We start from the raw sequence: 56,881 nt of genomic DNA, 5'->3' as shown, positions 1-56,881 counted from the left end.
CAACGGCGTGTAGATGTCGGAGAACACGTCCTCGTCCTGACCAAGCGCCACCGAGATGGCCTTCAGCACCTCAAGGCCGACACGCGTCACCTCAGCCTGATAGCGGAGAATGAGCGGCTTGAAGTCGGCAAGCGTTTCCGGCCACTGGTTGGGGCCGGTCAGCCGGTTCCACGGCTTCTCGGGATCTTCCGGCAGCGGCTCCGCTTCGGTGGCGATGTCGATCTGTTCGCGCCAATCCTTCTCGCCGCGCGTCAGCTCCCAACCCGGCCGGTTGTAGCCGCGAAAATGCGGCGAGTTGGCCATCTCGACCTTGAGCTTTTCCTCGATCGGCAGGCTGAAGAAGCGTCGGGAGGCGGCGAGGACATCGTCGACCAACGACTGCGGTACGCCATGTCCGGTGAGGTAGAAAAAGCCGTGGTCGTAAAGGACGCGGCGCAACTCGTCGATGAAGCGGCCCCGCTCCTCGGCCGAGCCACGAAAGCGGGAAATGTCGACGAAGGGCAGGGTGACGGAGGTTGGCTGGTACGTCATGGACAGGTTCCTCGAAGATGGGCCGGCACTGCGGCGTCCTAAGGTCATTCCAGCATGTCGCCCGCATAGGCGACAGATTTAGTATTCTTTAGATCGCCTCCATCTCGCATTTTCAGTTCGCGGCGGCGGCCTGCGGGAAAATGCTCTTGCGCGTCGCGCTGCCGCAAAAGCCGCCGCCGAGCGCCAGGGATCGACTCCTGACGCCGGCCGTCAGTCGAGCGAGCAGGCTTTGCCCCTCGGGCCAGGCACCGAGATCGGCGGCGGCATTGATGTGGCCGGCGCGACCGGCATCGACATATTCCGCCTCCCACATGCGGGCGAGGATGCGGGCACGGGCAGGCGGCATCCACGGATCGTTACGGCTGCCGACCACGATGGACGGAAAGCCAAATGGTCCGGTTGGAATGGGGGCGAACGAGGCGAGGGCCGGCACATTGGCCATCTGGTTGTCGACGTCGGCCGGCGCCACCAGCAGCGCGCCAGCGATGGCAAGGTCGGGATGGCGGCTGGCGAGGTGGGCGATCAATATGGCGCCCAGGCTATGGCCGACCAGGATCGGGTTTGGATGCTGCTCGATCGCCTCGATCGCCGCCGCGAGCCAGTCCTCGAGATCGGGATGATCCCAATCGCGCTGGTGTACCAGCACCGTCCGGTCCATGAGATCGAGCCAGTGTGCCTGCCAGTGTTCCGGCCCCGAGCCCTGCCAACCAGGAAGAATGAGCGTCGCCATCGGCGTATTCCCTTCGAAAACGGCGGCGGAATGCACCATGGCGCGTTTCCGCTGCAGTCCGGAAAAGGTAAGCGCACCGCCAGCGCTTGTAGTGGTCTGATTTTGCGTTTTCAGCCTCGAAGGCGAATGGCTGTTGCCGCATCGAACCGACAAAAGGACGAAGTGATCCTGCCTCGCGTAAAGCTCGGGAAACGATTCCGTCGGTCGACCGGCGCTACGGGAGCACAACGTTTCCGGCGCCGACCGACATTTCGAATAATATACTTAGGCTATTGCGCCGGTATTCTTATCATCGTCCCCAGGGAACGGCGACCTTCGCCGCGCGACAGGGGACGACGGCATGGTCAGCTCGGTTTTCGGCGCCATCGGCACTTCCATCTTCGAGGCCATGTCACGCCTCGCGGCGGAAACCGACGCCATCAATCTCGGTCAAGGCTTTCCCGAGGGGCTGGAGCCCGAGGCGGTCATTGAGGCGGCGATCGAGGCGCTACGCGCCGGACCGCACCAGTATCCGCCGATGCTCGGCTTGCCGGCGCTGCGCCAGGCTGTGGCCGCCAATACCCGTCGCTTCCTCGATATCGAAGTCGACTGGGAGCAGGAAGTGCTCGTCACCTCCGGAGCGACCGAAGCGCTGAGCGACGCCTTCTTCGGCCTTCTTGAACCGGGCGATGAGGTGATCCTGTTCGAGCCGGTCTACGACAGCTACGCCACCATCATCCGCCGCGCCGGTGGCGTGCCGGTGCCGGTGCGCCTCGAACCGCCCCACTGGGAGCTGCCGACCGACCGCATTCAAAGGGCAATCACGCCGCGCACGCGGGCGATCGTCATCAACACGCCCTGGAATCCGACCGGCCGCATCATCAGCGACGAAGAGCTGCGCTTTCTCGCCGACCTCCTCCTCAAGCACGATCTCATCGCCATCTCCGACGAGGTCTACGAGCATCTGCTTTTCGACGGTCGCCGTCACCGTACGCTGTTTGCTCTGCCGGAGGTGCGTGACCGGGTGGTGCGCATCGGCTCGGCTGGCAAGACGTTTTCGGTCACCGGCTGGAAGGTCGGCTACGTCACCGCCGACAAGCGGCTGCTGGCACCGATCGCCAGGGCGCATCAGTTCATCACCTTCACGACGCCGCCGGCGCTGCAGGCGGCGGTCGCTTTCGGGCTCAACCAGCCGGACCATTATTTCGATGGCCTGCGTGCTACGCTGGCCGAGCGGCGCGATATCCTGGTTGGAGGCCTCAGGGCGGCGGGCTTCAAGGTGGCCGACGTCGAGGCCACCTATTTTGCGCTGGCCGAACTGGGCGACCTCGATCCGGATGGAGACGACTTCGCCTTCTGCCAACGCATTACTCGCGAGGCCGGTGTCGCCGCCGTGCCGATCTCCTCTTTCTACGGCAACCGCGACGTCCGCACTCACATCCGCTTCTGCTTTGCCAAGCGTCGCGAGACGCTCGATGAAGCCGTACATCGGCTCGGTGCATGGCGCGCCAATGGCGGTCTTCGGGCGGCGGCCGAATGAACAGCCCCTTTCGCCTCAGGTCCGATATCGCAAGCGCCATCGCCGAGCTCAAGGCGCGGTTCGGTGCACGGGCGCGTGATTCCGAGGCGGTACGCGGCCATCACGGCAGCGATGAAAGCCATCATCCCGCCAGCTTGCCCGACGTGGTGGTCGAGCCCGAGACCACGGAGGAAGTTGCCGAGGTCGTCCGAATCGCCGGTCGATACAAGATACCGCTCGTTCCCTTTGGCGCCGGCTCGGGCCTCGAAGGCGCGGCAATCCCGGTGCACGGCGGCATCAGCCTCGACACCCTCCGCCTGAACCGCATCCTGGAGATCCGCGAGGCCGACATGATTGCCCGCGTCGAAGCGGGCGTTCGCCGGCAGACGCTCAATACCTTCCTGCGTGATACGGGCCTGTTCTTTCCGGTCGATCCCGGCGCTGATGCGTCGATCGGTGGCATGGTCGGTACCGGTGCTTCCGGCACCAATGCCGTCCGCTTCGGCGTCATGCGCGAGAACGTGCTCGGCCTGACGGTAGTATTGGCCGACGGTCGCATCATCCGCACCGGATCGCTGGCCCGCAAGTCGTCGGCCGGTTACGACCTGACGCGCCTGTTCGTCGGCTCCGAGGGCACGCTCGGCATTGTCACCGAGATCACGCTGCGCCTTCATCCCGTGCCGGACTCGGTGTCGGCCGTTGCCGGCTTTACGACGCTGGAAGGGGCTGTTCAGGCGGTCGTCGACATCAAGCGGATGGGCCTTCAGATCGGCCGCGTCGAGCTGCTCGATAACAGGCTGATCGGTGTGATCGCTCGTCACTCGGCGATCCATCTGCCGGAAAAGCCGACGCTTTATTTTGAATTCCACGGCAGCCAGTCGGAGATCGAAGCCGTTGCCGACGCCGTTGCCGAAATCGTGGCCGAGCATGGCGGCGATCCGATCGCCTGGATGAAGTCGGTCGATGAGGCGCGGGCGCTGTGGGAGACTCGACGGCTCGGTTTGGGTTGGGCGGGCAATGAACGACCGGGCTCGACATCCTGGCCGTCCGACGTCTGCGTGCCGGTGTCGCGCCTCGCCGAGGTGATTGTCGAGACCGAGGCCGACATCGCCGCTTCCACCGTGCCCGCCTATATCGTCGGCCACGTCGGCGATGGCAATTTCCACTGCGTTTTCAAGCTCAAATCCGACGATCCCGCCGAACTGGCCGAGGTTGCCCGCCTCAATGCCCGCATCATCGAGCGAGCGATCGCCGCCGGCGGAACGTCGACCGGCGAACATGGTATTGGCCTCGGCAAGCGCGCGTATCTCGAAGCCGAGCATGGCCATGACGCTGTTGCCGTGATGGCGCTGCTGAAAAAGGCCCTCGATCCCGACAACATCCTCAACCCCGGCAAGGTGCTGCCGGATGACGTCGCGGCGGCCGCTGGCCTGCCGCTGCCCTTCCTTTGACCTCCCCAGAACACCCTCCGGAGAAAACAATGCCCGTCAGGAAATCACTCGCCGCCTCTGCCTTCGGCCTGCTTTTGGCGCTCGTCGGCAGCGCTTCGGCCGAAACCATCAAGCTCGGCGTTACCGCCGGTCCGCACGCCCAGATCGCCGAAGCGCTGAAGCCGGTGGCCGCCGCCAAGGGCCTCGACGTTCAGATCGTCGAGTTCTCCGATGGCGCGCTGATCGACCCTGCCACCGAGGACGGTGACCTCGACGCCAATGCTTTCCAGCACACGCCCTATCTCGACCAGCAGAACGCCGATCGCGGCCTTCATCTCGTCTCGGTCGCCAAGACGGTGCTGCTGCCCATGGCTGCCTATTCGCACAAGGTGAAGTCGATCGCCGACCTGCCGGATGGCGCCCAGATCACCATTCCCAACGATCCTTCCAATGGCGGCCGCGCTCTGAAGCTGCTCGAACAGGGCGGCATCATCAAGCTGACGCCGGGCGTTACCTTCAAGGCGACCGAGCTCGATATCGTCGACAACCCCAAGCATGTGAAGATCCTGCCGCTGGAGACGGCCCAGCTGCCGCGCTCGCTGGAGGACGTCGATTTCTCGGTGATCACCTCGCACTTCGCCATCAGTGCCGGTCTGCTGCCCAGCCGCGACGCGCTGCTGATCGAAAGCCAGCAGTCGGACTATTTCTGCCTGATCGCCGTCAAGCCTGAAAACGCCGACAAGCCCTGGGTGAAAACGCTGGCTGAAGCCTATCGCTCGCCGGAAGTGAAAGCCTTCCTCGACAAAGAGTTCAAGGGCAACATCGTCACCAGCTGGTGAGACCAAGATGCATTGAAATGCCTCTTGGTATTCTGCTTGCCGATTTCTCATGTCCCTGATGAAAATGAGAAATCGGCAATCGCTCAATGAGCGGATGCGTCGGCATCTTCGCGAATTGGTATAAGGAATGCGCCGATGAACGCCTTGCCCCAGTCCGCCGACTTTGTGCCATCCAAGGCGCCGGCGAAAGCACCGGCAATCCGCCTCGAGCGGCTCGGCAAGACCTTCGATCCAGCGGTCGGGCCTGTCCTTGACGACGTCTCGCTGACCATTGGGCAGGGCGATATCCACGGCATCATCGGTCGCTCCGGCGCCGGCAAATCGACGCTGGTGCGCTGCATCAATTGCCTCGAGCGCCCGACCACCGGTCGGGTGCTGGTGTCGGGGCGCGACATAACCGCGCTGACCGGCGCCGAACTCCGGTTGGCGCGGCGCGACATTGGCATGATCTTTCAGCACTTCAACATTCTGTCTTCGCGCACCGTGGCGGGCAACGTCGCGCTGCCGCTCGAGGTGGCCGGCCTGTCGCGTGCCGAGATCGCCAAGCGCATCCCGCCGCTTCTCGATCTGGTCGGTCTCGCCGACAAGGCGGCGAGCTATCCGTCGGAACTGTCCGGCGGCCAGAAGCAGCGTGTCGGCATTGCCCGGGCGCTCGCCACCAATCCATCGGTGCTGCTCTGCGACGAGGCGACATCGGCGCTCGATCCGGAGACCACCGAGCAGATTCTGGCGCTTCTGAGAGATATCAACCATCGGCTCGGCCTGACCATCGTATTGATCACCCATGAAATGCAGGTGGTGCGCGATATCGCCAGCCACGTGGCAGTTCTCGAACATGGCCGGCTGGTCGAAGAGGGCGATACCTTCGACGTTCTCGCCTTTCCAAAATCGCCGGTGGCCCGGTCGTTCCTCTCTGGCCTGGTTGCCCACGAGTTGCCGCCGCCTGTCGAGCGCCGACTTCGCGCCGAGCCAGGGCCGGATACCGACCCGGTGGTGCGGATCGTCTTTTCCGGCGACAACGCGCACCAACCGATCATCGCCGATCTCATCCATCGTTTCCCGGTAGAGCCCAACATCCTGTTCGGCCGCATCGACTATGTCGGCGACCGGCCGCTTGGTGTGCTGACCCTGGCGCTCGCCAACGGTGAGGCGCACCTCAAAGCCATTGTCGCTCATCTCGTCTCGCTCGGCCTTAAAGCGGAGGTCATCGGCCATGTTGTTCGGTTTGCTTAGTCCGGCTCTCGCCAATCTCCTCCTCGAATCCCTGACGCAGACGGCTGTGATGGTGTCGGTGTCGGCTATCCTGGCGCTGGTGCTGGGGCTGCCGCTCGGCGTGCTGCTGGTGGTGACGACCCCAGGTCACATCTTCACCCGGCCGCTGCTCAACAAAGTGGTCGGCACTTTCGTCAACCTGATCCGCTCGACGCCCTTCATCATCATGATGGTGGCGATCATCCCGTTGACCCGGCTCTTGGTCGGAACTTCGGTGGGCACGTCGGCGGCCATCGTGCCGCTCACGGTGGCGATCACGCCGCTGTTTGCCCGCCTCGCCGAAACGGCGATGCGCGAGGTCGATCGCGGACTGATCGAGGCGGCCGAGGCGATCGGCGCCACGCCATTTCAGATCATCGTCAAGGTGATCATCCCGGAGGCGCTGCCGGGGATCGCCGCCGGTGTCACGGTGACCCTGGTCAGCCTCGTCGGTTACTCGACCATGGCCGGCACGGTGGGCGGCGGTGGCCTCGGCGATCTCGGCATTCGCTACGGCTATCAGCGCTTTATGCCGGAGGTGATGCTGATCGTCGTCGTCATCCTGGTGGTGCTGGTGCAGGTGATCCAGTTCGCTGGCGATCGCGCCGCATTTGCGGTGAACCATCGCCTGGCGCGGCGGCGACGCGTGCCCTGAATAGCGATGGTCAAACCCCTCAAAAGCCCGCCCACCACGCTGGAGATGCGAGCGTGATGGGCTAGTTTGCGTGTGACGAAGAGGCCTTAAATTCCCGAGAGCGCCTGATCGATGTCGGCGATGATGTCGGCGGGGTTCTCGATGCCGATGGAGAGCCGGACGAAGGACGGCGTCACGCCGGCCGCCAGCTTTTCCTCGGGCGACAACTGGCCGTGCGTGGTCGAGTACGGATGGATGGCCAGCGTGCGGGCGTCGCCGATGTTGGCAAGGTGATAGATCAGTTTCAGCCGGTCGATGAAGGCCAGAGCCGCATCCTCGCCGCCCTTCGGCTCGAAGCCGATCAGCGCGCCATAGCCGCCCTTCAGATAGGTGTCGGCGCGTCGGCGATCCTCGCCGGTCTGAAGACCGGGATAGACGGTACGTTCGATCTTGGGGTGCTTGGACAGGAACTCGGCCACCTTGACGGCATTGCTGAAATGCCGTTCGAGGCGCAGTGGCAGCGTTTCCAACCCCTGGATCAGTTGGAAGGCATTCTGCGGCGACAGCGACGGCCCGAGATCGCGAACGATAGCGGCGCGGGCGCGGACGATGAAGGCGATGGGACCACCGAGTGCGTTGGCGAGATCGACATAGGAGCGGTTGTCATAGGCCGGATCGGGGCTGTTGATCAGCGGCTGCCGGTCCGGGAAGTCGGCCCAGGGGAAGCCGCCATCGACGATGGCGCCGCCGATGGTCGTGCCATGGCCGCCAATGTATTTGGTCGCCGAGTAGACGACGATGGCTGCGCCGTGATCGAGCGGCCGGGCGGCCAGTGGCGAGGCCGTGTTGTCGATGATGAGCGGAATGCCGAGTGGCCGGCCGATGTCGGCCACCTCGCGGATCGGGAAGACGGTCAGCCGGGGATTGGGCAGCGTCTCGCCGAAATACAGGCGCGTGCGGTCATCGGTCGCCCGGCGGAAATTCTCCGGGTCGTCGCTGTCGACGAAGCGCGCCTCGACGCCGAACTGCTTCAGGCGTTCGCGGAAGAAGTTGACCGTTCCACCGTAAAGCCCTCGCGAGGCGACGATATTGTCGCCGGCCTTGACCAGCGACAGCACGGCGACGGCTGTGGCCGCCTGTCCGGAGGCGACACCCAGCGCCGCCACGCCGCCGTCGAGCTCGGCGAGGCGCTGTTCGAACGCATCGACGGTCGGGTTGGCGACGCGAGAGTAAGTGTAGGCGACTTCCTCGAAGGCGGAGATCCGTTTTGCTTTTGCGGTGCTTTCAAAGGCAAAGGACGTCGTCTGGTAGATCGGTACCGCCACGGCCGACGTCGCCGGATCGATGCGGAAGCTGCCGCCATGCAGTACCAGCGTATCGATGGCCAGCGGCGGTTTGATCGGGGTGGGAGCGTTCATGAACGAGTCTCCTGGGACAGGGAGTGGCGGCCGAGCAGAAGCAGGCCAACCGCGAGCAGGGCGGCGGACAGCCAGAAGGCGGCCGGCGCATAGCGAGTGATGCCGAGCAAGTGCGTCTGGGCGCACAGGGCCTCGGCCAGCGAGCAGATGTCGGTCTTGCGGGCGAGGCAGGGCAGGGCGTTGGCGATCGGCAGGCTGCCGGCATCGATCTGGCGGCTATAGACGATCCACCACCAGCCGGTGGTCGAAAGGCCGGCAAACAAGCCGCTGCCGGTGAGCGCGATGGGGAGACGGCTAGACATTTTGCACCCCCAGTTCATGCAGGATTTCACGGCGCAGCCGTACGAAATCTGGGTCGTCGCGATGGCGCGGGTAGTCCGCCGTGATGTTGAATTCCGCGAGGATGCGGGCCGGTCGGTCGGACAGCACGACCACGCGGTTGGCCAGCAGCAGCGCTTCCTCGACGTCGTGGGTGACCAAGAGGGCGGTAAAGCCGGCCGTCTGCCAGAGCTTCAGCAATTCATTCTGCAGGGAAAGGCGCGTCAGGGAGTCGAGCTTGCCGAAGGGTTCGTCGAGCAGCAGAAGACCTGGGTCGTTGACCAGCGCCCGGGCGAGAGCCACGCGCTGCGCCATGCCGCCTGAGAGTTGGCGCGGATAGGCATCGGCGAAATCCTCAAGGCGGACAAGTGACAGCGCTTCATCGATGCGATGGGCCTTCTGTGGCAGAAGGCCACGCGCCTCAAGGCCGGTGGCCACGTTTTTGCGAACGGTGCGCCAGGGAAACAGCGTCGGATCCTGGAACACCAGCAGGCGTGACGGATCGGGCGCGCCGATCTGATTACCGTCTTCAAGAAGTGTTCCGCGTCGCGGACTTTCAAGTCCGGCGGCAAGGCGCAGCAGCGTGGACTTGCCGCAACCGGACGGGCCGAGCAGGGCGACGAACTCGCCCGGCGCTACTGAGAGGCTGATGTCGTCGAGCACGTCGAACCGCGTGCCTGCGATATCGTAATGATGGGTGACGGAGCGGATATCGAGCGACAGGGCGCGCGCCGCGCCGTCGTCTTGTACGAGTGCAGACATCAGATCAGCCCCCTTTCCTGCCAGACGAGCAGCCTGTCACGCGCCACGAACAGCAGCTTGACGATGCCCGAGCACAGGACTGCCATGATGACGATGGTGGCGTAGACGTTGGCGTAGGCCGAATAGGCGCTCTGGAAGGCGATGTACCAGCCGAGGCCATATTTGGCACCCAGCATCTCGGCCACCACCAGCACGGCGAAGGAGTAGTAGAGCCCCATGAACAGGCCGACGAACACGTGGTTGAGGGAGGCGGGCACGGCGACCTTCAGCACGAGGAAGCGTTCGCCGGCACCGAGCGTTCGCGCCACGTCGTAATAGGCGCGGTTGACCTGAGAGACGCCGGCCGCCGTCTGGATGGCGACGGGGATGCCGCAGGACAGGGCCACCAGAAAGATCGACGCATGAAAGGTGGTGGGAAAGAAGAAGAAGGTGGCCGGAATCCAGGCCGTGGCCGGCACCGGGCCGATCAGCTTCAGCACCGGCATGCCCCAATAATTGAAGCGGGCCGACCAGCCGAGCGCCACGCCGATCACGAAGCCGAGGCTGATCCCGGAAAAGAAACCGAGGCCCCAGAGACGTAGGGAATAGCCGATGCAGATCAGAAGGCGCGACCAGTCGGCGACGTAGACTTGCAACAGGCCATGCGGCGGCGAAAAGAACGGCTTCGGCAGCCAGCCGGTTTTGGCTGTGGTGAATTCCCACAGGAGGAACCAGACGCCGAGGGCAATCAGCCACGGTCCCCAGAAGGCGATGCGCTCGCCGATGCTGCCAAGGCGATGAAGGGTCAACGCCAGCGCCAACAGCAGGATGCCGCCCGTGGCCGTGATGGCCGCGAAAAGTCCGACGCTGCCCCAGGGGACGACATCGGGCAAACCCCAGGTGACGACGGCGGTCAGGAACCAGAACACTGAAGCCACCAGGCCCTGGTACCAGATGGGAAAGGACGTCACCGAGGCCGCTGTCACGCTGCCATCGGCGGTTTGAGCCAGATCGCTCACGGCATGTCTCCTGGACAGGAAATGAAGGGAGGCGGCCGAGCCGCCTCCGTCGTCAGGCGAGAATGTTGATCGTCACCCGCTCGGCCAGGTCTTTCGGGTCGGTGGCCGGATCGAGCACGTTGACGAACTTCAGATCCTCCGCGCCGCGCCGAACCTGATCGACCAGTTCGGGGCCGACCGGATGGTTATGCGTCACCAGATGGCCGATGATCTCGGTGAGGCTCTGAAGGTCGAGCCCGGCCGGCTTGAGATTCTCGAGGTACCAGGCCGCCACTTCGTCCGGATGGGACGCGGTATATTCGTGCAACTCGATGTTGCCCTCGGCGAGCCGGCGGATGGCATCCTTGTTCTCATTGAGGAAAGGACCGTTGGCGCCCAGAACGCAGCAGACCCGACCATCGAAGTAGCCCGTCTGGCTGTCGGCGATCAGGTTGAATCCGTGCTGCTTCTGGATGGAATAGGCCCAAGGATCGAGATGGGCGACGGCGTCGGCCTCGCCCTTGACGACGGCCTCGCCGACCAGTTCGAAGGGAACGACCTTCCATGTGATGTCGTTCTGCACGTCGACTCCGGCCTTGGCGAGCGCCACCTGAAACTGCAGATGCGGCGAGGTGCCTAGACCGGCGACCGAAATGGTCTTGCCCTTCACGTCGGAGAGCGTCTTGATGCCCGACTTTTCCGGCGCCAGCAGACGCAGGCAACCGCCATGCGAGCCGACGAACAGCTTGACGTCGAAACCTTGCTCCAGCGGCTTCAGCCAGTCGCCGACCAGGCCAGCGCCGGCATCGGCCTTGCCTGTGGCGAGCGCCTGAATGAGCGTCTGGCCGCTGGAGCCTTGATAGAACAGCTCCACGTCGACGTTATGTTTGGCATAGAGGCCCTTGGCGACGCCAAAACCGAGCGGAGAATGGCAGGCCGCCACTTCCGTCCAGGCAAGACGTACCTTGGTTGGCGGCGCGGCGATGGCCGGGGTGAACAGCCGGCTGCCCGCCGTCGCGCCGAGGGCCACGACACCGACACCGAGCGCCGTCCGCTTCAGGATGTCGCGCCGCGACGGTTGGGCTTCGGGTGAACTCGCTTTATGTAAAAAATCCGCCATGCCCCGTGCTCCCGTTTGCGGCCGCTTCCCGCTTCGGCCCATCAACCAGAAGGATAATCCCGGGACGGCGATTGTCTATATAAACTACTAAAATACTATTCTAATTACTTGGGCTTGGCCGTGAGCTTGTGCTGCAAAAGCCGCCGATTGAAAAACAGGCTGGATGCTGCGGAAAACATGCCTTTGCGAGACGACTTATTCCGCCGCTGAGGCGGCGGAGGGCTCGGTCAGGCAGCCTCCGCCCTTGGCGATGCGGAGAGATCGATGATCCGCGTCGCATTGCTCGCCGTGAAAGCCGGATCATGGCAGATGAACAGCACGCTCGCCCCGCGTGCGCGCTCCTCGGCAATGATCCTCTCGATCCGCGCGACATTCGTCCGGTCGAGGCCGCGCTGGGCCTCATCGAGAAGGAGCAGGGCAGGTCGCCGGGCGAGGGCGCAGGCGATGGTGACGAAGCGCCGGCTGGCCGTGTCGAGATCGAGAGGATGGCGATTGGCTACGTCTGACAGGCCCACACGCTCAAGCACCTCGGCGATACGGCTCGCGATGTCCACGGGCTTGAGGCCGAGCCCGTCGAGCCCGAAGGCGACCTCCTCGCGCACCGTCGGCGAGAACAGCTGGTTCTCCGGCTCCTGAAACACTGTCGCCACCAGGCTGGCAATCTCGTCGATCCTGAGCTTGGCGGTGGAACGGTCGCCGATGCGGATGCTGCCCGATGCCGACCGCGACAGGCCGTTGATCAGCCGGAACAGCGTGCTCTTGCCGACGCCGTTCGGGCCGACCAGCGCCACGGCTTCGCCGGCCGCGACCGACAGCGACAGGCGCTCGTAGAGCCGGGGGAGCTCCGGATAGCCGAAGGCGACATCGCGGACGTCGAGGATGGGCGCGGCCGTCGGCGCCGCATGAATCGCCCGTTCCTCACGGTCGGCCAGTCGGCGTGCCTGAGGCGACCAGTCCGAGAGGCGGCCGTTCTCCAGCGCCAGCATCCGGCAGCCGAGCGCCAATCCGAGATCAGGCTCCACGTCGAGGATCAGAAGCGCGCTGTCGGCTGGTTGGGCGGCAAGCTCGGAAACCAATCGCTGACGCGCGCCGACATCGAGATTGGCCTCGGCCTCGTCGAGGATCAGCAGGGCCGGTGACAAGGCGATCGCCGAGGCGATGGACAGGCGCTGCTGCTCGCCGCCGGACAGGGTGAAGGGGTCGCGCTCGTCGAGGTGTGCGAGGTCGAGCCGCTTCAACACATCGGCGACACGTGTCTCGATGTCGGCGATCGGCCAGTTCAGGTTTTCCGGGCCGAAGGCCACTTCCTCGGCGACGGTGAAGGCGCGACCCGACAGTTGATGCATTGGCACCTGGCCGACGTATTGAACGAGCGTCGCCCGCTCGGCGACCGGAATCTCCGCGATGGGCTGGCCGTCGGTGAGAATGTCGCCCAGCAGATGCGGGCCATGGCTGAGCCAACCGGCAACAGCCTGTCCCAGGCTCGATTTTCCGGAGCCGTTGGCGCCGACGATGCAGACGCGGTCGCCGCGCTCAAGGCAAAGGTCGATACCATCGAGGATCTTCCGCTCGGCAAAGCTGACGGACAGACCGGAAATGTTGACTAGAGCCACGGCCACACTCCCGCTTGCAGCACGGCGAGCCCGACGAGAGTGACGCGGGCCGGCTTCTCCCAGGAAGCTTCGCCGACTGGCCTCAGGGTTGACCGCCGTGGAAAGGCGCGGAAGGCGCGTTGGTTGAGGACGTGGCTGCGCTGGTCGGCCTCGATCAGCGCCGATGTGATGAGCGGTGAGATGAGAAGCACCAATCCCTTAAGGCGATGAAGGGGCGATCCGCCACGCCGCCAGCCGCGCGCCTCCTGTGCCTCGCGAATGGCGCGGATACGGGCGGCGAAGGCGTCGAGCATCAAAAGGGGGCTGGCGATCAGATAGGCCAGCGCTGGCGGCCATCCCGCGGTGTCAAGCGATCTCAGGAGGGTCGCCGGCTGGGTGGAGGTAAACACCAGGAGCGATGTGGTCACGATGGCCGTCACGCGCCCGGCAAGCGCGCTCGACCGTTCAAGGCCCAGTTCGCTGAACAGGGCGGGTCCCCAAAGGGGGCGGAATCGGGATGATGGATCAGCAGCGTCTGCACCGTTACGACTGCAACCGTGAAGGGCAGGGCAATCGCCAGGCCGCGTCGCAAGACGGTGAGAGCGAGCGTTCGGTCGATCAGGGCGGTGGCTGCCAACAGTAGCGCGGCGAAGACAAAGGCCGGCAAGGCCGACAGGAAAAGCACCAAACTCGCCGTCCACAGAAGGGCGGCGAGCTTGGTGCGCGGATTGACAGGCTGCGCCTTGTGGCCAGAGCGGCCAACCTGCATCTCAGCCACGCGAATACCTGATGTAGGGGAAGCCGGTAGCCAGCCGCTCGGGCAGGCGCTTGACGATCAGGAAGATGACGACGGCGGTGATCACCTTGTCGGCGACGTTGGAGCCGAAGACGGTGAGGGCCACCGAGCTCAAAAGCGTACCGCCGAGTTGCGAGAAATAGGCGACGGCGAAGTCCGAACCGGCCCCCGTGACGCCACCGAACAGGTAGACCTGGATGGGGACGGCGACGAGCGTCAGCACCGCTGCCAGGATCACGCCGGAAATGGCGGTCTGCCAGATGGTGCGGAACCAGCCGGCGCGGGCGAGCAGGCCGGTGGCAACACCGATCACCAGAGCAACGGGCGCGAAGGCGGCGGCGACCGGGTTGGTCAGCAGTCCCCAGATCAGGTTGGTGAGGAGACCGGCGATGCCACCGGCGATCGGGCCGGCCAGCACGCCGACCAGCACCGTGCCGAAGCTGTCGAGGAAGATCGGCAGGCGCAAGGCATCGTTGATCTGTCCGCCGACGATGTTGATGACGATGGCGGCGGCGATCAGCGTCAGGATGCGAGTGTTGAAGGCACTTTTCGAAGAGGCAATCACGGACATGATGAACTCCTTGTCGGCTATTCGATCACCGGCTTTCGCGCGATGAGATGATCAGCTCGTCGTATCCGGAGAGGGCGCAGGGCTCGCGGGTGAAGCTGTAGTCTTCGAGATCGACCAGCACGACTTCGGCCGTGGTGTAGACGGCCGAGCCCGGACCGAAATGCGCGCCAACGGTGACGCCATGCCGGTCGGACAGGGAGATGTGCAGGTGCTCGCCCAGCGCATCGATCGTCCCGACCAGCGAGACGATTTCGAAATGCCCCTCGCGTGTCTCCCAGACGCCCGTGTTGGCCAGACGGAGCGGAGCCTTCTTCAGGCTGCCGACGGCGGTGACGATCGACACTGCTTGCAAGCCACGCTCGGCAACGAAGGCTCTGAGGCCGGCGAGAAGATCTTCGCCCGGCTTGAAACGGACGGCATAAAAGCGACCACGACTGGGCGGTAGAACTGAATTTTCTGACACGACGGCTCCTTGTGAAAGCCAGTCGAAGTTAGCCAGAAGAATATCGATTCTATAGGTAATATTTACTAATTTGACACGGCAAAGCGGCTGTTCTTGCCACGCGGCTACCCCAGCAAATGACGCCAGAGCAGCCGCCATGGTCGTTCTGTCAGGCCGCCTCTTTTGATCGGCTCTGGGCAATGGCCTCGATATGCTCCGGCCCGATGCCGCAGCAGCCGCCGACGATGGTGGCGCCATCGTCGATCCAGCGATCGATCCACTTGAGATAGTTCGGCGGGTCGAGATCGGGCCTGAGCTCGGAAATGCCGGCATAGGGCTCGTCCGAGGGCGGCTCCGGCACGAAGGCGTTGGCGTAGACGCCTAGGCCGATGCCCGGTTTGCCAAAAGATTCGATGGCGAGGCGGGCCGCCTTCAGCGCGGCGCTCATCACCTCGGGCTGGCTGCAGTTGAACAGGATGGCCGAGGCTCCGGCGGCGAGCGTTCGCAAAACCGCTTCCCCGACGGGCTCCCACGACCGCAATTCGGCGGGGCCGGTGCGGCCGCGCTCGTCGCGCAGCGTATAGGAGATATAGATCGGCTTGCCGGTCGCCTTCGCCGCCGCGAAGGCGGTCAGCGCCTCGGCCGTGGAGCTCTGTGTCTCGACCAGCCAGACGTCGACATGCGGCGCCAGCCCAGCCACCAGTTCAGCGAGAATCGGCGGCGCCTGCTCCTCGATGAACTTGTTCGGCCGGTAGCTTTCGAAGATCGGTGGCAGCGAACCGGCGACGATCACCTTGCGCGGCGCGGCATCGGCGACAGTGCGGGCGATCGAACCGGCGCGGTCGGCCAGCGCGCGCCCTTCTTTCCAGAAGCGCTCCTCGCCGATCATGTGCGGCACCAGACCATAGGAATTGGTGGTAATGATTTCAGCGCCGGCATCGACATAGGCCTGATGGGCGCGGCGCACGTAATCGGGGGCCTCGATCAGCGACAGGGCCGACCATTCGGGCAGGCGGAACGGGGCGCCCAGCCGCTCAAGCAGGCGGCCCATGCCGCCGTCAAGGATGGTGACAGGAGCTTTGGCAGTCATAGGATTCTCTTTTCTTGTGCCATGGGCTTCATCCACGGGTGGCGCCGTAGGCGCGGCCGAAGCGCACTTCCAGACGATGTTGGACGATCTCGAACAGGATGGACAGTCCCCAGTAGATGAAGGCGGCCGTCAGCAGCATTTCCATGTAGTGATAGGTCGAACGACCGTAGGACTGGGCGAGAAAGTTGAGTTCCCACAGTCCCATCAGCGATACCAGCGACGAATCCTTCAGCATCGAGACGAACTGGGCTCCGGCCGGCGGAATGATGACGCGCGCCGCCTGCGGAGCGACGATCTTGACGGCGATCAGCAACGGCGACAAGCCAAGGGCCATCGCCGCCTCGCGCTGTCCGCGCGGGACCGCCGTAATCCCGGCACGGATCGTCTCGGCCAGATAGGCGGCGTAATTGAGTGACAGGGCCATGATGCCCGAGGTCAGCGCCGACAGGATGATGCCGAACTGCGGCAGGGCGAGGTAGATCAGCAGCACTTGCACCAGCAGCGGCGTGCCGCGAAAGAAGGATGCGTAGAAGGTGGCGATGGCAAAGGCGACCGGGTTGCGCGAAAGCCGGCCGAGCGCCGTCAACACGGCAAGACCGACAGCGAACACCATCGACATCGCTGTCACCAGAATAGTCAGAACTACACCCTGGACGAAGCCATTGGGCGACAGATGAAGGCCGAGCATGAAGGGCAGCTTGGCACGGATCAGCGCGAAGTCGAGGCCGAGATGCTGCAGCCCGCCGATGAGGGCGATGAGCAGCAGCGCCCAGGTCAGCCAGACCCGCAGCGTGAAATCGAAACGCAGCCGGTGGGTGTTCACCGGCCGCGCAACGATGGGAACTCCGGATTGAGTGATGTCACTCGGCATCTTTGGTGATGTCCGTATGGAACCACTTCTGGGAAATGCGGGCGATCGTGCCGTCGGCCTTCAGCTCCTTGATGACACGGGCGACCTCGGCGTCCCACTCGGGATCGCCCTTGTCGGTGACCACGGCATTCGGCTCGGCGAACAAGGGCTTGCCGACCACTTTCAGCTTGCCGGTCGCGTCGATCTGTCCCTGGGCTGTGCCGGCGGAGGCGACGATGGCATCGAGCCGCACACCGGCTCCCAAGGCCAAATTCTGGAAGTTGACCGTTTCATCTCCAGGCACGACTTCGACATTGCCAAAGGGGAATTCGATGGCCGGCTGGCCGGGGATGACGAAATTGCGGTTCAAGTAAGCTTCGTAGGATGAACCTGTACCGGCACCGACCTTCTTGCCGGTGATGTCCTTGGCCGATTGGATGGTCGTCTCGTCCTTGTTGACGACCAACACGGCCGGCAGGCTGTAGTAGATCACCGGGAAGTTCACGACCTTGGCGCGCTCCTCAGTCGGTGTTGCCGAGGAAATGGCCAAGTCCCAGCGACCGGCCCACTTGCCACCGATGATGGTTTCCCATCCCGGCGTTTCCAGCTTCAGTTTGACACCAAGCTTTTCGGCAAAGGCTCGGGCCACGTCGACATCGAAGCCGTCGAGTTCATTCTTGTCATTGATGAAGCCGAAGGGCGGATAGTCATTAACGAGGACGTCGACGACTTCACCCTTGGCGTGGACACGGTCGAGCGTTTCTCCGGCGAAGGCGACGGTGGGCAGGGTAAGGGCGGCAAACAGGACGAGCAGGCGGGGCGTCATCAAGGCGGTCACTCCGTGGCCGTTGGAATGGGATCCATGATGCAGCCTTGCCCTGCCGCCGCCGACGTTGACCCGTTCAAATCCTGATCGCAACAGGAAATATCTTACCCTCCATTGTCGCTAAAACGACAACAGTTTCCGAACCTTGCCGAGGCGACTTCGGTTTGACGCCCGATTGTTGCTGCCTTTGATCACGGGGCCAGCGGTGTCTCCGCGATGGCAAAGGGCGTTTCGAGGCGACCAAGGCTGCCGCGCATTCACGTTGGTGATGACGCGGCAATTTTCGACGAACAGGAACAGTTTTCTCCGCCGACGCCGGCAAGCGAACCAAACATCACCGCTCCAGGAGAATACGGCGGCGGACGTTCTTTGACTAGTTTGTCGATAGATAAATATCCTTAGGCACGGCTCGCAGAACGCCATTTGGCGGACAAGGCAGCGCCGTCGGTATCGACACCCGGCCACATGGCCGCATCGGGGAAATCTCATGAGTTTCATCACGAGGACGGCCGCATCGACGGCCACTGTTCTGGCATCTGTCCTGCTCGCCGGCGCCTCCCTGGCCGCCGGCCTGACCGGCGCCCCCGCACCGTTTGATAAGGGCGGCGTCAAGTTCGCTCTGGTCGGCTTCATCTCGGCCGGCGATTTCTTCGCGGCTGTGCAGGCTGGTGCCAAGGCCCAGTCGGCGGCCATCGGCGTCGACCTGCAGGTGTTCCCCGGCCGTCAGGACAGCGCCGAGCAGCGCCTGCAGATCGAGCAGGCGATCAATCTGGGCGTCAAGGCCATCGTCATCGACCACGGCGAGCCGGAAGCGCTGCGCGACGTGGTGCAGAAGGCGCTCGACGCCGGCATCAAGGTGGTCGCCTTCGACGTCAACATCGACAACCCGGCCGTGCCGCAGGTCGAGCAGAGCGATCATGAACTCGCCCGCCTCGCCCTCGAGCAGGCTGTGAAGGACAACGGCACCAGCTTCAACGCCGGCTATGCCTATGTCGCCGGCTTTGCGCCGCTCGACCGCCGCAATGAGGTCTGGCAGGACTTCAAGAAGGCCAATGCCGGCGTCGTCGAGAAAGCGCAGTTCGGCGTGGTCAATGCGACGACGGCGCTCTCCACCTCCGATCAGGCCAAGGCCGTGTTGCGCGCCAACCCGGATATCTCCGTGGTCTTCGCCCCCTATGACGAGTTCGCCCGTGGCGTGAAACTCGCCGCGACGGAAAACGGGACGGCCAGCAAGCTGAAGATCTACTCGGCCGACGTCTCCACGGCCGACATCCAGGAAATCGTCGCCGATGGCAGCCCGTGGGTTGCAACGGTCGCCACCAATCCGGCTCTGGTCGGCGCCGCTGCCATCCGCGCCGCTGCCAAGCTCGTGGCCGGCGAACCCGTCGACCACAGCCTCGTCATCAAGCCGACCCTGCTGACCCAGGCCGACCTGCGTGCCGCCGGCGTGACCACCATCGAGGAACTGGCCGCCAAGGTGCCGTCGTTCAACGAGAGCGATGTCGCTCTTTCGCCGTGGATTCCGGTCGCCAGCAAGTAAGCGGGCTCTCCTCGCGCCTCCTTAAGCGAGCCGGCTTCGGCACTCAGCCGAGGCCGGCTTCGTGACGTTCTTTCATGCCACTTATCCGGAGAAACCGATGGCACGGCAGCCTCGCTCGTCCAAACCCAGCACGCCCAACTCAAGAACCACCGAGGAGATCGCGCTCGGCATCAGGCGGCGCGTGTTCGAACACACCATCCGCAACAACGGCGGCTACCTGAGCCAGGCCTGTTCGGCGGCCGAGCAACTGGCCTGGCTCTACAACGAGGAACTCCATATCGGCGAGCCGACGCTGCCGCCGGTGCCCGAGCCGTTCGGCGGCGTGCCTTCCGCCACCAACACCGACTATCACACCGGCGCCGGCTACAACGGCCCTGCTCTGCCGGGGTTCGACCGGCTGATCTTCGCGCCGGCGCATTACGCGCTCGTCGCCTATGCCACCCTGATCGAAGTGGGGCGCCTCGCACCGGAAGCCCTCGGACAGTTCAACCGCGACGGTTCGTCGGTCGAGATGATCGGCGCCGAGCATTCCCCTGGCATGGAGGTGCACAACGGCACCCTCGGCGTCGGTCTGTCGACGGCGGCCGGCCTTGCCTGGGGCCGTCGCCGCAAGGGCGAGACCGGCCGCGTCTGGGTGTTCATGTCGGACGGTGAGGTTGAGGAAGGGCAGACCTGGGAGGCGGTACAGGCGGCGGCCTATCACGGCATCGACACGCTCAACGCCATCGTCGATGTCAACCAGCAGCAATGCGACGGCGCCATGTCCAGCGTAATGGACGTGCGCGACATCAGGGCCAAGTTCGAGGCCTTCGGCGCCGTTGTGGCGGAGGTCGACGGCCATGATCTCGGCGCGCTGCGCTGGGCGGCCAAGACGCCGCATCCCGGCCAGCCGCTGATCATTCTGGCAAAGACCAGTCCCTTCAAGGACATGAACTATCTCGAACGCCGGTTCCCGCGTCTGCACTACGTCCGCTTCAAGGACGAGGCCGACCGCGCCGCCACCAATACCGCCATCGCCGCCGAGCTCGGCGTCGCCCCCGTAGACTACGTGCGCTGAGGTCTCGTCATGGTCGAACTCGTCAACCGTCCCTATGCCGGCGCCTTCGAGGCTTATGCCGTCGCCCACCCGAAAGTGCTCTGCCTCTCCGCTGATCTCACGTCGTCCTGCGAGATCGACGGCTTCCGCGATCGCCACCCCGAGCAGTTCCTGTCGCTGGGCATGGCCGAGCAGAACATGATGAGCTTTGCCGGCGGCCTGGGTCTCGCCGGCTTCCGGCCCTTCCTGCACACCTTCGGCGTCTTTCTCTACCGCCGCCCCTATGACCAGCTGATCGCCTCGGTGGCCTATCCGCGCCGCAAGGTGCGCCTGATGGGCTTCCTGCCGGGCGTCACCACGCCGGGCGGCATGACGCATCAGGCGATCGAGGACATCTCGGTGATGCGCTCGATCCCCAACATGACCATCCTGGAGACCGGCGACGCAACGGAAGTGGAGTCGATCGTCGAGGCGGCCGACAGCGTCGATGGCCCCGTCTATGCCCGTGTGCTCAGGGGATCGGTGCCGCGTCTGTTCGATACGCCGATCGTCGTCGGCAAGCCGCGCGAACTGTCGCTCGGCACCGATGTGCTGGTGATCACCGCCGGCATCACCACCGAAGAGGCGTTGCGGGCGCGCGGCGCACTGTCCAAGGCCGGCGTTTCCATCCGCCACATTCATCTCAACACCATCAAGCCGTTCGACGCGCAGTATCTGCTCGACCATCTGCAGTCGGTGCGCCACGGCGTGGTTACCCTAGAAAACCACGTCACCGAGGGCGGCATAGGATCGCTGGTCGCCGAGACCATCGCCGATGCCGGCATCGCCAAGCGCCTGGTGCGGCTCGGCCTCAAGGACACCTACGCCCACGGCGGCTCGCGTCCCTACCTGATGCGGACCTATGGCCTCGATGCGCCGGCGCTGGTCGCCGCCATCGAACGGCTGACCGGCCAGAGCTTCGGCATCACCGATGCCGACCTCGATGCCGTCCGCATCGACGCCGTCCACTCGTCAGCCAAGGCGGAGGCTCTCTGATGTCGCGCTTTTCCGTCTTCTATCGCATCTTCGCCGGCAGCCTCGACGAAGCCAGCGAGCGGGCCGCCGGCATCGCTCTCGAACAGACCGTCGAGATCCCGCGCGACGTGGTGCCGAAGGGCTATATCGAGGATGTCATCCTCGGCAAGGTCGAGAGCGTCCGTGCCGAGGACGCCGGTTCCTATCTCGCTCATCTCACCTACAGCCCAGACAGCACCGGCAACGAGCTGCCGCAGCTCCTCAACGTCATCTTCGGCAACTCCTCGATCCAGAAGGGCATTCGGGTCGTCGGTTTCGAGCCGGGCGAGCGCCTTTCGCAGGACTTCAAGGGTGCCCGCTTCGGCATTTCAGGCGTCCGCGCGCGGGCCAAGCGCCCGACCGGCGGTCTGATAGCCCCGGTGATCAAGCCGCAGGGCAGCGACGCCGACACGCTGGCCGCCATCGCCTATGCGGCGGCGCTCGGCGGCGCCGATATCATCAAGGACGATCACGGCCTGACTGACCAGGCGTCGGCGCCGTTCAAGACGCGCGTCGAGAAAGTCGCCGCCGCGGTTGCCAGGGCAAACCGGGAAACCGACGGCAACAGCCTGTATTTCCCCAACATCGCCGGCCGCAGCGAAGACCTGATGGACTTCGCCCGCTTCGCCAAGGAGGCGGGGGCAGGGGGCGCGCTGGTCATGCCGGGGCTGTTCGGCTTCGATCTCACCCGCCGCCTTGCCACCGCCGACTGGTTCGACCTGCCGCTTATGGCGCACCCGACGTTCCTTGGCAGCTATGTATTGTCCGACACGCTCGGCTTCACCCATGCCATGATGTTCGGCGTGCTGCAGCGCCTTGCCGGCGCCGATATTTCGATCTTCCCCAATGTCGGTGGCCGCTTCGGCTTCTCGGCCGAAGAGTGTCTTTCCATTGCCGAGGCCTGCCGCGCGCTCGATGGCGTGGGCCGGCCGATCTTCCCAAGCCCCGGTGGTGGAATGAGCGCCGACCGCGCGCCGGAGATGCGTGCCATGTACGGCGATGATGTCGTATATCTCCTCGGCGGTAGCCTGCTTCGGCATGTCGACCGCATCGGCGAAACGCTGAAGGACATGCGTGCCCGCCTGACATGAGGATGAGGACCGAAGGACATGCGCTATACAGCCGCCCACTGGGGAACCTATGTCGTCGAGGGCAAGGCGGACGGCGTCAGTCTGAACCCGCTCGCCGATGATCCGCAGCCCTCGACGATCGGGCGCGGCTGGCTGAGCGCGGTGCGAGATCAAGGCACCCGTATCCGCCGTCCCTCGGTGCGCCGTGCCTGGCTGGAGAAACGCGACCGCGATCGCACCGGCGACGATCCCTTCGTGGAGCTTCCCTGGGACGAAGCGCTGGATCTCGCGGCGGATGAACTTCGCCGCGTTGTCGACACCCACGGCAACAAGGCGATCTTCGGCGGTTCCTACGGTTGGGCGAGTGCTGGCCGCTTCCATCATGCCCAGTCGCAGCTCAGGCGTTTCCTGAACCTCATCGGTGGCTACACGCGCTCGGTCGACACCTATTCCCATGCGGCGGGCGAGGTTCTGCTGCCGCATGTTACCGGCATGAGCAACGGCCTTTTCCAGGATTGCATGACGTCGTGGTCGCTGCTTGATGGCAATACCGAGCTCTTGGTTTGCTTCGGTGGTATTTCAGGCCGAACGGCACAGGTGATGTCGAGCGGCACCACCGGCCACGAGGTGGAGAGCTGGCTCGCTCGTATTCATCGGGCCGGGGCGAGGGTGGTCAATATCTCGCCGCGCCGGGCCGACGTGCCGGGTGTTCTCGATGCCGAGTGGATCGCGCCGCGTCCCAACACCGATACCGCCCTGATGATGGGGCTCGCCCACGTTCTGATCGAAGAGGGTCTGGCCGACCGGAGCTTTCTTCAGCGCTACACCCACGGCTGGCCGGTGTTGGAAGCCTACATCAAGGGGGAGACTGACGGCATTGCCAAGACGGCGGCCTGGGCGTCCGCCATCACCGGGGTCGCCGAAGCCCGCATTCGCGATCTCGCCCGGGAGATGGCGGCGAAGCGGACCATGATCTCGCTCGCCTGGGGTATCCAGCGGGCCGATCACGGCGAACAGCCGCTCTGGATGGGGCTGGCGCTGGCTGCCATGCTGGGACAGATCGGAACCAAGGGTGGCGGTTTCGGCTTCGGCTACGGCTCTACCACGCCAGTCGGGCGTCCGATCCGGTCGCTGCCCTGGCCGTCGGTCGCCCAGGGGCGCAACGCCGTGCCCGATTATATTCCAGTGGCCAAAATCGCCGATCTGCTGCTCGATCCAGGTGGCAGTTGCACCTATAATGGCAAAACCCTCGTCTATCCCGACATCCGCCTCGTCTATTGGACCGGCGGCAATCCCTTCCACGCCCATCAGGATCTCAACCGTCTTGCCGAGGCGTGGAAGCGGCCGGAGACAGTCATCGTCAACGACATCTGGTGGACGCCGACCGCCCGCCGCGCCGACATCGTCTTACCAGCCACCTCGCCGCTCGAGCGCGAGGATATCATGCTGAACCGTCGCGACGGCTCGCTGGTGTTCATGGACAAGGTACTGGAGCCCCTCGGTGAGGCGCGTGACGATCACGCCATCTTTCGTGGGCTTGCCGAACGTTTTGGCGTTGTCGACACCTTCACCGAAGGCAGGGACCAGGACGGCTGGCTGCGACACCTCTGGGAGCAATCGAGCAAGGTGGCCGTCCAGCACGGCGTTGACCTCCCGGACTTCGATACCTTCCGTTCCATGGGGCGCTTCGATCGCCCCGATCCCACGGGCGAGGTCATTCAGTTCGGCGACTTTATCGCCGATCCCGATGGCAACCCGCTCGCAACGCCCAGCGGTCGCATTCAGCTCCACAGCGAGGTCATCGCCGGCTTCGGCCTCGCCGACTGTCCCGGCCATCCGGTCTGGATCGAGCCGACGGAATGGCTGGGTGCGAAAGACAGCGTTGGTCGCCTGCACCTCGTTTCCGGCCAGTCGATCAGCCGTTTGCACGGCCAGCTCGACAACGGTTCGGTTGCCAGGGCGACCAAGATCGACGGTCGCGAACCGGTCTATCTTCATCCGACTACCGCTCAACGGCTGGGCATCGGCAGCGGCGATATCGTGCTGCTGTCCAGTCATCGCGGCAAGGCGCTAGCCGGTGTTGTTGTCGATGACGGAATCCGCGAGGACGTCGCCTGGATGGGGACTGGAGCTTGGTACGATGCGCAGCAAATAGATGGCGAGCTGATCGATGTGCACGGCAACCCGAATACGCTGACCATCGACAAGGGGACGTCGGGCCTTGCGCAGGGCAACATCGCCCACACCGCGCTGATTGAAATTCGCAAGTGGGTTGGGCCGCTTCCGGACCTGACAATCGATCGCCAACCGCCCATTGAGGACCGGATCGTCTACTGACCTGTTGAGGCTGGAAATGACCGCGGCGGTGGTTTGGGATATCCTCGACCACCGCGCTAACGGGATTTTACCTATAGAAAAACTGAAGGCGACCTTCAGAAGTTGCGATTAGGTCGCGAGGGCCTCAGGGCCTATATTGAGGGTGCAAAAAGAAATGAAACAAAGAGGCCGGAAACCTCCGGCCTGGAAAAGGAAAACCGAAATGTTCGCCACCCTCAAGCGTACGGCCAAGCTCCTCCGCGCCCCCACCCAGGCTGAGCGCGATCTGGCCTACCTCAACGAAGCCGGCGACCGCTACGACCTCGAAGCCCGCGAGCGCAACCTCAACAACCGCGCCTTCAACCGGGGCCTCGGTCTCTGAGGATCTGACCGCACCAAGCCGAAAATCTGACTACGACGTTGAGCGCTCGAAACCTGACCGGTTCGGGCGCTTTGTCGTATCCGCTGCGTGGTCTGGTCCAAAAAAAGCCGCGCCATCCCAGGGGACAGCGCGGCATGTCGTTGTCAGCTAATCCAGATCAGATCGAGCGGGCCACCTCATAGGCATCCCAGATCGCATACATGATGTTGGAGACCTGCCGGGCATCGCCAAAGCTGTAGACCTCCGGTACCAGATTACGGACCTTTTCGTAGAGGCCGCGCTCCGAACGATAACCGATGGCGACGATGGCGCTGTCGGCCGGCACGAAGGTTTCCTTGTCGCCGCTCTTCACCTTGAAGCCACCCGCGACGGGCTCCGCCACGTAGCTCGACGTCAGGATGTCGATCTTCTTGAAGATCAGGAGGTCGTGCAGCATGTCGTGGTTGGCGTGACAGAGTGGTCCTGCCAGCGCCAGGATCTTCGGCGCCAGTTCGACGATCGTCACCTTCTTGCCCTGATCATGCAGCCATAGCGCCGTCTCGCAGCCGACGAGGCCGGCGCCGATGATGATGGTGCTATCGCCGGCCGGCTTGATGCCGTTGAGCACGTCCTCGGCCGTGTAGACGTTCTGGGCGTCGCCGATCTTCAGCATCTTCGGCTGGGAGCCGGTAGCGACGATCAGCACGTCGGGCTTGGCGAGCCGAATGCTCTCCTCGGTCACTTCCGTGTTGAAGATCACCGGCACCTTCAGTTCGCGCAGCTCGCGCTCGTACCAGTGGATCAGGGCGTGATCATCGTCCTTGAAGTCGGGCACGCCGCCGGGGATGACGACGCCACCGAGACGGTCGGACTTTTCATAGAGGGTGACGACATGGCCGCGCAGCGTGGCGACGCGGGCCGCTTCCATGCCGGCAACGCCGCCACCGACGATCATGACCGACTTCTTTTCAAGGGCGGCGGTCAGGCCATACTCCGCTTCGCGACCGCAGGCCGGGTTCACGGCGCAGGAGATCTGCGAGTACTTGGCGAGGCGGCCCATGCATCCTTCCTGACAGGAGAGGCAGGGACGAATGCGATCGATCTTCTCGGCCCGCACCTTGTTCGGCAGTTGCGGATCGGCAAGCAGCGGACGGGCGAGACCGACGAAATCGGTCTGGCCGGAGATGATGGACTCCGCCGCGAGGTCGGGATTGTCCATGCGGCCGGCGGTGATCACCGGCACCTTCAGCACCTCTTTCAGGATCCTGTTGTAGGGCAGGTAGAGGCCCTTGGCCTGATACATGGGCGGGTGGCTCCAGTACCAGCTGTCATACGAGCCGACGTCGCCATTGAACGCATCGTAACCGGCGGCTTCCAGCAGTTTGGCCGCCTCTATGCCCTCGGGAATGTCGCGACCCATCTCGACGAACTCTTCGCCCGGCAGGCCGCCGCTCTTCCAATCCTTGATGAAGCTCTTGATGGAGTAGCGCAGGGAAACCGGATAGGCGTCGCCGCAACGCTCCTTGATCGCTTGCACGATCTCGACGGCGAAGCGCAAGCGGTTCTCCAGACTGCCGCCGTATTCGTCGGTGCGCTGGTTGAACATGGAGATGGCGAACTGGTCGAGCAGGTAGCCTTCGTGGACGGCGTGGATCTCGATGCCGTCAAAGCCGGCACGCTGGGCGATCTCGGCGCTGTCGGCGAACTTGCTGACGTAGGTTTTGATTTCCTCGATGGTCAGGGCGCGGCAGGTCACGCCGTCGATCCAGCGGTGCGGGATCGGCGACGGCGCGACGGCCGTCCTGCCGACGATGGACGGCATCGACACACGGCCGAAACCGGCGGAGAGCTGCAGGAACATGCGCGCGTCATAGGCGTGCACCCGTTCGGTCAAGATCTTGCCTGTCTTGACGAAGTTGAGCGGGTTCAGCGTCGGGCAGGGCATCGATGGCAGAGCGCAACGCTCGATGTCGTTTTCGACCATGGTCACGCCGGTCATCAGCAGACCTGCGCCGCCCTTGGCGCGCTCGACGTAATATTCGACGCCGCGATAGTTGTACGTGCCGTCGGCATCGCACAGCCCGCCCGGACCCATCGGCTCCATGACGTACCGGTTCTTGATTTCGAGACTGCCGATCTTCATCGGCTCGAACAGGATTTCGTGGTTCTGCTTCATGGGCTTGTCGCGGCTTTAAACCGCGCCTCCGGCTGAATGCGACTTCGACATGCTCCCTTGCGAGAGCGGTTGAGCGCACCCTAGAGCCAGCCTTGCTATCCCTACAAAGACTTGATAGGCCTGTTTGCCATGCTTGAAAGGTATATCCGCAATGGAACTGAGGCACCTTCGCTATTTCGTGGCGGTGGCCGACGAGGGCAGCGTCAGCGGTGCTGCCAGGACGCGTCTTCACACCGCTCAGCCCTCGCTCAGCCGTCAACTCAAGGATCTGGAAAGGGAATTGGGCGTCGAGCTGTTCGATCGGCGGGTGAGGGGCGTGGTGCTTACTCGGCCCGGCCGGCTGTTTCTCGGTCATGTTCGGCAGGTGCTGAAGCAGCTCGATGACGCAATCGACGTTGTGCGCAACGCTCCGATGACGATCCGCGTCGGTATTATTCCTGGGCTGGAGACCTTCGTGCTGCCCGAGTTTCGGCGGCTCGCACGCGAGATCGCCGGGGAGGTCGACATCGAGGTAACCAGCGCCCCGTCCACGGCTCTCATCCAGTATCTGAAGGACGGCAATCTGGATCTCGCTTTTGCCCGTCCTTCCGTGACTGACCTCGACTTGCATTTCGAGCCGATAGATCGCCACCGCATCAGCGTGTTTCTTCAGGCCGGCCATCCACTGGCGCTCCGACCCGAGCTGACCTTTTCGGATCTGGTGGGGCACACCTATGTTGCCGTCAACCAACGCGTTGCGCCATTTCTACGCGGCGAGATCGATACTTGGGGTCAGCAACGTGGTCTTGCCCTATCCCCGACCCATGTCGCCGGAGACATCGCTTCCACCTTTTCGCTGATCATGGCCACCGACGGTTTCTCGCTGATGCCCGATTATGCCGAACGTCTGATGCCGGCGACCCTGACAATGCGGCCGCTCGTCGACGGTCCGGCGCCGCTGATGTTGGCGATCGCCTATCGACCCTTGCTCTTGTCACCGGTGCAATCGCTCGTCTCCACGGTTGCGAGCTCTTGGCAGCGCGCTTGAAGTGCCTCGGCTAAGGATGCTTTCCATAGAGAATCTAAAAATGGTCTTCAGAAGTTGCGATTAGGTCGCGGGAGCTCTCGAAGCTATATTGAGGGCATAGAAAGAAACGAGAGAAAGAGGCCGGAAACCTCCGGTCAGGAAAGGAAGAAAACAAATGTTCGCCACCCTCAAGCGTGCTGCCAAGGCCCTCCGCGTTCCCACCGCCGAAGAAGTTGAGCTGGCCTACATCTACGAAGCCGGCGATCGTTACGACCTCGAAGCGCGCGAGCGCAATCTCAGCCGCCGCAACTTCAACCGGACCCTCGGTTTATGAGGATTGTGGCTGCTGGGCCGCTATCGAATTGAAACGACGTCGAGCGCTCGATAACCAGCCGGTTCGGGCGCTTTGTCGTTTCTGAGTTTACCCGTAATAAGCAGTGACGCGGCCGAGGTGACACGTAGTCGTGACAAGGACCTCAAGTTGTCCAGGCGGGATCGTTGTCTTGACCTTATGGAATTTTTAGAAATTCTCACCTAAATTAGTCATAGTTAGATTTAGTAGACTGTGTATTGAACAGCCTGCCGATCGGCGATGGCGAGGTCTGGTTATGGACGAGCGTAGTGGAGCTTCGGCGGAAGAGGGCGATTTGAGTTCCGCGTGTTCCACACCAGAGTGCAGCGGCATGTTGCTTCACTGCCCAACCAAAAACGAAACCCGCTGCATTGTCTTCGACACATTATTCGGAACGAACGCCGCCCCCATCCTGCTGATCGATCCTGAGGCCGATGGGGCGGTCGTCGATGCCAATAAAAAAGCTTTGGAGTTCTATGGCTACAGCCGCGAGGCGTTTCGCAAACTCCATGTTTGGGACATCAATACGCTGGGCCGTTCGGTTCTGCCTGTTCTGCGTGAGATCTCGTCCTGGGCGGGTGGGCACTATCCGCAACGCTTTCGCCATCGGCTGGCCGATGGAACAATTCGCGACGTGCAGGTCTACGCCGGCCCGGTTCAATTGATCGACCGCAAATTGCTGCTGTGCGTGGTTCAGGACATTACCGCCGTGATCGAGGCGGAGCAGTTCAACCGCTTGCTGCTTGAAAGCGTCAATGTCGGCGTCTGTGGCATAGACAATGCCGGCGCTTTCACCTTCGTAAACCCTGAGGCGGTCAGAGCTTTCGGTCTTCTCCATGAGAGTGAGGTCATCAAGCTCGGCATTCATCGGTTCCTTGGCGGGACGGATGAGGGGATCGACAGCGATGCACAGCGGATAGTTCAAGCGGCGACAACCGAGCCGAGCGCTCAAGGGGCCGAGTGCTTGATGCGTCGAGCGGATGGCACCCCGTTTCCTGTGCGGCTTCTCGCCAGCCCGATCCGTGTCGGCGATAAAGTGCAGGGCGCCGTTCTGAGCTTCACTGATTTGACCAAGCAACGCGAGCGGGAAGATCAGGTCGCAGACTTGATCAATTCAATTCCCGGCATCGTCTTCCAGGCAGTGATGACCCCGAACGGACATTTCAGCCCCACTTATTTCAACGCCGAGGCCAGTGGTTTTCTTGGGATTTCCCAGGACGCTGATCTGACCTCCCCAGAGGTCTTGTCATCTTTCTTGCCCCGTTCCGGCTGGTTCGGCCTGCTACGCAGCCTCAAGAGATCGGCGCGGGGGCTTCACCCGTGGGAACGCGAGTTTCAAATAAGGGGTAGGGACGGCGGGAAATGGCTGCTTGGCCGCGCCAAGACGCGCCTTCAACCCAACGGCGAGGTTGGGTTCATGGGCGTGCTTCTCGACATCACCGATCGTAAGCATCTGGAGGCTCGTCTGGAGGAAGCCGCGCTTACGGATTCCCTGACTGGACTCAAGAATCGCCGTTACTTCGAGCAGACCTTGCAAAGTTCGGCCGTGCAACATTCTGATTATGGCCGGCCATATTCGCTGATGGTGATCGATATCGATCACTTCAAACAGCTGAATGACCGTTATGGCCATGGCGTCGGCGATGACATGCTCTGCCACGTTGCCGACATCTTAAGGCTCCGGTCGCGAGGGACCGATTGTGTTGCGCGATGGGGGGGCGAGGAATTCGCGGTGTTGCTGCCGGAAACGGAGTTGGGCTTGGCCTCAACTGTGGCGAACGATATTCGCTCTCTGGTGGCTGAGGCCGCCTTTTCAGCGGATGGTCTGTCCATAAGCGTTGGTGTTGGCGAAGTGGTTACCGGTGAGGACGCTGACGCATTCTTCCGTCGCGTCGATGCCGCGCTTTATCGCGCCAAGGCGAACGGCCGTAATCGGGTCGAGCTAGCCTGAAGCAGTCCTCGCGATCCAGCATTGCGAGCGCCCGACAGCTCCAGGCCGTCGGGCGCTGCGTGATCAGCCCTTTGGATCGACCCATCCACCGACCGGCTCGAACCCGGCCATGGCCTCTCGCGGTCCCCAAGTCCCCGGCTTATAGAAAGCCGGCGCGCTCGGGGCTTCAAGGACGGGCTCGACGATCTGCCAGGCAAGTTCCGCCATATCTTCGCGGGTGAAGAGCTGGCGCCGGCCGTTCATGGCATCGCCGATCAAGCGCTCATAGGGCAGCATGTTGTCCATGCCGTCGCTGAAGGCGGTCAGTTCCACCGGTTCACCGACCATATTGCCGCCATTGGCCTTGCGCCGGGCGCCGATGCCGATCGATACCTCGGGGCCAAGGCGAAAGCGTATGTAGTTGGCTTCGCCCGGCCGGATCGGATCAAACACTTCGAGCGGCGGCCGCTTGAAGCGGACCACTACCTCGGTGGCGCGTACCGGCAGGTTTTTGCCGGCGCGGATATAGAACGGCACGCCTTGCCAACGCCAGGTATCGACAAACAGGCGCACCGCTACGAAGGTCTCGACGCGCGAGTTGGCGGCGACGCCGGATTCGCTTCGGTAGCCCTCGAACTGGCCCCGGACGACATCGCGCTCCTCGAGCGGGCGGATGGCCTTCAGCACCTGCACCTTTTCGTCGATCAGATCGTCCGACAGGGCATTGACCGGAGGCTCCGTGGCGAGCAGCAGCAGGATGTTGACGAGGTGGTTCTGCACCACGTCGCGCAACGCTCCGACTTCCTCGTAAAAGCGACCGCGACCCTCGACACCGAAATTCTCGGCCATGGTGATCTGGACGCTGTCGATGTAGTTGCGGTTCCACAGCGGCTCAAGGAAGGAGTTGGCGAAGCGGAAGTACAGAAGGTTCTGGATCGCTTCCTTACCGAGATAGTGATCGATGCGGAACAGGTCGTCTTCCTTGAAGACGGTGTGCAGAACGCGGTTGAGGTCTTGTGCCGATTGCAAATCGCGGCCGAATGGCTTTTCCACCATCAACCTGGCACCGGCCGACAGATTGGCTTGCTTGAGGCCGGCGGTCACCGAGGCGAACATTGATGGCGGAATGGCGAGGTAGTGAAGAACGCGCCGCCGATCGGACAGAACTTCGCCAAGCCGGGTAAAAGTCGTCGGGTCTTGATAGTCGCCGGGGACGAAGCGCACGAGACTGGCAAACTTGGCGAAGGTGGGCTCGTCGATCGAGCCACAGCTTGAGGCGATACTGTCGCGAGCGCGCTCCAGCAGCTTTTCAACGCTCCACCCTTCGCGGGCCACGCCGACGATCGGTTCGTTGAGGTTACCGCGCCGCACCATTTGGTACAGCGAGGGGAAAATCATCTTGCGGGCGAGGTCGCCGGTGGCCCCGAAGATGACAAGAGCGTCCGACCGTCCGTTACGGGCTTCCTTGATGGCTCTGGGCATGTCAGTGGCTCTCCTTCTTCTCGATGTGGCCACCGAAGGCCTGGCGCATTGCCGAAAGCACCTTGTTGGCGAATTCGTCATTGCCGCGCGACGTAAACCGACTGAACAGCGCCGAGGACAAAACCGGCACCGGTACGCTGGTGTCGATGGCCGCCTTGAGCGTCCAGCGTCCCTCGCCGGAGTCGGCGACATTGCCCTGATAGGACGAAAGATCGGGGTCGGCGGAGAGCGCCGAAGCGGTCAGATCGAGCAACCACGAACTGATGACGCTAGCGTGTCGCCACACCTCGGTGACGGCGGCCACGTCGAAGTCGTAGCGGTAGTATTGCGGCTCCTCGAGCGGACTGGTCTCCGCGTCGGCCTTCCGTGCCACTGCGCCGGCATTGGCCGATTTCAGGATGTTGAGACCTTCCGCGTAGGCGGCCATCATGCCGTATTCGATGCCATTGTGGATCATCTTGACGAAGTGCCCAGCGCCAGCCGGACCGCAATGAAGATAACCACGTTCGGCCGTGCCGAACGACGGGTCGCCGCCGGGGGCAAGCGTCGCGAACACTGGATCGAGCCGGGCGACGGCGCCGGCATCCCCGCCGATCATCAGGCAGTAGCCGCGCTCCTTGCCCCATACGCCGCCGGATGTGCCGACATCGAGAAAGTGAATTCCCGCCGTGGCGAGTTCGCCGGCAAGGTCGACGGCGTTACGATAGTTGGAGTTGCCACCATCGATGAGGATGTCATCAGGCGAAAGGTGCGTCGAAAGATCGCGGACCGTGCTTTCCGTGACGGCGGCGGGCAGCATCAGCCAGATGGCGCGCGGCGGTTTCAGGTGGGCTATCAGGTCTTCGACCGAGGAGGCGGCCACGGCGCCTTGGGTTTCGATAGCGGCAACGTTGTCTCGATTGAGGTCATAGGCCACGACTTCATGGCCGCCCGCCATGAGACGCAGTGCCATGTTGTAACCCATCCGGCCCAGTCCCATCATTCCGATCTGCATTTGTCACTCTCCAAGAAGCCCTCGCGGACTTCGGGTGTCTGGAGCTCGGGCCCAGAGAGGCGCTGGGGCGAGCCAATTATCTGGAGGTAGAGTTGTTTGGAGGGGTCTCAAATGGTTTCCGCGAGGCCGACGAATAATTGCATCAGCCATCGGACGCCCTTCCTTGAACTGCCAGTATGTTGCGTTCAGATAAGTATATTACCTAGATCACGAGTAAATGGCCAATGCGATCACGTTCGAAGGAGATTCCGGTGAACGCGGATTATAGCCATTTCGCCCGTATCTCGGAGTCCGGCCTGGGGACGATCGGCCTAGAAGGCGACCAGGGCGGCCGCGCCCATGGTGACGCAGTCGATGAAGTCGTCACGATTATCCATCTGTAGCGCGAATCCCCCTGCTTGCCTCCAACGCCCATCGATCATCCGTATTTTCCCCCAGAGAGGGGTAAGTCTGTCCGGCGAGGCCATCAAGCAGCGGCGACTGGTGCGCGGCTTGTTTTAGCTGTGTGGCGACCTTGAATTTTCAGGGAAAGCGGTCCATATGGCTCAGCCTCGGCGCTTATTGCTCTTTGCGGGAAGGGCGGCGCTAATCAGGGCTTGAACCTTACGTTAAAAGGCACTATTCGAGCCGCCGACCGGCCGCCCCGGTTCGGGGGCAGCGCACGAAAAGGCCCCACAAACCTTTCGAGAGAGACGAAGCGATGGCCAAGGAAAAGTTTTCGCGGACGAAGCCGCACTGCAACATCGGCACGATCGGTCACGTTGACCACGGCAAGACGTCGCTGACCGCGGCGATCACGAAGGTTCTTGCCGAGACGGGCGGCGCGACGTTCAAGGCCTATGATCAGATCGACGCGGCTCCTGAAGAGAAGGCGCGTGGCATCACGATCAACACGGCTCACGTCGAGTACGAGACGAAGAACCGTCACTATGCGCACGTGGATTGCCCAGGCCACGCCGACTATGTGAAGAACATGATCACCGGCGCGGCTCAGATGGACGGCGCGATCCTGGTGGTTTCGGCCGCCGACGGCCCGATGCCCCAGACCCGCGAGCACATCCTGCTGGCCCGTCAGGTCGGCGTTCCGGCGATCGTCGTCTACTTGAACAAGTGCGACATGGTCGACGATCCCGAGCTGCTTGAGCTGGTGGAGATGGAAGTGCGCGAGCTTCTTTCGTCCTACGACTTCCCCGGCGACGACATTCCGATCGTCAAGGGTTCGGCGCTGGTTGCCCTCGAGGGCGGCGATCCGGTCCTCGGTCATGACTCGATCCTCGAGCTGATGACCCAGGTCGATGCCTACATTCCGCAGCCGGACCGTCCGATCGACCAGCCGTTCCTGATGCCGATCGAAGACGTGTTCTCGATCTCCGGTCGTGGCACCGTGGTGACCGGCCGTGTCGAGCGCGGCATCGTCAAGGTTGGCGAGGAAGTCGAGATCGTCGGCATCCGTCCGACCACCAAGACGACGGTGACCGGCGTTGAAATGTTCCGCAAGCTGCTCGATCAGGGCCAGGCTGGCGACAACATCGGCGCTTTGCTGCGCGGCACCAAGCGTGAAGACGTCGAGCGCGGTCAGATCCTGTGCAAGCCGGCTTCTGTGAACCCGCACACCAAGTTCAAGGCGGAAGCCTACATCCTGACCAAGGAAGAGGGTGGCCGTCACACGCCGTTCTTCACCAACTATCGCCCGCAGTTCTACTTCCGCACGACCGACGTGACGGGTGTGGTGACGCTGGACGAAGGTGTCGAGATGGTGATGCCGGGCGACAACGTGACGATGAACGTCCAGCTGATCGTTCCGATCGCCATGGAAGAGAAGCTCCGCTTCGCCATTCGTGAAGGCGGTCGTACCGTCGGCGCAGGCGTCGTCGCTTCCATCGTCGAGTAATAATCAAGTTCCGGCGGCGACAGCCGCCGGAATATCCCGGATTTGCAGGTTGATTCACAGCCAAGCCATTCGAGAGAAAAAGAAATTGCCGTGCGGGGCTTGCTCCGCCGGCAAGAATCGGTAAGAAGGGCGCACCGCGCTTTTGGTGCTTGATCCCGAAGCCGGTTCGGCTATAAGCGAACGGATTGGCATCCGCGAGCGGAAGTCTAGGGGTATAGCTCAGTTGGTAGAGCGGCGGTCTCCAAAACCGCAGGTCGTAGGTTCGAGCCCTACTGCCCCTGCCATTTCCCTCTTGCACGGACCTGCCGAACGCTATAGATAACGGTTCCTATCTCGTGGCGCGCGGAACAGCCGTTCCGCGCGCCCGACCGTCATGAGTGGATGTATGGCCAAGACTAGCCCCCTTGAGTTTCTGCAGCAGGTTCGGACCGAGGCCGGCAAGGTCACTTGGCCGACCCGTCGCGAAACTGCGATCACGACAACCATGGTCTTCATCATGGCCATCCTCGCGGCGATCTTCTTCCTGGTTGCCGATATGATCATGAACTGGGGTGTCGGGTTGCTGCTCGGCCTCAGCGGCTGATAAACAACCGCCGAGCGGAGCTACGACATGTCAAAACGCTGGTACATCGTGCACGCCTACTCGAATTTCGAGAAGAAGGTGGCCGACTCCATCAAGGAGCAGGCGCAACAGCGCGGTCTCGCGCACCTCTTCGAGCAGGTTCTTGTGCCGACTGAGAGCATCACCGAGGTGCGTCGCGGTCGCAAGGTGTCGGCCGAACGCAAGTTCTTTCCAGGCTACGTCCTGGTGCGCATGGATATGACCGATGAGGCCTACCACCTTATCAAGAATACGCCGAAGGTGACGGGCTTCCTGGGATCCGACAACAAGCCGGTTCCCATTCCCGACCGTGAGGCCGAGCGCATCATAAATCAGGTCGAAGTTGGCGTCGAACGGCCCAAGCCGTCCGTCAGTTTCGAGATCGGCGAGCAGGTCAAAGTGTCCGATGGCCCGTTCGCTTCCTTCTCCGGCCTCGTGGAAGAGGTCGACGAAGAGCGTAGCCGTCTCAAGGTAGCGGTTTCGATCTTTGGTCGCGCCACGCCGGTCGAGCTGGAATACGGTCAGGTCGAAAAGGTCTGACGCAAGTTTGCGGTGCCGGTTACCCGGTGCCGCGTCCGTCATCCGGCGTGCCGGATGGCACCCACCCCGTGGGAGAGGGGCCCCGGCCATCGCCGCCGGGACAAGGTCCTCCGACCACGAACCTGAAGGCGAACCGGTGTTGCCGGATGCGCTGACGAGGAGAAGAAAATGGCGAAGAAAATCACCGGCTACCTGAAGCTTCAGGTGGCGGCCGGTTCGGCGACCCCGTCGCCCCCGATCGGCCCCGCGCTCGGTCAGCGCGGCCTGAATATCATGGAATTCTGCAAGGCGTTCAACGCGCAGACGCAGGGTATGGAAAAGGGTATGCCGATCCCGGTGCTCTTTACCATCTATGCCGACCGCTCGTTCACCTTCAAGCTTCGCACGCCGCCGATCTCCTACTTCCTGAAGAAGGCGTCTGGTGTCGACAAGGGCTCGAAGACGCCTGGTACCGGCTCTGCTGGCTCCGTCACCAAGGCTCAGGTGCGTGAAATCGCCGAGAAGAAGCTCGTCGACATGAACGCCACCTCCATCGACGCCGCCATGCTCATGGTTGAGGGCTCTGCCCGCTCCATGGGCTTCAAGATTGCGGAGTGACCGATATGGCCAAGCTTCCCAAGCGCGTCGCCGCTAGCCGTGAAGGCATCGATCGCAAGAAGTTCTACCCGCTGACCGAGGCCCTCGGCCTGATCAAGGAACGCGCCACGGCGAAGTTCGACGAAACCGTCGAAGTCGCCATCAATCTTGGCGTCGATCCTCGCCATGCCGACCAGATGGTCCGTGGCGTTGTTCAGCTGCCGCATGGCACCGGCAAGACCGTTCGCGTCGCCGTGTTCGCCCGTGGCCTCAAGGCCGACGAAGCGACCGCCGCTGGCGCCGACATCGTCGGTGCCGAGGATCTGGTCGAGTCCATCCAGAAGGGCGAGATCAACTTCGATCGCTGCATCGCCACTCCGGATATGATGCCGCTGGTCGGCCGTCTCGGTAAGGTGCTTGGCCCGCGCGGCCTGATGCCGAACCCGAAGGTTGGCACCGTGACGCAGGATGTCGCCGCCGCCGTCAAGGCGACCAAGGGCGGCGCGGTCGAGTTCCGTGTTGAGAAGGCGGGTATCGTCCATGCCGGCGTCGGCAAGGCGTCGTTCACCGCCGATGCGCTGCTCGACAACATTCGCGCCATCATCGATGCCGTCCAGAAGGCTCGGCCGGCGGGTGCCAAGGGCACCTACCTGCAGCGCCTGTCGGTCTCCTCGACCATGGGCCCCGGCGTGAAGGTCGAAATCGGTTCTCTGAGCGCCGCGTCGGCGTCCTGATGAGAATTTCCGGTCCATATTGGACCGGCTGCCCTGAAAAGGGCCAACAAGCTTCTCGCCGGCTTCGGCCGGCGAGATCGGTAGCCTCCCGAAGGGCTTGCCCCAAGGGAAGCTTCCGACCCTGTCCGAGATTGCGGGTGTCCGGCATCTGCCGCGACCTAAGCCAACGGACCGATCCCAGTCTCTGGGTGACGTCGGGGCCAGCATGAGACGGGAGTTAGATCCGTATGCATCCGAAGGGCGGTTCGCCGCTCTTCCCGTGACAAGTACCGGTTCGAACTCTTCCCTCCAGCCACGCCGGTTTTCCGGAACGGGTTGGCGGACAGGCCGCGAGCGCCACGCACGAGCCCTCGCGGGCGCAAGCGTGGCAACAGCAACCTGACGACGGGGCGGAAGCCTTGTCGTTCATCTGGAGACAGGCCGTGGATAGAGCGGAAAAGCGGGAACTGATTGACGCACTCAGCGCCTCGTTCAAGGGCGCTGGCGTCATCGTCGTATCCCACTACCAAGGCCTTACCGTCGCTGACCTGCAGGCGTATCGCGCCCGCATGAGGGACGCGGGCGGCAAGGTCAAGGTCGCCAAGAACCGCCTCGCCAAGCTTGCTCTTCAAGGCACCGACGCCGAGCACATCACTGACCTGTTCACAGGTCCGACCGTCATCGCCTATTCGGCGGATCCGGTCGCGGCGTCCAAGGTCACCGTCGAGTACGCCAAGATCAACGACAAGCTCGTTGTTCTGGGCGGCGCTCTCGGCAAGACCAACCTCGATGCCAACGGCGTCAAGGCTCTCGCGAGCCTGCCGTCGCTGGACGAACTGCGCGCCAAGCTGCTGGGTATGATCAATACCCCGGCGACTCGCATCGCAGGCGTCCTGCAGGCACCCGCGGGCCAGCTGGCCCGCGTGTTCGGGGCTTATGCCAAGAAGGACGAAGCGGCGTGAGGCCGTTCGACCTGAAACACAAATCTGGTTCGAACCGTTACTAAAGGAAGAAGTGAAATGGCTGATCTTGCCAAGCTGGTCGATGAACTGTCGGCCCTGACCGTCCTCGAAGCCGCCGAGCTGTCCAAGCTCCTCGAAGAGAAGTGGGGCGTTTCCGCCGCTGCTCCGGTCGCCGTCGCCGCTGCTGGCGCTGCTGCCGCTCCGGCCGCCGTCGAGGAAGAGAAGACTGAATTCGACGTCATCCTGGTCGATGCCGGCGACAAGAAGATCAACGTGATCAAGGAAGTCCGCGCCATCACCGGTCTCGGCCTCAAGGAAGCCAAGGACCTGGTCGAAGGCGCCCCGAAGGCTGTCAAGGAAGCCGCGTCCAAGGACGAGGCCGCCAAGATCAAGAAGCAGCTTGAAGAAGCTGGCGCCAAGGTCGAAGTCAAGTAATCGACCTGGTAATTTTGACGGTGGGCGGCTCGACAAAATCGGGCCGCCCAACGGTTGTTTTTGAGACGGCCTTTTTTTGGCCCGAATCTGACCGAATTGGCTAAAGACTTGGCCAGTTGGTCGACGGTCGGTTTGTCCCGAGCCCTTCGGCGGCGTCTAGTACGTTGCGTATCAAAGGGTTCCGGTCTGCCGATCACGGTGTACGAGGGAAGCAATGGCGCAAACGTTCAACGGCCGCAGGCGTGTCCGCAAGTTCTTCGGAGACATCCGGGAAGTTGCCGAGATGCCGAACCTGATCGAGGTCCAGAAGGCGTCCTACGACCAGTTCCTCATGGTGGAGGAGCCCAAGGGTGGACGTCCTGAGGAGGGCCTCCAGGCCGTTTTCAAGTCTGTTTTCCCGATTTCCGACTTTGCCGGTACGGCTTTTCTCGAATTCGTTCGCTACGAGTTCGAGGCGCCCAAGTATGACGTCGACGAGTGCCGCCAGCGCGGCATGACCTTTGCCGCGCCGCTGAAGGTGACACTGCGCCTCATCGTGTTCGATGTCGATGAGGATACCGGCGCCAAGTCCGTCAAGGACATCAAGGAGCAGGACGTCTACATGGGCGATATGCCGCTCATGACCGACAACGGCACCTTTATCGTCAACGGTACCGAGCGCGTCATCGTTTCGCAGATGCACCGTTCGCCGGGCGTGTTCTTCGACCACGACAAGGGCAAGAGCCACTCGTCGGGCAAGCTGTTGTTCGCCGCTCGCATCATCCCGTATCGTGGCTCCTGGCTGGACATCGAGTTCGACGCCAAGGACATCGTTTATGCGCGTATCGACCGTCGCCGCAAGATTCCGGTGACGAGCCTGATGTTCGCCCTCGGCCTCGATGGCGAGGAGATTCTCGAAACCTTCTACAACAAGATCATCTACGAGCGCGCCAAGGATGGCTGGCGCATGCCTTATGATGCCAACCGCATGAAGGGCATGAAGGCGGTCGCTGACCTGATCGACGCCGATACCGGCGAAGTGGTGGTCGGTGCCGGTCGTAAGCTGACCGCTCGCGCTGCTCGTCAGCTCGCCGATAAGGGCCTCAAGGCCCTGAAGGTGACCGACGAGGAAATCGAGGGTCTCTACATCGCCGAAGACGTGGTCAACCTGCAGTCAGGTGAGATCTACGCCGAAGCCGGCGACGAGATCTCCGCGAAGATGCTGGCGCAGCTCACCGAACTCGGTGTCGACGAGCTGCCGCTGCTCGACATCGACCACGTCAACACCGGCGCCTATATCCGCAGCACGCTGGCCGTCGACAAGAACGAGACGCGCGAAGGCGCGTTGTTCGACATCTATCGCGTCATGCGTCCTGGCGAGCCGCCGACCATCGACACCGCCGAGGCGATGTTCAAGTCGCTGTTCTTCGACGCCGAGCGCTACGACCTCAGCGCCGTCGGCCGCGTCAAGATGAACATGCGCCTGGACCTGCAGTGCCCGGATACCGTTCGTATCCTGCGCAAGGAAGACATCCTCGCCGTCATCAAGACGCTGGTGGAACTGCGCGACGGCAAGGGCGAGATCGACGATATCGACAACCTTGGCAACCGCCGCGTCCGTTCGGTCGGCGAGCTGATGGAAAATCAGTATCGCGTCGGCCTGCTGCGCATGGAGCGCGCCATCAAGGAGCGCATGAGCTCGGTCGATATCGACACGGTCATGCCGCAGGACCTGATCAACGCCAAGCCGGCCGCCGCTGCCGTGCGCGAGTTCTTCGGTTCCTCGCAGCTCAGCCAGTTCATGGACCAGACCAACCCGCTGTCCGAGATCACCCACAAGCGCCGCCTGTCGGCCCTTGGGCCGGGCGGTTTGACCCGCGAGCGCGCTGGCTTCGAAGTCCGCGACGTTCACACGACGCACTATGGCCGTATCTGCCCGATTGAAACGCCGGAAGGCCCGAATATCGGTCTGATCAACTCGCTGGCCACCTTTGCTCGTGTCAACAAGTACGGCTTCATTGAAAGCCCCTACCGTATCGTCGAGGAAGACCGGGTGACCGATAAGGTCGTCTATCTCTCGGCAATGGAAGAGAGCAAGTACACGGTCGCCCAGGCCAACGCCGAGCTCGACGATGAGGGGCACTTCGTCAACGACCTCGTCATCTCGCGCCACGCCGGTGAGACGGCGCAGGTGTCGAAGGAACGCGTCGATCTGATGGACGTGTCGCCTAAGCAGGTTGTGTCCGTCGCCGCGGCGCTGATCCCGTTCCTTGAGAACGACGACGCCAACCGCGCGCTGATGGGCTCGAACATGCAGCGTCAGGCCGTGCCGCTGGTCCGCGCCGAGGCGCCGTTCGTCGGCACCGGCATGGAGCCGGTCGTTGCTCGCGATTCCGGTGCCGCGATCGCCGCCAAGCGCGGTGGCGTCATCGACCAGGTTGACGCGACCCGTATCGTCATCCGCGCCACCGAGGACCTCGATCCGTCGAAGTCCGGCGTCGACATCTATCGCTTGATGAAGTTCCAGCGCTCCAACCAGTCGACCTGTATCAACCAGCGTCCGCTGGTGCGTGTCGGCGACGTGGTGGCCAAGGGTGACATCATTGCCGATGGTCCCTCGACCGACCTCGGCGATCTCGCCCTCGGCCGGAACGTGCTGGTCGCGTTCATGCCGTGGAACGGCTACAACTACGAGGACTCGATCCTTCTCTCCGAGAAGATCGTCGCCGAAGACGTGTTCACCTCGATTCACATCGAGGAGTTCGAGGTGATGGCCCGCGATACCAAGCTGGGCCCTGAAGAAATCACCCGCGACATTCCGAACGTGTCGGAAGAAGCGCTCAAGAACCTCGACGAAGCCGGTATCGTCTACATCGGTGCCGAAGTGCAGGCTGGCGACATCCTGGTCGGCAAGATTACGCCGAAGGGCGAAAGCCCGATGACGCCGGAAGAGAAGCTTCTGCGCGCCATCTTCGGTGAAAAGGCGTCGGACGTTCGCGATACCTCGCTGCGCGTTCCGCCGGGCGTCACCGGTACCATCGTCGAAGTGCGCGTCTTCAACCGCCACGGCGTCGAGAAGGACGAGCGCGCCATGGCGATCGAGCGCGAGGAGATCGAGCGTCTCGCCAAGGACCGCGACGACGAGCAGGCCATCCTCGACCGTAACGTCTACGGTCGTCTGATGGACATGCTGATCGGCAAGATGGGCGTCGGCGGCCCCAAGGGCTTCAAGAAGGACACCCTTCTGGATCAGGAGAAGCTCGAGGAGTTCCCGCGTTCGCAGTGGTGGCAGTTCGCCCTTGAAAGCGAGCAGGCCATGGGCGAGATCGAGGCCCTGCGCAAGCAGTATGACGAGAGCCGCAAGCGGCTCGAGCAGCGCTTCATCGACAAGGTGGAGAAGCTGCAGCGCGGCGACGAACTGCCGCCGGGCGTCATGAAGATGGTCAAGATCTTCGTCGCCGTGAAGCGCAAGATCCAGCCGGGCGACAAGATGGCCGGCCGCCATGGCAACAAGGGCGTCGTCTCGCGTATCGTGCCGGTCGAGGATATGCCGTTCCTGGAGGATGGCACCCACGTCGACATCGTGCTGAACCCGCTCGGCGTGCCTTCGCGCATGAACGTCGGTCAGATCCTCGAGACGCATCTGGGTTGGGCCTGCGCTGGCATGGGCAGGAAGATCGGCGAGATGCTGGAGGCTTACCGGCATGGCCAGGGTATCGAGCCGCTGCGCGATCTGGTGGTCGACACCTATAAGGGATCGACCAAGACCGAAGACATCAGCGCCTATACCGACGATGAGGTTTTGCTCCTGGCCAATCAGGTGAAGAAGGGCATTTCGATCGCCACGCCGGTGTTCGATGGTGCCCGCGAGCCGGACATCAATGAGTTGCTGGCCAAGGCCGGGTTGCACACCTCCGGTCAGTCGGTCCTCTACGATGGCCGTACCGGCGAGACGTTCGACCGCAAGGTCACCGTGGGCTACATCTATATGTTGAAGCTCCACCACCTCGTGGACGACAAGATCCACGCCCGTTCGATCGGCCCCTACAGCCTCGTGACCCAGCAGCCGCTGGGCGGCAAGGCCCAGTTCGGCGGCCAGCGCTTCGGCGAAATGGAGGTGTGGGCGCTCGAGGCTTACGGTGCGGCTTATACGCTGCAGGAGATGTTGACGGTGAAGTCGGACGACGTGGCCGGCCGCACCAAGGTCTACGAAGCGATCGTCCGCGGCGACGAGGCCTTCGAGTCCGGCATCCCCGAGAGCTTCAACGTGCTGGTCAAGGAGATGCGTTCGCTCGGCCTCAACGTCGAACTGATCAACTCCAAGGAACACGCTGTTATCACAGACGAACGGCCCCAGGACGCGGCGGAGTGATCCGGCGCACCTAACGACGGAAATGCCTTGAGCTGTCGGCGCCGAAAGCGCCGGCAGTTCGGCGTGTCCGGCAACCGGCGCCAGCGGCGCCCCAGACATTTTTCATGCGGCCCCCGCCGGCGAGGCGGACTGACGGCGGTCGGGCAGCATCACAGGAGAACGAGCCGATGAACCAAGAGGTCATGAACCTTTTCAACGCACAGGCTCCCGTGCAGGTCTTCGACCAGATCAAGATCTCCCTCGCTTCCCCCGAGAAGATCCTGTCCTGGTCCTATGGCGAGATCAAGAAGCCCGAGACCATCAACTATCGGACTTTCAAGCCCGAGCGTGATGGCCTTTTCTGCGCCCGCATCTTCGGGCCGATCAAGGACTACGAGTGCTTGTGCGGTAAGTACAAGCGCATGAAGTACAAGGGTGTCATCTGCGAGAAGTGCGGCGTCGAAGTCACGCTGTCGCGCGTCCGCCGCGAGCGCATGGGCCACATCGAGCTTGCCGCGCCCGTCGCCCACATCTGGTTCCTGAAGTCGCTGCCGAGCCGCATTGGTTTGCTGCTCGACATGCCGCTCAAGGATCTTGAGCGCATTCTCTATTTCGAAAATTACGTCGTCACCGAACCCGGTCTGACGCCTCTCAAGCAGCATCAGCTCCTCACGGAAGAGGACTATATGCGCGCTCAGGAGGAGTATGGCGAAGACACCTTCACCGCTCTGATCGGCGCCGAGGCCATTCGCGAGCTGCTGCAGTCGCTTGACCTCGCCAAGCTTGCCGAGAAGCTGCGCCAGGAGATCGCCGAGTCGACCTCCGAGCTCAAGCCCAAAAAGCTCGCCAAGCGCGTCAACATCATCGAGGCCTTCATCGAGTCGGGCAACAAGCCCGAGTGGATGGTGATGAGCGTCATCCCGGTCATCCCGCCGGACCTGCGTCCGCTGGTGCCGCTGGACGGCGGTCGCTTTGCGACGTCCGACCTCAACGACCTCTATCGCCGCGTCATCAACCGCAACAACCGCCTGAAGCGCCTCATCGAGCTGCGCGCGCCGGACATCATCATCCGCAACGAAAAGCGCATGTTGCAGGAGTCGGTCGACGCGCTGTTCGATAACGGCCGTCGTGGCCGCGTCATCACCGGCGCCAATAAGCGTCCGCTGAAGTCGCTCTCCGACATGCTGAAGGGCAAGCAGGGCCGTTTCCGTCAGAACCTGCTCGGCAAGCGCGTCGACTACTCCGGCCGTTCGGTCATCGTGGTCGGCCCCGAGATGAAGCTGCATCAGTGCGGCTTGCCGAAGAAGATGGCGCTCGAGCTGTTCAAGCCGTTCATCTACTCGCGTCTCGACGCCAAGGGCTTCTCCTCAACGGTGAAGCAGGCCAAGAAGCTGGTTGAGAAGGAGCGTCCGGAAGTTTGGGATATCCTCGACGAGGTGATCCGCGAGCATCCGGTGATGCTGAACCGCGCCCCGACGCTGCATCGTCTCGGCATCCAGGCCTTCGAGCCGATCCTGATCGAAGGCAAGGCGATCCAGCTGCATCCGCTGGTCTGCTCGGCCTTCAACGCCGACTTCGACGGCGACCAGATGGCCGTGCACGTGCCGCTGAGCCTCGAGGCTCAGCTCGAGGCCCGCGTGCTGATGATGTCGACCAACAACATCCTGCATCCGGCCAACGGTGCGCCGATCATCGTTCCCTCGCAGGACATCGTGCTGGGTCTTTACTACCTGTCGATCATGAACGACGGCGAGCCGGGCGAGGGCATGGCCTTTGCCGACTTCGGTGAGCTGCAGCATGCGCTCGACACGGAAGCCGTGACGCTGCACTCCAAGGTGCGCGGCCGCTTCAAGTCGATCGACAAGGACGGCAACCCGGTCTCCAAGATCTTTGAGACCACGCCCGGCCGCATGATGATCGGCCAGCTGCTGCCCAAGCACCACAACGTGCCGTACGATCTCTGCAACGAGCTGATGACCAAGAAGAAGATCTCGGGCATGATCGACGCCGTCTACCGCCATTGCGGTCAGAAGGAGTCGGTGATCTTCTGCGACAAAATCATGGCCCTTGGCTTCAAGGAGGCCTGCAACGCCGGTATCTCCTTCGGCAAGGACGACATGGTCATCCCCGAGACCAAGGCACACCTCGTCGGCGAGACTCTGTCGCTGGTCAACGACTACGAGCAGCAGTACTCCGACGGCCTGATCACTCAGGGCGAGAAGTACAACAAGGTGGTCGACGCCTGGGCCAAGTGCACCGACAAGGTCGCTGAGGAGATGATGAAGCGCATCTCCTCCGTGCAGAAGGACGAAAACGGCCGTACCAAGCCGATGAACTCCATCTACATGATGAGCCATTCGGGCGCCCGTGGTTCGCCGGCCCAGATGAAGCAGCTCGCCGGCATGCGTGGCCTGATGGCCAAGCCGTCGGGTGAGATCATCGAAACGCCGATCATCTCGAACTTCAAGGAAGGCCTGTCCGTGATGGAGTACTTCAACTCCACCCACGGTGCCCGTAAGGGTCTGGCCGATACGGCGCTCAAGACCGCCAACTCGGGCTACCTCACGCGTCGTCTCGTCGACGTGGCGCAGGACTGCATCATCACCGAGACCGATTGCGGCGCCGAGGACCAGGGCCTCAAGATGCAGGCGATCGTCGACGCCGGCCAAGTCGTGGCCACGCTCGGCGCACGTATCCTTGGCCGCACCGCCGCCGAGGACATCACCGTCGCCGCCACCGGCGAAGTGGTGGTTCCGAAGGGCAAGCTGATCGAGGAGCGCGACGTCGAGCGTATTGAGAAGTCGGGCATCCAGTCGGTGAAGATCCGCTCGGTGCTGACCTGCTCCACCAAGGTTGGCGTCTGCGCCAAGTGCTACGGTCGTGACCTGGCGCGCGGTACACCCGTCAACATGGGTGAAGCCGTCGGTGTCATCGCCGCTCAGTCGATCGGCGAGCCGGGCACCCAGCTCACCATGCGTACCTTCCACATCGGTGGCACGGCGCAGGTGGTGGACTCTTCGTTCATCGAGTCGTCCATCGAAGGCACGATCAAGATCCGCAACCGCAACGTCGTGCGCGACAGTGAGGGCAAGCTCATCGCCATGGGCCGTAACCTCGCCGTGGTGCTGGTCGACGAGGCCGGCAACGAGCGTTCGACCCATCGCGTGGTCTACGGCTCGCGCCTGCACGTCGATGATGGCGACAAGATCAAGCGCGGCCAGCGTCTTGCCGAGTGGGACCCCTACACCCGCCCGGTGCTGACCGATGTCGACGGCTTCGTTGGCTCCGAGGACTTGGTCGAAGGCGCCTCGGTGTCGGAGACCACCGACGAGGCGACCGGTATCACCAAGCGTGTGGTCATTGACTGGCGCGGCTCGGCCCGTACGTCGGACCTCAAGCCGGCGCTGATCGTCAAGGACGCCAACGGCAAGATCGGCAAGCCGCAGAAGGGCGGCGATGCGCGCTATTTGCTCAGCCCCGACGCGATCCTGTCGGTCGAGCCTGGCTCGAAGGTGCATGCCGGCGACGTGCTCGCCCGTATCCCGCTGGAGAGTGCCAAGACGCGCGACATCACCGGCGGTCTGCCGCGTGTTGCCGAGCTGTTCGAGGCTCGTCGTCCGAAGGATCACGCCATCATCGCCGAGATCGATGGCACGATCCGCTTCGGCCGCGACTACAAGAACAAGCGCCGCGTGCTCATCGAGCCGCACGACGCCAGTCTTGAGCCGCGCGAGTACCTGATCCCCAAGACCAAGAACTTCCATCTTCAGGAAGGCGACGTGGTCGAAAAGGGCGATTACATCGTCGACGGCAATCCGGCGCCGCACGACATCCTGGCGATCAAGGGCGTGGAGGCACTGGCTGCCTATCTCGTCAACGAGATCCAGGAAGTCTACCGGTTGCAGGGCGTGGTGATCAACGACAAGCACATCGAGGTGATCGTTCGCCAGATGCTGCAGAAGGTCGAGGTCACCGAGGGCGGCGACACCGACCTGATGGGCGGCGACCAGGTGGACGCTATCGAGTTCGAGCAGATCAACGAGAAGTTCGTGTCCGAAGGCAAGAGCCCGGCCATCGCCCACCCGATCCTGCTCGGCATCACCAAGGCCAGTCTGCAGACGCGCTCCTTCATCTCGGCGGCGTCCTTCCAGGAGACCACCCGCGTCCTCACCGAGGCGGCGGTCAACGGCAAGGTCGATACGCTCGAGGGGCTCAAGGAGAACGTCATCGTCGGTCGCCTGATCCCGGCTGGTACCGGTGCGTTGATGAGCCGTATCCGCCAGGTGGCGATGCGTCGCGACGAGCTGATCCTTGAGGAGCGCCGCAAGGATGCTCTCGGCGAGGGCGTCGAGGTGAGCGTCGGCGAAGTCGATCGGATCGGCACCGAAGTCTGACGAACCGAATCTATGATTTGAATGGCGCGGCGTTCCGAAAGGGGCGCCGCGCTTTTCTTTGGAGCGGCCCTGAAGATTCGCCTCAAGGGATTCGCTTGCCAAATAGAGCCTCGACGCCGGTAGGATTCGGGAGGAGGAGTCGTTGATCCGCCTCGTCATACGGTCCAAAAGGGCAGGGTGGATTGCATTTGTTGCGCCGAACTGTCATGGAATTTCCGCTTCATGCGCGCATTCCTCCGCGGTGTCCGCAGAAGGCCGAGGTTTCCGCCTTTTTTGCGTGGCCGACTTGACGGTTGGGGATTGTTTGAGTAGTGTCCGCGCCACTTGAAGAGTTGGTCTGTAACGGCTGATCGATCACTGGTCCTTAAACCTTTGATCAAGCGCCGTTAAACGCTACTCGCTCCACTGGTGGTGAAAGCTGTTGTACGCACGAACGGTGCCGTTTGGCATTGTTCCTCTGCTTTCCGCCGCGCCGGACGTGAGATTTCACGTTATCGGCGCGCTTCGTTTTGTGCGGGCGGTGAGCGGAGAGTTGCGAATTTGGTCAGGGAGCTGACCTGTTGCCTTGGTTTTGGCGACGGTTGGTTCTGAAGGAAGTGTAGTTCCGGTTTTAAGCTCCGGACGTTTGGATTGAAGGTGAAGGATGCCGACGATCAATCAGTTGATCCGTAACCCGCGCGTGGCGCCGGTTTACCGCGAGAAGGCCCGCCATCTTGAGGCCTGCCCTCAGAAGCGCGGTGTCTGCACACGCGTCTATACAACGACCCCGAAGAAGCCGAACTCGGCTCTGCGTAAGGTCGCCAAGGTTCGTCTGACCAACGGCTACGAGGTCATCGGTTACATTCCTGGTGAAGGTCATAACCTTCAGGAGCACTCCGTCGTCATGATCCGTGGCGGCCGCGTCAAGGATCTTCCCGGCGTGCGCTATCACATTCTGCGCGGCGTGCTCGACACGCAGGGCGTCAAGAATCGCAAGCAGCGCCGCTCCAAGTACGGCGCTAAGCGTCCGAAGTGATCCCTGGCCGGATCTGCGCGTGAAGCCGGATCCGGTCGGTCTTATTTTGCTATACCCGGAGACGAAGTATGTCCCGTCGTCACAGTGCAGAGAAGCGCGAGATCAATCCCGATCCGAAGTTCGGTGATATCGTCGTTTCCAAGTTCATGAATTCGATCATGCAGGACGGCAAGAAGTCCGTTGCTGAAGCGATCGTCTATGGCGCCTTCGATAGCATCGAAACCCGCACCCGCCAGAGCCCGGTCCAGACCTTCCATCAGGCGCTTCACAACGTGATGCCGCAGATCGAAGTTCGGTCGCGCCGCGTCGGTGGTGCCACCTATCAGGTTCCCGTCGAGGTCCGCACCGAGCGCCGTCAGGCTCTCGCCATTCGCTGGCTGATCACGGCTGCCCGCGGCCGCAACGAGAAGACGATGGTCGATCGCCTGTCGGGTGAGCTGATGGACGCCGCCAACAACCGCGGTACCGCCGTCAAGAAGCGCGAAGATACGCACCGGATGGCTGAAGCCAACCGCGCCTTCTCGCATTATCGCTGGTAAGCCGGACAGGCGGAGACGAACATGGCTCGTACGCATAAGCTCGAGGACTACCGCAACTTCGGCATCATGGCCCACATCGATGCGGGCAAGACGACGACGACGGAACGCGTCCTTTACTACTCGGGCAAGTCCCACAAGATCGGCGAAGTGCACGACGGCGCTGCCACCATGGATTACATGGAGCAGGAGCAAGAGCGCGGCATCACCATCACGTCGGCTGCCACCACCACCTTCTGGAACGGCAAGCGCCTCAACATCATCGACACCCCAGGCCACGTCGACTTCACCATTGAAGTCGAGCGTTCGCTGCGTGTGCTCGACGGTGCTGTCTGCGTGCTGGACTCCAACCAGGGCGTCGAGCCGCAGACCGAGACTGTGTGGCGCCAGGGCGACAAGTACAACGTGCCGCGCATTGTCTTCTGTAACAAGATGGACAAGACCGGCGCCAACTTTGACCAGTGCCTGAGCGACATCAAGACCCGCCTCGGTGCGCGTCCGATTGCTCTGCAGCTGCCGATCGGTTCGGAGTCGAACTTCAAGGGCATCGTCGACCTCATCCGCATGAAGGCGGTCGTGTGGGAAGACGAGCAGCTCGGCGCTAAGTTCCACGACGAAGAAATCCCGGCCGACATGCTCGAGCGCGCCAAGGAATCGCGCGCCGAACTGATCGAAGCCGCCGTCGAGTTGGATGACACCGCCATGGAGGCCTACCTCGAGGGCAACGAGCCCGATGAGGCGACCCTTAAGCGGCTGATCCGCAAGGCGGTTCTGATTTCCGCCTGGTTCCCGGTTCTTGCTGGCTCGGCCTTCAAGAACAAGGGCGTGCAGACGCTGCTCGACGCTGTCGTCGACTACCTGCCGTCGCCGGTTGATGTGCCGCCGACCAAGGGTATCGATCCGAAGACGGAAGAAGAGATCGTTCGTCTCTCGTCCGATGACGAGCCGCTCGCCATGCTCGCCTTCAAGATCATCGAAGATCCCTATGGCGTGCTGACCTTCGCTCGCGTCTATTCAGGCGTGCTGCAAAAGGGTTCGACCGTCCTGAACTCGACCCGCGAGAAGCGTGAGCGCGTCGGTCGCATGGTTCAGATGCATGCCGACACCCGTGAGGACGTCGAGGAAGCCCGTGCTGGCGACATCGTCGCCTTCGTTGGCCTCAAGGACACCCGCACCGGCGACACGCTCTGTGACCCGTTGAAGCCCGTCATCCTTGAGAAGATGGAATTCCCCGAGCCGGTCATCGAGATGGCCGTCGAGGCTGCTACCAAGAGCGAGCAGGAGAAGCTTTCCATGGCTCTCCAGAAGCTGGCTTCCGAGGATCCGTCCTTCCGCGTCTCCACTGATCAGGAGTCGGGCCAGACGATCATCAAGGGCATGGGCGAGCTTCACCTCGACATCAAGATCGACATTCTCCGTCGTGCTCCGCACAACATCAAGGTGAACGTCGGCGCCCCGCAGGTTGCCTATCGCGAGACCATCCGCAAGAAGACCGAGATCGACTACACCCACAAGAAGCAGACCGGTGGTACTGGTCAGTTTGCCAAGGTGAGTTTTGTCGTCGAACCGGGCGAAGTCGGTACAGGCTTCGTATTCGAGAACAAGATCATCGGCGGTGTGGTTCCCAAGGAATACATCCCCGGCGTCGAGAAGGGCTTGAACTCGGTGATGACCTCTGGTCCGATCGCCGGCTTCCCGGTGGTCGACGTCAAGGTGACGCTGATCGACGGTGGCTATCACGAGGTTGACTCTTCGGCCATCGCCTTCGAAATCGCCTCCCGCGCCGCTCTGCGTGAAGCGATGGAAAAGGCTTCGCCGGCTCTGCTGGAGCCGATCATGAAGGTCGAGATCGTGTCGCCGGAAGAGTACGTCGGTTCCGTCATCGGCGACGTCAACTCCCGTCGCGGCCAGATCCAGGGCCAGGACATGCGCGGCAACGCCAATGTCATCACGGCCTTCGTTCCGCTCGCCAACATGTTCGGTTACGTGAACCAGCTCCGTTCGATGAGCCAGGGACGCGCCAGCTACACCATGCAGTTCGACCACTACGAGCAGGTCCCGGCTGCGGTCGCTCAGGAAGTCCAGGCCAAGTACGCCTGAGTTCCGGACCGTTGACCTCACCCGCTTACACGAGACAAAGGAAGATATCCGATGGCCAAGGAAAAGTTTTCGCGGACGAAGCCGCACTGCAACATCGGCACGATCGGTCACGTTGACCACGGCAAGACGTCGCTGACCGCGGCGATCACGAAGGTTCTTGCCGAGACGGGCGGCGCGACGTTCAAGGCCTATGATCAGATCGACGCGGCTCCTGAAGAGAAGGCGCGTGGCATCACGATCAACACGGCTCACGTCGAGTACGAGACGAAGAACCGTCACTATGCGCACGTGGATTGCCCAGGCCACGCCGACTATGTGAAGAACATGATCACCGGCGCGGCTCAGATGGACGGCGCGATCCTGGTGGTTTCGGCCGCCGACGGCCCGATGCCCCAGACCCGCGAGCACATCCTGCTGGCCCGTCAGGTCGGCGTTCCGGCGATCGTCGTCTACTTGAACAAGTGCGACATGGTCGACGATCCCGAGCTGCTTGAGCTGGTGGAGATGGAAGTGCGCGAGCTTCTTTCGTCCTACGACTTCCCCGGCGACGACATTCCGATCGTCAAGGGTTCGGCGCTGGTTGCCCTCGAGGGCGGCGATCCGGTCCTCGGTCATGACTCGATCCTCGAGCTGATGACCCAGGTCGATGCCTACATTCCGCAGCCGGACCGTCCGATCGACCAGCCGTTCCTGATGCCGATCGAAGACGTGTTCTCGATCTCCGGCCGTGGCACCGTGGTGACCGGTCGTGTCGAGCGCGGCATCGTCAAGGTTGGCGAGGAAGTCGAGATCGTCGGCATCCGTCCGACCACCAAGACGACGGTGACCGGCGTTGAAATGTTCCGCAAGCTGCTCGATCAGGGCCAGGCTGGCGACAACATCGGCGCTTTGCTGCGCGGCACCAAGCGTGAAGACGTCGAGCGCGGTCAGATCCTGTGCAAGCCGGCTTCTGTGAACCCGCACACCAAGTTCAAGGCGGAAGCCTACATCCTGACCAAGGAAGAGGGTGGCCGTCACACGCCGTTCTTCACCAACTATCGCCCGCAGTTCTACTTCCGCACGACCGACGTGACGGGCGTGGTGACGTTGGACGAAGGTGTCGAGATGGTGATGCCGGGCGACAACGTGACGATGAACGTCCAGCTGATCGTTCCGATCGCCATGGAAGAGAAGCTCCGCTTCGCCATTCGTGAAGGCGGTCGTACCGTCGGCGCAGGCGTCGTCGCTTCCATCGTCGAGTAATTGATCGTTTCGAGGTGATACGGGGCGGAGTTCGCTCCGCCCACGTCCCCTCTAGAGGTAAAGAAATGAACGGTCAGAATATCCGTATCCGTCTCAAAGCGTTCGATCATCGTATCCTCGATGCTTCGACGCGCGAGATCGTCAACACGGCCAAGCGCACGGGCGCACAGGTCCGGGGCCCGGTTCCGCTTCCGACTCGTATCGAGAAGTTCACGGTCAACCGCTCGCCCCATATCGATAAGAAGAGCCGCGAACAGTTCGAGATGCGCACCCACAAGCGCCTCCTGGACATCATCGATCCGACCCCGCAGACCGTGGACGCGCTGATGAAGCTCGACCTCGCGGCCGGCGTGGACGTCGAGATCAAGCTCTGAGAACAAGAGCCGGGTTGAGAGAGAACGCTATGCGCTCAGGTGTCATTGCACAGAAGGTCGGCATGACCCGCGTCTACAACGACGCAGGCGAGCATGTTCCCGTGACGGTTCTCAAGCTTGAGAACTGCCAGGTAGTTGCTCACCGTACCGAAGAAAAGAATGGCTATACCGCGATCCAGTTGGGAGCCGGTACTGTCAAGGTTAAGAATGTCTCGAAGGCGATGCGCGGCCACTTTGCCGTGGCGCAGGTCGAGCCGAAGCGTGAAGTTGCCGAGTTCCGGGTTTCTCCCGAGAACCTCATCGAGGTGGGTGCCGAACTAACGGCCGATCACTTCGTTGCTGGGCAGTTCGTCGACGTTACCGGTACCTCGATTGGTAAGGGTTTCGCCGGCGCCATGAAGCGCTGGAACTTCCACGGCGGTCGCGCCACCCACGGTAACTCGGTCTCGCACCGCTCGCTGGGTTCGACCGGTCAGCGTCAGGATCCGGGCAAGGTCTTCAAGAACAAGAAGATGCCTGGCCACATGGGCGATGAGCGCGTGACCACGTTGAACCTGAAGATCGTGCGCACCGACGCCGATCGCGGTTTGATCCTGGTCGAAGGCGCGGTTCCTGGCGCCAAGGGCGGCTGGATCCTCGTCCGCGACGCGGTCAAGAAGAAGCTTCCGGAAGGTGTTCCCACCCCGGGCAAGTTCCGCAAGGCGGCGCCCGCTGCGACCGCGGAGGCAGGTGAGTGATGGAACTCGAAGTCAAGACCCTCGATGGCGCTGTTGCCGGGACGGTCGCGCTTTCGGACGAGATCTTTGGTCTCGATCCGCGTGCCGACATCCTGCAGCGCGTCGTGCGCTGGCAGCTCGCCAAGCGCCAGGCCGGAACGCACAAGACTCTGACTCGTACAGAGATCACCAAGACCGGCAAGAAGATGTACCGTCAGAAGGGCACCGGTGGCGCCCGTCACGGCAACAAAGCCGCTCCGCAGTTTCGTGGTGGTGGCAAGGCTTTCGGTCCCGTGGTTCGCAGCCATGCGCACGATCTGCCCAAGAAGGTTCGGGCCCTCGGCCTGAAGCTTGCCCTGTCGGCCAAGGCCAAGGGTGCCAACATATTCGTGCTGGACGAGGCGATCGCCGCCGAGTCCAAGACGAAGGTCCTGAAGACGAAGCTCGCCGCGCTCGGTCTCACCAACGCGCTGATCATCGACGGAGCCAATCCGCAGGATCAGTTTCGCCTGGCGGCCCGTGCCATTCCGCAGATCGACGTGCTGCCCGTACAGGGCATCAACGTCTACGACATTCTGCGTCGTGACACGTTGGTTCTCACCAAGGCGGCCGTGTCGGCGCTTGAGGAGCGGTTCAAATGACCAATCTGAAGCACTACGACATCATTCGCATGCCGGTGGTCACTGAAAAGGCGACCATTCAGGCTGAGAACAACAAGGTGGTCTTCAACGTTGCCAAGACCGCGACCAAGCCCGAGATCAAAGCCGCCGTCGAGCAGCTGTTCTCGGTTAAGGTCAAGAGCGTCAACACGCTCGTGCGTAAGGGCAAGACGAAGCGCTTCCGGGGCATCATCGGTACCCAGTCCGACGTGAAGAAAGCGATCGTGACCCTCGAAGAGGGCCATTCGATCGACATCACGACGGGCCTCTGATCCGAGCGGCAGGACGATTATGGCACTCAAATATTACAAGCCGACGACCCCGGGCCAGCGCCAGCTGGTCCTCGTCGATCGCTCCGAGCTTCATAAGGGCGCGCCAGTGAAGGCGTTGACCGAGGGTCTTAGCAAGACCGGCGGTCGCAACAATCACGGCCGCATCACCGCTTATCATCGCGGCGGTGGTCACAAGCGCTCTTATCGTCTCATCGATTTCAAGCGTCGCAAGCTCGGCATGAATGCCGTGGTTGAGCGTCTGGAGTACGATCCCAACCGCACCGGCTTCATCGCCCTCATCAAGTATGAGGACGGCGAGCTGAGCTACATCCTGGCCCCGCAGCGTCTGGCCGTTGGCGACAACGTCGTCGCCGCGCCCGCCGCCGACGTGAAGCCCGGCAATGCGATGCAGCTGTCGGCCATTCCGGTCGGCACGCTCGTCCACAATGTCGAGCTGAAGCCCGGTAAGGGCGGTCAGGTTGCCCGCTCGGCTGGCTCCTACGCCCAGATCGTCGGTCGCGACCAAGGCTACACCGTTGTGCGCCTCAACTCTGGCGAACAGCGCAAGGTGCTCGGCACTTGCTTTGCCACCATCGGCGCTGTGTCGAACCCCGACCACTCCAACGTGTCGATCGGTAAGGCTGGCCGCAATCGCTGGCTGGGCAAGCGCCCGGTCAACCGCGGCGTGACGATGAACCCGATCGACCATCCGCACGGCGGCGGCGAAGGCCGCACCTCGGGTGGCCGTCATCCGGTTACCCCATGGGGCAAGCCGACCAAGGGCAAGAAGACGAGATCGAACAAGTCCACGGACAAGTTCATCGTCCGTAGCCGCCATGCGCGCAAGAAGTCGCAGTAAGAGAGAGGAACGACCGTGACTCGTTCGGTTTGGAAAGGCCCGTTCGTCGACGGCTACCTCCTCAAGAAGGCGGAAGTCAGTCGCGCGAGTGGCCGCAATGAAGTCATCAAGATCTGGAGCCGTCGCTCCACGATCCTGCCGAATTTCGTCGGACTTACGTTCGGCGTTTACAACGGCCTGAAGCACATTCCGGTGTCCGTGAACGAGGACATGGTGGGTCACAAGTTCGGCGAGTTCGCGCCGACCCGCACCTACTATGGCCATGGCTCGGATAAGAAGGCGAAGAGGAAGTAACCCATGGGCAAGCCGAAGCGTGAACGCACGCTCGCCGACACTGAGGCGCAGGCGGTGACCCGCAACCTTCGCGTCTCGCCGCAGAAGCTCAATCTTGTCGCGGCTCTCATCCGCGGCAAGAAGGTCAACACGGCGCTGGCCGATCTCACCTTCTCGCGCAAGCGTATTGCTGACGACGTGAAGAAGACGCTGGAGTCGGCGATCGCCAATGCCGAGAATAACCACGACCTGGACGTCGATGCTCTCGTCGTCAAGGAAGCTTTCGTGAGCAAGGGCCTCGTCATGAAGCGCTTCTCGCCGCGAGCTCGTGGTCGTGTCGGTCAGATCCAGAAGCCGTTTGCGAACCTCACGATTGTGGTTCGCGAAGTCGAGGAGACCGCCTGATGGGCCACAAAGTTAATCCGATCGGTCTGCGTCTCGGCATCAACCGGACCTGGGACTCGCGTTGGTTCGCGAGTAAGGCCGAGTACGGCGCGCTGCTGCACGAGGATCTCGCCATCCGCAAATTCCTCTTCGAGGAACTGAAGACGGCTGCGGTATCCAAGGTTGTCATCGAGCGTCCGCACAAGAAGTGCCGCGTCACCATCCACTCGGCTCGTCCGGGCGTGGTGATCGGCAAGAAGGGTGCTGACATCGAGAAACTGCGCAAGCTGATCGCCAAGTTCACTTCCTCGGAAGTGCATCTCAATATCGTCGAGGTGCGCAAGCCCGAGACCGACGCGACACTGATCGCCGCGTCGATCGCCCAGCAGCTCGAGCGTCGTGTGGCTTTCCGCCGTGCGATGAAGCGTTCGGTGCAGTCGGCGATGCGTCTCGGTGCCGAAGGCATCCGCATCAACGCCGGTGGCCGTCTCGGCGGCGCCGAAATCGCTCGTCTGGAGTGGTATCGCGAGGGCCGCGTGCCCCTGCATACGCTTCGTGCCGACATCGATTACGGCATCGCCACCGCCCACACCGCTTACGGCACCAACGGCCTGAAGGTCTGGGTGTTCAAGGGCGAGATCCTGGAGCACGACCCGCTCGCTTCCGAGCGTCGCGCGCTTGAGGGTAACGAAGGTGAACGTTCTGGCGGCGACCGCCGTCGTGAGCGTGACAATCCCCGTGGCGACCGTGAAGGTCGTGGCCGTGGCCGTGGTCGCGAACGCGACGGCGATGGTGCGCGTTAACTAGAGTTTTGGGAGAAGGACGATGCTTCAACCGAAGCGCACCAAATTCCGTAAGCAGTTCAAGGGCCGCATCCATGGCGTGTCCAAGGGCGGTACCGACCTGAACTTCGGCGCTTTTGGCCTCAAGGCCATGGAGCCCGAGCGCGTCACCGCGCGGCAGATCGAGGCGGCTCGCCGCGCGATCACCCGCCAGATGAAGCGTATTGGCCGAGTCT

Annotated in this window: 55 protein-coding genes and 1 tRNA gene (2 of these 56 cut by a window edge); 38 read left to right on the top strand and 18 right to left on the bottom strand. The window is 62.7% G+C overall.

What is annotated here, in order from left to right; genetic code table 11:
* A protein-coding gene (locus AB6N07_RS19225) for an isopenicillin N synthase family dioxygenase (RefSeq protein ID WP_370674667.1) crosses the window boundary here: on the bottom strand, positions 1–531 show its 5' portion. The gene continues 525 nt to the left of window position 1, outside the view; 531 of the gene's 1,056 nt are visible here — the first part of the coding sequence; it begins with the start codon at positions 529–531; the stop codon falls past the left edge of the window.
* Between the two features lie 112 nt (positions 532–643).
* The gene (locus AB6N07_RS19220; protein ID WP_370674666.1) at positions 644–1,300 is read right to left on the bottom strand and encodes an RBBP9/YdeN family alpha/beta hydrolase; all 657 of its coding nucleotides are present in this window, start codon (positions 1,298–1,300) and stop codon (positions 644–646) included.
* 301 nt (positions 1,301–1,601) lie between these two features.
* Between AB6N07_RS19220 and AB6N07_RS19215 the strand changes: the two genes are divergently transcribed.
* The 5 genes from AB6N07_RS19215 to AB6N07_RS19195 all read left to right on the top strand — a co-directional run bounded on the left by AB6N07_RS19215 (position 1,602) and on the right by AB6N07_RS19195 (position 6,934).
* Entirely contained in the window at positions 1,602–2,780 is a 1,179-nt protein-coding gene (locus tag AB6N07_RS19215) for an aminotransferase (RefSeq protein ID WP_370674665.1), read from the top strand.
* The gene (locus tag AB6N07_RS19210; RefSeq protein ID WP_370674664.1) at positions 2,777–4,210 is read left to right on the top strand and encodes an FAD-binding oxidoreductase; all 1,434 of its coding nucleotides are present in this window, start codon (positions 2,777–2,779) and stop codon (positions 4,208–4,210) included. Before AB6N07_RS19215 ends, AB6N07_RS19210 begins: the two co-directional genes overlap by 4 nt.
* Before the next feature lie 29 nt (positions 4,211–4,239).
* On the top strand, positions 4,240–5,028 hold the full coding sequence (locus AB6N07_RS19205; protein WP_370674663.1) for a MetQ/NlpA family ABC transporter substrate-binding protein: 789 nt from the start codon (positions 4,240–4,242) through the stop codon (positions 5,026–5,028).
* Between the two features lie 135 nt (positions 5,029–5,163).
* On the top strand, positions 5,164–6,261 hold the full coding sequence (locus AB6N07_RS19200; protein WP_370674662.1) for a methionine ABC transporter ATP-binding protein: 1,098 nt from the start codon (positions 5,164–5,166) through the stop codon (positions 6,259–6,261).
* On the top strand, positions 6,242–6,934 hold the full coding sequence (locus AB6N07_RS19195; protein WP_370674661.1) for a methionine ABC transporter permease: 693 nt from the start codon (positions 6,242–6,244) through the stop codon (positions 6,932–6,934). Before AB6N07_RS19200 ends, AB6N07_RS19195 begins: the two co-directional genes overlap by 20 nt.
* Positions 6,935–7,020: 86 nt before the next feature.
* On the opposite strand, the gene AB6N07_RS19190 is transcribed toward AB6N07_RS19195, so the two are convergent.
* The 13 genes from AB6N07_RS19190 to AB6N07_RS19130 all read right to left on the bottom strand — a co-directional run bounded on the left by AB6N07_RS19190 (position 7,021) and on the right by AB6N07_RS19130 (position 17,675).
* Positions 7,021–8,331, bottom strand: coding sequence for an O-acetylhomoserine aminocarboxypropyltransferase/cysteine synthase family protein (locus AB6N07_RS19190; protein WP_370674660.1), 1,311 nt, complete (start codon positions 8,329–8,331; stop codon positions 7,021–7,023).
* On the bottom strand, positions 8,328–8,633 hold the full coding sequence (locus AB6N07_RS19185; RefSeq protein WP_370674659.1) for a hypothetical protein: 306 nt from the start codon (positions 8,631–8,633) through the stop codon (positions 8,328–8,330). The genes AB6N07_RS19190 and AB6N07_RS19185 overlap by 4 nt, the downstream gene beginning before the upstream one ends.
* Complete coding sequence (locus AB6N07_RS19180; RefSeq protein WP_370674658.1) at positions 8,626–9,411, bottom strand: ABC transporter ATP-binding protein; 786 nt, start codon at positions 9,409–9,411, stop codon at positions 8,626–8,628. Before AB6N07_RS19180 ends, AB6N07_RS19185 begins: the two co-directional genes overlap by 8 nt.
* Positions 9,411–10,409 carry an ABC transporter permease gene (locus tag AB6N07_RS19175; protein WP_370674657.1) on the bottom strand — a complete coding sequence of 333 codons (999 nt, stop codon included), beginning with the start codon at positions 10,407–10,409 and terminating at the stop codon, positions 9,411–9,413. The genes AB6N07_RS19180 and AB6N07_RS19175 overlap by 1 nt, the downstream gene beginning before the upstream one ends.
* Positions 10,410–10,461: 52 nt before the next feature.
* Entirely contained in the window at positions 10,462–11,508 is a 1,047-nt protein-coding gene (locus AB6N07_RS19170; RefSeq protein WP_370674656.1) for an ABC transporter substrate-binding protein, read from the bottom strand.
* A 227-nt stretch (positions 11,509–11,735) separates the two neighbouring features.
* Entirely contained in the window at positions 11,736–13,121 is a 1,386-nt protein-coding gene (locus AB6N07_RS19165; RefSeq protein WP_370674655.1) for an ABC transporter ATP-binding protein, read from the bottom strand.
* Entirely contained in the window at positions 13,112–13,528 is a 417-nt protein-coding gene (locus AB6N07_RS19160) for an energy-coupling factor transporter transmembrane component T (protein ID WP_370674654.1), read from the bottom strand. The genes AB6N07_RS19165 and AB6N07_RS19160 overlap by 10 nt, the downstream gene beginning before the upstream one ends.
* Positions 13,529–13,536: 8 nt before the next feature.
* Positions 13,537–13,878, bottom strand: a complete 342-nt coding sequence (locus tag AB6N07_RS19155; protein WP_370674653.1) for a hypothetical protein — start codon at positions 13,876–13,878, stop codon at positions 13,537–13,539.
* On the bottom strand, positions 13,871–14,467 hold the full coding sequence (locus AB6N07_RS19150) for a hypothetical protein (protein WP_370674652.1): 597 nt from the start codon (positions 14,465–14,467) through the stop codon (positions 13,871–13,873). Before AB6N07_RS19150 ends, AB6N07_RS19155 begins: the two co-directional genes overlap by 8 nt.
* A 25-nt stretch (positions 14,468–14,492) precedes the next feature.
* Positions 14,493–14,930, bottom strand: a complete 438-nt coding sequence (locus AB6N07_RS19145) for a PPC domain-containing DNA-binding protein (protein WP_370674651.1) — start codon at positions 14,928–14,930, stop codon at positions 14,493–14,495.
* 148 nt (positions 14,931–15,078) lie between these two features.
* Positions 15,079–15,999, bottom strand: a complete 921-nt coding sequence (locus AB6N07_RS19140; protein WP_370674650.1) for a homocysteine S-methyltransferase family protein — start codon at positions 15,997–15,999, stop codon at positions 15,079–15,081.
* Positions 16,000–16,027: 28 nt separating this feature from the next.
* Positions 16,028–16,870: an amino acid ABC transporter permease gene (locus AB6N07_RS19135; RefSeq protein ID WP_370674649.1), complete on the bottom strand. Its 843-nt coding sequence runs from the start codon at positions 16,868–16,870 to the stop codon at positions 16,028–16,030.
* The gene (locus tag AB6N07_RS19130; protein WP_370674648.1) at positions 16,860–17,675 is read right to left on the bottom strand and encodes a transporter substrate-binding domain-containing protein; all 816 of its coding nucleotides are present in this window, start codon (positions 17,673–17,675) and stop codon (positions 16,860–16,862) included. The genes AB6N07_RS19135 and AB6N07_RS19130 overlap by 11 nt, the downstream gene beginning before the upstream one ends.
* A 487-nt stretch (positions 17,676–18,162) precedes the next feature.
* On the opposite strand from AB6N07_RS19130, the gene AB6N07_RS19125 reads away from it, so the two are divergent.
* From AB6N07_RS19125 to AB6N07_RS19100, 6 genes are all read left to right on the top strand, one after another.
* Positions 18,163–19,215 carry a substrate-binding domain-containing protein gene (locus AB6N07_RS19125; protein WP_370674647.1) on the top strand — a complete coding sequence of 351 codons (1,053 nt, stop codon included), beginning with the start codon at positions 18,163–18,165 and terminating at the stop codon, positions 19,213–19,215.
* 97 nt (positions 19,216–19,312) lie between these two features.
* Positions 19,313–20,272 (top strand): transketolase, encoded by a 960-nt coding sequence (locus AB6N07_RS19120; protein ID WP_370674646.1) that lies wholly within the window; start codon positions 19,313–19,315, stop codon positions 20,270–20,272.
* A 9-nt stretch (positions 20,273–20,281) separates the two neighbouring features.
* A complete protein-coding gene (locus tag AB6N07_RS19115; protein ID WP_370674645.1) occupies positions 20,282–21,286 on the top strand; it encodes a transketolase family protein in 1,005 nt (334 codons plus the stop codon).
* Positions 21,286–22,395: a RuBisCO large subunit C-terminal-like domain-containing protein gene (locus AB6N07_RS19110; protein WP_370674644.1), complete on the top strand. Its 1,110-nt coding sequence runs from the start codon at positions 21,286–21,288 to the stop codon at positions 22,393–22,395. Before AB6N07_RS19115 ends, AB6N07_RS19110 begins: the two co-directional genes overlap by 1 nt.
* 18 nt (positions 22,396–22,413) lie before the next feature.
* Positions 22,414–24,711 carry a molybdopterin-dependent oxidoreductase gene (locus AB6N07_RS19105; protein ID WP_370674643.1) on the top strand — a complete coding sequence of 766 codons (2,298 nt, stop codon included), beginning with the start codon at positions 22,414–22,416 and terminating at the stop codon, positions 24,709–24,711.
* A gap of 202 nt (positions 24,712–24,913) precedes the next feature.
* Positions 24,914–25,072, top strand: coding sequence for a hypothetical protein (locus AB6N07_RS19100; protein WP_370674642.1), 159 nt, complete (start codon positions 24,914–24,916; stop codon positions 25,070–25,072).
* 157 nt (positions 25,073–25,229) lie between these two features.
* On the opposite strand, the gene AB6N07_RS19095 is transcribed toward AB6N07_RS19100, so the two are convergent.
* Complete coding sequence (locus AB6N07_RS19095; protein ID WP_370674641.1) at positions 25,230–27,227, bottom strand: FAD-dependent oxidoreductase; 1,998 nt, start codon at positions 27,225–27,227, stop codon at positions 25,230–25,232.
* A 151-nt stretch (positions 27,228–27,378) separates the two neighbouring features.
* On the opposite strand from AB6N07_RS19095, the gene AB6N07_RS19090 reads away from it, so the two are divergent.
* From AB6N07_RS19090 to AB6N07_RS19080, 3 genes are all read left to right on the top strand, one after another.
* Complete coding sequence (locus AB6N07_RS19090; protein WP_370674640.1) at positions 27,379–28,254, top strand: LysR family transcriptional regulator; 876 nt, start codon at positions 27,379–27,381, stop codon at positions 28,252–28,254.
* 154 nt (positions 28,255–28,408) lie between these two features.
* Positions 28,409–28,567 (top strand): DUF3563 domain-containing protein, encoded by a 159-nt coding sequence (locus AB6N07_RS19085; protein WP_370674639.1) that lies wholly within the window; start codon positions 28,409–28,411, stop codon positions 28,565–28,567.
* Positions 28,568–28,841: 274 nt separating this feature from the next.
* Positions 28,842–30,536, top strand: a complete 1,695-nt coding sequence (locus AB6N07_RS19080) for a diguanylate cyclase (RefSeq protein ID WP_370674638.1) — start codon at positions 28,842–28,844, stop codon at positions 30,534–30,536.
* Between the two features lie 63 nt (positions 30,537–30,599).
* Here the strand turns inward: AB6N07_RS19080 and zwf are convergent, their stop codons facing one another.
* Together zwf and gnd are read right to left on the bottom strand one after the other, a co-directional pair.
* Entirely contained in the window at positions 30,600–31,997 is a 1,398-nt protein-coding gene (gene zwf / locus AB6N07_RS19075) for a glucose-6-phosphate dehydrogenase (protein ID WP_370674637.1), read from the bottom strand.
* Between the two features lies 1 nt (position 31,998).
* Positions 31,999–32,991 (bottom strand): phosphogluconate dehydrogenase (NAD(+)-dependent, decarboxylating), encoded by a 993-nt coding sequence (gene gnd, locus AB6N07_RS19070; RefSeq protein ID WP_370674636.1) that lies wholly within the window; start codon positions 32,989–32,991, stop codon positions 31,999–32,001.
* 251 nt (positions 32,992–33,242) lie between these two features.
* On the opposite strand from gnd, the gene AB6N07_RS19065 reads away from it, so the two are divergent.
* From AB6N07_RS19065 to rplP, 24 genes are all read left to right on the top strand, one after another.
* On the top strand, positions 33,243–33,374 hold the full coding sequence (locus tag AB6N07_RS19065) for a hypothetical protein (protein ID WP_370674635.1): 132 nt from the start codon (positions 33,243–33,245) through the stop codon (positions 33,372–33,374).
* Positions 33,375–33,691: 317 nt separating this feature from the next.
* Positions 33,692–34,882, top strand: a complete 1,191-nt coding sequence (gene tuf / locus AB6N07_RS19060) for an elongation factor Tu (RefSeq protein ID WP_370674626.1) — start codon at positions 33,692–33,694, stop codon at positions 34,880–34,882.
* Positions 34,883–35,090: 208 nt separating this feature from the next.
* Positions 35,091–35,166: transfer RNA gene (locus AB6N07_RS19055), tRNA-Trp, on the top strand.
* A 101-nt stretch (positions 35,167–35,267) separates the two neighbouring features.
* The gene (gene secE, locus AB6N07_RS19050) at positions 35,268–35,465 is read left to right on the top strand and encodes a preprotein translocase subunit SecE (protein ID WP_026789304.1); all 198 of its coding nucleotides are present in this window, start codon (positions 35,268–35,270) and stop codon (positions 35,463–35,465) included.
* A gap of 27 nt (positions 35,466–35,492) precedes the next feature.
* A complete protein-coding gene (gene nusG, locus AB6N07_RS19045) occupies positions 35,493–36,023 on the top strand; it encodes a transcription termination/antitermination protein NusG (RefSeq protein ID WP_370674634.1) in 531 nt (176 codons plus the stop codon).
* A 168-nt stretch (positions 36,024–36,191) separates the two neighbouring features.
* Complete coding sequence (gene rplK / locus AB6N07_RS19040) at positions 36,192–36,620, top strand: 50S ribosomal protein L11 (protein WP_370674633.1); 429 nt, start codon at positions 36,192–36,194, stop codon at positions 36,618–36,620.
* A gap of 5 nt (positions 36,621–36,625) precedes the next feature.
* Positions 36,626–37,333, top strand: coding sequence for a 50S ribosomal protein L1 (gene rplA / locus AB6N07_RS19035; protein WP_370674632.1), 708 nt, complete (start codon positions 36,626–36,628; stop codon positions 37,331–37,333).
* 422 nt (positions 37,334–37,755) lie between these two features.
* Complete coding sequence (gene rplJ, locus AB6N07_RS19030; protein WP_370674631.1) at positions 37,756–38,274, top strand: 50S ribosomal protein L10; 519 nt, start codon at positions 37,756–37,758, stop codon at positions 38,272–38,274.
* Between the two features lie 57 nt (positions 38,275–38,331).
* Positions 38,332–38,709 (top strand): 50S ribosomal protein L7/L12, encoded by a 378-nt coding sequence (gene rplL, locus AB6N07_RS19025; RefSeq protein ID WP_370674630.1) that lies wholly within the window; start codon positions 38,332–38,334, stop codon positions 38,707–38,709.
* A gap of 214 nt (positions 38,710–38,923) precedes the next feature.
* Complete coding sequence (gene rpoB / locus AB6N07_RS19020; protein ID WP_370674629.1) at positions 38,924–43,060, top strand: DNA-directed RNA polymerase subunit beta; 4,137 nt, start codon at positions 38,924–38,926, stop codon at positions 43,058–43,060.
* A 167-nt stretch (positions 43,061–43,227) separates the two neighbouring features.
* Complete coding sequence (gene rpoC / locus AB6N07_RS19015) at positions 43,228–47,433, top strand: DNA-directed RNA polymerase subunit beta' (protein WP_370674628.1); 4,206 nt, start codon at positions 43,228–43,230, stop codon at positions 47,431–47,433.
* Between the two features lie 643 nt (positions 47,434–48,076).
* Entirely contained in the window at positions 48,077–48,448 is a 372-nt protein-coding gene (gene rpsL / locus AB6N07_RS19010) for a 30S ribosomal protein S12 (RefSeq protein ID WP_026782429.1), read from the top strand.
* 68 nt (positions 48,449–48,516) lie between these two features.
* A complete protein-coding gene (rpsG, locus tag AB6N07_RS19005) occupies positions 48,517–48,987 on the top strand; it encodes a 30S ribosomal protein S7 (RefSeq protein WP_284540120.1) in 471 nt (156 codons plus the stop codon).
* 21 nt (positions 48,988–49,008) lie between these two features.
* Positions 49,009–51,084, top strand: a complete 2,076-nt coding sequence (gene fusA / locus AB6N07_RS19000; RefSeq protein ID WP_370674627.1) for an elongation factor G — start codon at positions 49,009–49,011, stop codon at positions 51,082–51,084.
* A 51-nt stretch (positions 51,085–51,135) separates the two neighbouring features.
* Positions 51,136–52,326: an elongation factor Tu gene (tuf, locus tag AB6N07_RS18995; protein ID WP_370674626.1), complete on the top strand. Its 1,191-nt coding sequence runs from the start codon at positions 51,136–51,138 to the stop codon at positions 52,324–52,326.
* A 65-nt stretch (positions 52,327–52,391) separates the two neighbouring features.
* Positions 52,392–52,700, top strand: a complete 309-nt coding sequence (rpsJ, locus tag AB6N07_RS18990; protein WP_026782425.1) for a 30S ribosomal protein S10 — start codon at positions 52,392–52,394, stop codon at positions 52,698–52,700.
* A gap of 29 nt (positions 52,701–52,729) precedes the next feature.
* Positions 52,730–53,437 (top strand): 50S ribosomal protein L3, encoded by a 708-nt coding sequence (gene rplC / locus AB6N07_RS18985; protein WP_370674625.1) that lies wholly within the window; start codon positions 52,730–52,732, stop codon positions 53,435–53,437.
* A complete protein-coding gene (rplD, locus tag AB6N07_RS18980; RefSeq protein WP_370678279.1) occupies positions 53,437–54,057 on the top strand; it encodes a 50S ribosomal protein L4 in 621 nt (206 codons plus the stop codon). Before rplC ends, rplD begins: the two co-directional genes overlap by 1 nt.
* Positions 54,054–54,347, top strand: coding sequence for a 50S ribosomal protein L23 (locus AB6N07_RS18975; RefSeq protein WP_026791947.1), 294 nt, complete (start codon positions 54,054–54,056; stop codon positions 54,345–54,347). Before rplD ends, AB6N07_RS18975 begins: the two co-directional genes overlap by 4 nt.
* A gap of 19 nt (positions 54,348–54,366) precedes the next feature.
* Positions 54,367–55,206: a 50S ribosomal protein L2 gene (rplB, locus tag AB6N07_RS18970; RefSeq protein ID WP_370674624.1), complete on the top strand. Its 840-nt coding sequence runs from the start codon at positions 54,367–54,369 to the stop codon at positions 55,204–55,206.
* A gap of 15 nt (positions 55,207–55,221) precedes the next feature.
* Positions 55,222–55,500: a 30S ribosomal protein S19 gene (gene rpsS / locus AB6N07_RS18965; RefSeq protein WP_370674623.1), complete on the top strand. Its 279-nt coding sequence runs from the start codon at positions 55,222–55,224 to the stop codon at positions 55,498–55,500.
* Between the two features lie 3 nt (positions 55,501–55,503).
* The gene (gene rplV / locus AB6N07_RS18960; RefSeq protein WP_370674622.1) at positions 55,504–55,884 is read left to right on the top strand and encodes a 50S ribosomal protein L22; all 381 of its coding nucleotides are present in this window, start codon (positions 55,504–55,506) and stop codon (positions 55,882–55,884) included.
* Positions 55,884–56,666, top strand: coding sequence for a 30S ribosomal protein S3 (gene rpsC / locus AB6N07_RS18955; protein ID WP_370674621.1), 783 nt, complete (start codon positions 55,884–55,886; stop codon positions 56,664–56,666). Before rplV ends, rpsC begins: the two co-directional genes overlap by 1 nt.
* 22 nt (positions 56,667–56,688) lie before the next feature.
* A protein-coding gene (rplP, locus tag AB6N07_RS18950) for a 50S ribosomal protein L16 (protein ID WP_370674620.1) crosses the window boundary here: on the top strand, positions 56,689–56,881 show its 5' end (the start). It continues 221 nt past the right edge of the window; the window shows 193 of its 414 coding nt (coding positions 1–193); it begins with the start codon at positions 56,689–56,691; its stop codon lies beyond the right edge, outside the window.

Origin of the sequence: Pleomorphomonas sp. PLEO, assembly GCF_041320595.1 — a bacterium.
In the GTDB taxonomy this organism is placed as follows: Bacteria; Pseudomonadota; Alphaproteobacteria; order Rhizobiales; family Pleomorphomonadaceae; genus Pleomorphomonas.
The sequence above is the reverse complement of the archived record's forward strand: the minus strand, read 5'-3'. Positions and strand labels throughout refer to the sequence as shown.

Coding starts and splice junctions, on each gene's coding strand:
- AB6N07_RS19220 (WP_370674666.1), bottom strand. CDS start 1,300: ATGGTGCATTCCGCCGCCGTTTTCGAAGGGAATACGCCGATGGCGACG.
- AB6N07_RS19215 (WP_370674665.1), top strand. CDS start 1,602: ATGGTCAGCTCGGTTTTCGGCGCCATCGGCACTTCCATCTTCGAGGCC.
- AB6N07_RS19210 (WP_370674664.1), top strand. CDS start 2,777: ATGAACAGCCCCTTTCGCCTCAGGTCCGATATCGCAAGCGCCATCGCC.
- AB6N07_RS19205 (WP_370674663.1), top strand. CDS start 4,240: ATGCCCGTCAGGAAATCACTCGCCGCCTCTGCCTTCGGCCTGCTTTTG.
- AB6N07_RS19200 (WP_370674662.1), top strand. CDS start 5,164: ATGAACGCCTTGCCCCAGTCCGCCGACTTTGTGCCATCCAAGGCGCCG.
- AB6N07_RS19195 (WP_370674661.1), top strand. CDS start 6,242: ATGTTGTTCGGTTTGCTTAGTCCGGCTCTCGCCAATCTCCTCCTCGAA.
- AB6N07_RS19190 (WP_370674660.1), bottom strand. CDS start 8,331: ATGAACGCTCCCACCCCGATCAAACCGCCGCTGGCCATCGATACGCTG.
- AB6N07_RS19185 (WP_370674659.1), bottom strand. CDS start 8,633: ATGTCTAGCCGTCTCCCCATCGCGCTCACCGGCAGCGGCTTGTTTGCC.
- AB6N07_RS19180 (WP_370674658.1), bottom strand. CDS start 9,411: ATGTCTGCACTCGTACAAGACGACGGCGCGGCGCGCGCCCTGTCGCTC.
- AB6N07_RS19170 (WP_370674656.1), bottom strand. CDS start 11,508: ATGGCGGATTTTTTACATAAAGCGAGTTCACCCGAAGCCCAACCGTCG.
- AB6N07_RS19150 (WP_370674652.1), bottom strand. CDS start 14,467: ATGTCCGTGATTGCCTCTTCGAAAAGTGCCTTCAACACTCGCATCCTG.
- AB6N07_RS19140 (WP_370674650.1), bottom strand. CDS start 15,999: ATGACTGCCAAAGCTCCTGTCACCATCCTTGACGGCGGCATGGGCCGC.
- AB6N07_RS19135 (WP_370674649.1), bottom strand. CDS start 16,870: ATGCCGAGTGACATCACTCAATCCGGAGTTCCCATCGTTGCGCGGCCG.
- AB6N07_RS19130 (WP_370674648.1), bottom strand. CDS start 17,675: ATGACGCCCCGCCTGCTCGTCCTGTTTGCCGCCCTTACCCTGCCCACC.
- AB6N07_RS19125 (WP_370674647.1), top strand. CDS start 18,163: ATGAGTTTCATCACGAGGACGGCCGCATCGACGGCCACTGTTCTGGCA.
- AB6N07_RS19120 (WP_370674646.1), top strand. CDS start 19,313: ATGGCACGGCAGCCTCGCTCGTCCAAACCCAGCACGCCCAACTCAAGA.
- AB6N07_RS19115 (WP_370674645.1), top strand. CDS start 20,282: ATGGTCGAACTCGTCAACCGTCCCTATGCCGGCGCCTTCGAGGCTTAT.
- AB6N07_RS19110 (WP_370674644.1), top strand. CDS start 21,286: ATGTCGCGCTTTTCCGTCTTCTATCGCATCTTCGCCGGCAGCCTCGAC.
- AB6N07_RS19105 (WP_370674643.1), top strand. CDS start 22,414: ATGCGCTATACAGCCGCCCACTGGGGAACCTATGTCGTCGAGGGCAAG.
- AB6N07_RS19100 (WP_370674642.1), top strand. CDS start 24,914: ATGTTCGCCACCCTCAAGCGTACGGCCAAGCTCCTCCGCGCCCCCACC.
- AB6N07_RS19095 (WP_370674641.1), bottom strand. CDS start 27,227: ATGAAGCAGAACCACGAAATCCTGTTCGAGCCGATGAAGATCGGCAGT.
- AB6N07_RS19090 (WP_370674640.1), top strand. CDS start 27,379: ATGGAACTGAGGCACCTTCGCTATTTCGTGGCGGTGGCCGACGAGGGC.
- AB6N07_RS19085 (WP_370674639.1), top strand. CDS start 28,409: ATGTTCGCCACCCTCAAGCGTGCTGCCAAGGCCCTCCGCGTTCCCACC.
- AB6N07_RS19080 (WP_370674638.1), top strand. CDS start 28,842: ATGGACGAGCGTAGTGGAGCTTCGGCGGAAGAGGGCGATTTGAGTTCC.
- zwf (WP_370674637.1), bottom strand. CDS start 31,997: ATGCCCAGAGCCATCAAGGAAGCCCGTAACGGACGGTCGGACGCTCTT.
- gnd (WP_370674636.1), bottom strand. CDS start 32,991: ATGCAGATCGGAATGATGGGACTGGGCCGGATGGGTTACAACATGGCA.
- tuf (WP_370674626.1), top strand. CDS start 33,692: ATGGCCAAGGAAAAGTTTTCGCGGACGAAGCCGCACTGCAACATCGGC.
- secE (WP_026789304.1), top strand. CDS start 35,268: ATGGCCAAGACTAGCCCCCTTGAGTTTCTGCAGCAGGTTCGGACCGAG.
- nusG (WP_370674634.1), top strand. CDS start 35,493: ATGTCAAAACGCTGGTACATCGTGCACGCCTACTCGAATTTCGAGAAG.
- rplK (WP_370674633.1), top strand. CDS start 36,192: ATGGCGAAGAAAATCACCGGCTACCTGAAGCTTCAGGTGGCGGCCGGT.
- rplA (WP_370674632.1), top strand. CDS start 36,626: ATGGCCAAGCTTCCCAAGCGCGTCGCCGCTAGCCGTGAAGGCATCGAT.
- rplL (WP_370674630.1), top strand. CDS start 38,332: ATGGCTGATCTTGCCAAGCTGGTCGATGAACTGTCGGCCCTGACCGTC.
- rpoB (WP_370674629.1), top strand. CDS start 38,924: ATGGCGCAAACGTTCAACGGCCGCAGGCGTGTCCGCAAGTTCTTCGGA.
- rpoC (WP_370674628.1), top strand. CDS start 43,228: ATGAACCAAGAGGTCATGAACCTTTTCAACGCACAGGCTCCCGTGCAG.
- rpsL (WP_026782429.1), top strand. CDS start 48,077: ATGCCGACGATCAATCAGTTGATCCGTAACCCGCGCGTGGCGCCGGTT.
- rpsG (WP_284540120.1), top strand. CDS start 48,517: ATGTCCCGTCGTCACAGTGCAGAGAAGCGCGAGATCAATCCCGATCCG.
- fusA (WP_370674627.1), top strand. CDS start 49,009: ATGGCTCGTACGCATAAGCTCGAGGACTACCGCAACTTCGGCATCATG.
- tuf (WP_370674626.1), top strand. CDS start 51,136: ATGGCCAAGGAAAAGTTTTCGCGGACGAAGCCGCACTGCAACATCGGC.
- rpsJ (WP_026782425.1), top strand. CDS start 52,392: ATGAACGGTCAGAATATCCGTATCCGTCTCAAAGCGTTCGATCATCGT.
- rplC (WP_370674625.1), top strand. CDS start 52,730: ATGCGCTCAGGTGTCATTGCACAGAAGGTCGGCATGACCCGCGTCTAC.
- rplD (WP_370678279.1), top strand. CDS start 53,437: ATGGAACTCGAAGTCAAGACCCTCGATGGCGCTGTTGCCGGGACGGTC.
- AB6N07_RS18975 (WP_026791947.1), top strand. CDS start 54,054: ATGACCAATCTGAAGCACTACGACATCATTCGCATGCCGGTGGTCACT.
- rplB (WP_370674624.1), top strand. CDS start 54,367: ATGGCACTCAAATATTACAAGCCGACGACCCCGGGCCAGCGCCAGCTG.
- rplV (WP_370674622.1), top strand. CDS start 55,504: ATGGGCAAGCCGAAGCGTGAACGCACGCTCGCCGACACTGAGGCGCAG.
- rpsC (WP_370674621.1), top strand. CDS start 55,884: ATGGGCCACAAAGTTAATCCGATCGGTCTGCGTCTCGGCATCAACCGG.